Annotated in this window: 51 protein-coding genes and 1 tRNA gene (2 of these 52 running past the window's edge); 21 read left to right on the forward strand and 31 right to left on the reverse strand. The window is 61.5% G+C overall.

Annotated features, from left to right (window positions below):
• Positions 1 to 225, forward strand: the end of a protein-coding gene (locus tag V7D69_RS00935) for a hypothetical protein (protein WP_324060893.1). The gene continues 540 nt to the left of window position 1, outside the view; 225 of the gene's 765 nt are visible here — the last part of the coding sequence; the start codon falls outside the window, past its left edge; the stop codon is at positions 223 to 225.
• A 29-nt stretch (positions 226 to 254) separates the two neighbouring features.
• A complete protein-coding gene (locus tag V7D69_RS00940; protein ID WP_333604845.1) occupies positions 255 to 743 on the forward strand; it encodes an AHH domain-containing protein in 489 nt (162 codons plus the stop codon).
• A 23-nt stretch (positions 744 to 766) separates the two neighbouring features.
• Here V7D69_RS00940 and V7D69_RS00945 read toward each other — a convergent pair whose 3' ends face one another.
• Entirely contained in the window at positions 767 to 1,714 is a 948-nt protein-coding gene (locus V7D69_RS00945) for an NAD(P)H-dependent flavin oxidoreductase (RefSeq protein WP_333604846.1), read from the reverse strand.
• 214 nt (positions 1,715 to 1,928) lie between these two features.
• Between V7D69_RS00945 and V7D69_RS00950 the strand changes: the two genes are divergently transcribed.
• The 7 genes from V7D69_RS00950 to V7D69_RS00980 all read left to right on the forward strand — a co-directional run bounded on the left by V7D69_RS00950 (position 1,929) and on the right by V7D69_RS00980 (position 8,439).
• Positions 1,929 to 3,326: a porin gene (locus V7D69_RS00950; protein ID WP_324064024.1), complete on the forward strand. Its 1,398-nt coding sequence runs from the start codon at positions 1,929 to 1,931 to the stop codon at positions 3,324 to 3,326.
• A gap of 18 nt (positions 3,327 to 3,344) precedes the next feature.
• Complete coding sequence (locus V7D69_RS00955) at positions 3,345 to 4,289, forward strand: DUF6662 family protein (protein WP_333604847.1); 945 nt, start codon at positions 3,345 to 3,347, stop codon at positions 4,287 to 4,289.
• 10 nt (positions 4,290 to 4,299) lie between these two features.
• Positions 4,300 to 4,830, forward strand: a complete 531-nt coding sequence (locus tag V7D69_RS00960; protein WP_324064022.1) for an FMN-binding protein — start codon at positions 4,300 to 4,302, stop codon at positions 4,828 to 4,830.
• Positions 4,814 to 5,659 carry an FAD:protein FMN transferase gene (locus V7D69_RS00965; protein ID WP_333604848.1) on the forward strand — a complete coding sequence of 282 codons (846 nt, stop codon included), beginning with the start codon at positions 4,814 to 4,816 and terminating at the stop codon, positions 5,657 to 5,659. The genes V7D69_RS00960 and V7D69_RS00965 overlap by 17 nt, the downstream gene beginning before the upstream one ends.
• On the forward strand, positions 5,659 to 6,111 hold the full coding sequence (locus V7D69_RS00970) for a hypothetical protein (RefSeq protein ID WP_324064020.1): 453 nt from the start codon (positions 5,659 to 5,661) through the stop codon (positions 6,109 to 6,111). Before V7D69_RS00965 ends, V7D69_RS00970 begins: the two co-directional genes overlap by 1 nt.
• 121 nt (positions 6,112 to 6,232) lie before the next feature.
• A complete protein-coding gene (locus V7D69_RS00975) occupies positions 6,233 to 7,651 on the forward strand; it encodes a RimK family alpha-L-glutamate ligase (protein ID WP_324064019.1) in 1,419 nt (472 codons plus the stop codon).
• The gene (locus V7D69_RS00980; RefSeq protein WP_333604849.1) at positions 7,648 to 8,439 is read left to right on the forward strand and encodes a sulfite exporter TauE/SafE family protein; all 792 of its coding nucleotides are present in this window, start codon (positions 7,648 to 7,650) and stop codon (positions 8,437 to 8,439) included. The genes V7D69_RS00975 and V7D69_RS00980 overlap by 4 nt, the downstream gene beginning before the upstream one ends.
• Positions 8,440 to 8,461: 22 nt before the next feature.
• On the opposite strand, the gene V7D69_RS00985 is transcribed toward V7D69_RS00980, so the two are convergent.
• Positions 8,462 to 10,024, reverse strand: a complete 1,563-nt coding sequence (locus V7D69_RS00985; RefSeq protein WP_324064017.1) for an amino acid permease — start codon at positions 10,022 to 10,024, stop codon at positions 8,462 to 8,464.
• Between the two features lie 119 nt (positions 10,025 to 10,143).
• Between V7D69_RS00985 and panB the strand changes: the two genes are divergently transcribed.
• Positions 10,144 to 11,013 (forward strand): 3-methyl-2-oxobutanoate hydroxymethyltransferase, encoded by an 870-nt coding sequence (gene panB, locus V7D69_RS00990; RefSeq protein WP_324064016.1) that lies wholly within the window; start codon positions 10,144 to 10,146, stop codon positions 11,011 to 11,013.
• A 9-nt stretch (positions 11,014 to 11,022) separates the two neighbouring features.
• Here panB and V7D69_RS00995 read toward each other — a convergent pair whose 3' ends face one another.
• From V7D69_RS00995 to efp, 8 genes are all read right to left on the reverse strand, one after another.
• Positions 11,023 to 12,786, reverse strand: coding sequence for a tetratricopeptide repeat protein (locus V7D69_RS00995; RefSeq protein WP_333604850.1), 1,764 nt, complete (start codon positions 12,784 to 12,786; stop codon positions 11,023 to 11,025).
• 16 nt (positions 12,787 to 12,802) lie between these two features.
• Positions 12,803 to 14,167 carry a PEP-CTERM-box response regulator transcription factor gene (gene prsR / locus V7D69_RS01000; protein WP_333604876.1) on the reverse strand — a complete coding sequence of 455 codons (1,365 nt, stop codon included), beginning with the start codon at positions 14,165 to 14,167 and terminating at the stop codon, positions 12,803 to 12,805.
• On the reverse strand, positions 14,167 to 16,296 hold the full coding sequence (prsK, locus tag V7D69_RS01005) for an XrtA/PEP-CTERM system histidine kinase PrsK (RefSeq protein ID WP_333604851.1): 2,130 nt from the start codon (positions 16,294 to 16,296) through the stop codon (positions 14,167 to 14,169). The genes prsR and prsK overlap by 1 nt, the downstream gene beginning before the upstream one ends.
• Positions 16,293 to 17,678 carry a TIGR03013 family XrtA/PEP-CTERM system glycosyltransferase gene (locus tag V7D69_RS01010; protein WP_333604852.1) on the reverse strand — a complete coding sequence of 462 codons (1,386 nt, stop codon included), beginning with the start codon at positions 17,676 to 17,678 and terminating at the stop codon, positions 16,293 to 16,295. Before V7D69_RS01010 ends, prsK begins: the two co-directional genes overlap by 4 nt.
• Before the next feature lie 622 nt (positions 17,679 to 18,300).
• Positions 18,301 to 18,384: transfer RNA gene (locus tag V7D69_RS01015), tRNA-Leu, on the reverse strand.
• Positions 18,385 to 18,430: 46 nt separating this feature from the next.
• Positions 18,431 to 19,252, reverse strand: coding sequence for an inositol monophosphatase family protein (locus tag V7D69_RS01020; protein ID WP_324062029.1), 822 nt, complete (start codon positions 19,250 to 19,252; stop codon positions 18,431 to 18,433).
• A gap of 36 nt (positions 19,253 to 19,288) precedes the next feature.
• Entirely contained in the window at positions 19,289 to 19,708 is a 420-nt protein-coding gene (locus tag V7D69_RS01025) for a hypothetical protein (RefSeq protein ID WP_324062031.1), read from the reverse strand.
• A complete protein-coding gene (efp, locus tag V7D69_RS01030) occupies positions 19,708 to 20,271 on the reverse strand; it encodes an elongation factor P (RefSeq protein WP_333604853.1) in 564 nt (187 codons plus the stop codon). The genes V7D69_RS01025 and efp overlap by 1 nt, the downstream gene beginning before the upstream one ends.
• Positions 20,272 to 20,412: 141 nt before the next feature.
• Between efp and V7D69_RS01035 the strand changes: the two genes are divergently transcribed.
• Positions 20,413 to 20,814, forward strand: coding sequence for a hypothetical protein (locus V7D69_RS01035; protein WP_333604854.1), 402 nt, complete (start codon positions 20,413 to 20,415; stop codon positions 20,812 to 20,814).
• Between the two features lie 55 nt (positions 20,815 to 20,869).
• Here V7D69_RS01035 and V7D69_RS01040 read toward each other — a convergent pair whose 3' ends face one another.
• From V7D69_RS01040 to V7D69_RS01075, 8 genes are all read right to left on the reverse strand, one after another.
• Positions 20,870 to 21,205: a hypothetical protein gene (locus V7D69_RS01040; protein WP_324062037.1), complete on the reverse strand. Its 336-nt coding sequence runs from the start codon at positions 21,203 to 21,205 to the stop codon at positions 20,870 to 20,872.
• A gap of 9 nt (positions 21,206 to 21,214) precedes the next feature.
• Positions 21,215 to 21,454, reverse strand: coding sequence for a hypothetical protein (locus V7D69_RS01045; RefSeq protein WP_333604855.1), 240 nt, complete (start codon positions 21,452 to 21,454; stop codon positions 21,215 to 21,217).
• On the reverse strand, positions 21,454 to 23,724 hold the full coding sequence (locus tag V7D69_RS01050; RefSeq protein WP_333604856.1) for a xanthine dehydrogenase family protein molybdopterin-binding subunit: 2,271 nt from the start codon (positions 23,722 to 23,724) through the stop codon (positions 21,454 to 21,456). The genes V7D69_RS01045 and V7D69_RS01050 overlap by 1 nt, the downstream gene beginning before the upstream one ends.
• Positions 23,721 to 24,209, reverse strand: a complete 489-nt coding sequence (locus tag V7D69_RS01055) for a (2Fe-2S)-binding protein (RefSeq protein ID WP_324062042.1) — start codon at positions 24,207 to 24,209, stop codon at positions 23,721 to 23,723. The genes V7D69_RS01050 and V7D69_RS01055 overlap by 4 nt, the downstream gene beginning before the upstream one ends.
• Positions 24,206 to 25,075, reverse strand: coding sequence for an FAD binding domain-containing protein (locus tag V7D69_RS01060; protein WP_324062044.1), 870 nt, complete (start codon positions 25,073 to 25,075; stop codon positions 24,206 to 24,208). The genes V7D69_RS01055 and V7D69_RS01060 overlap by 4 nt, the downstream gene beginning before the upstream one ends.
• Positions 25,076 to 25,342: 267 nt before the next feature.
• Positions 25,343 to 26,356: a GGDEF domain-containing protein gene (locus tag V7D69_RS01065; protein WP_324062046.1), complete on the reverse strand. Its 1,014-nt coding sequence runs from the start codon at positions 26,354 to 26,356 to the stop codon at positions 25,343 to 25,345.
• Positions 26,357 to 26,422: 66 nt separating this feature from the next.
• On the reverse strand, positions 26,423 to 28,969 hold the full coding sequence (locus V7D69_RS01070; RefSeq protein WP_324062048.1) for a penicillin-binding protein 1A: 2,547 nt from the start codon (positions 28,967 to 28,969) through the stop codon (positions 26,423 to 26,425).
• A gap of 70 nt (positions 28,970 to 29,039) precedes the next feature.
• Entirely contained in the window at positions 29,040 to 29,906 is an 867-nt protein-coding gene (locus V7D69_RS01075; RefSeq protein ID WP_324062050.1) for an N-acetylmuramoyl-L-alanine amidase family protein, read from the reverse strand.
• A gap of 573 nt (positions 29,907 to 30,479) precedes the next feature.
• Between V7D69_RS01075 and V7D69_RS01080 the strand changes: the two genes are divergently transcribed.
• A complete protein-coding gene (locus V7D69_RS01080; protein WP_333604857.1) occupies positions 30,480 to 33,215 on the forward strand; it encodes a ribonuclease E/G in 2,736 nt (911 codons plus the stop codon).
• A 373-nt stretch (positions 33,216 to 33,588) separates the two neighbouring features.
• Here the strand turns inward: V7D69_RS01080 and V7D69_RS01085 are convergent, their stop codons facing one another.
• Both V7D69_RS01085 and V7D69_RS01090 read right to left on the reverse strand, forming a co-directional pair.
• Positions 33,589 to 34,296 (reverse strand): sugar transferase, encoded by a 708-nt coding sequence (locus V7D69_RS01085; protein WP_333604858.1) that lies wholly within the window; start codon positions 34,294 to 34,296, stop codon positions 33,589 to 33,591.
• A 173-nt stretch (positions 34,297 to 34,469) separates the two neighbouring features.
• Positions 34,470 to 34,730 (reverse strand): hypothetical protein, encoded by a 261-nt coding sequence (locus tag V7D69_RS01090; RefSeq protein ID WP_333604859.1) that lies wholly within the window; start codon positions 34,728 to 34,730, stop codon positions 34,470 to 34,472.
• A 585-nt stretch (positions 34,731 to 35,315) separates the two neighbouring features.
• Between V7D69_RS01090 and V7D69_RS01095 the strand changes: the two genes are divergently transcribed.
• Positions 35,316 to 37,136, forward strand: coding sequence for a type I secretion system permease/ATPase (locus tag V7D69_RS01095; protein ID WP_333604860.1), 1,821 nt, complete (start codon positions 35,316 to 35,318; stop codon positions 37,134 to 37,136).
• Positions 37,133 to 38,491 carry an HlyD family type I secretion periplasmic adaptor subunit gene (locus V7D69_RS01100; RefSeq protein ID WP_324062059.1) on the forward strand — a complete coding sequence of 453 codons (1,359 nt, stop codon included), beginning with the start codon at positions 37,133 to 37,135 and terminating at the stop codon, positions 38,489 to 38,491. The genes V7D69_RS01095 and V7D69_RS01100 overlap by 4 nt, the downstream gene beginning before the upstream one ends.
• Positions 38,492 to 38,506: 15 nt before the next feature.
• Here the strand turns inward: V7D69_RS01100 and V7D69_RS01105 are convergent, their stop codons facing one another.
• From V7D69_RS01105 to V7D69_RS01115, 3 genes are all read right to left on the reverse strand, one after another.
• Positions 38,507 to 38,641 carry a hypothetical protein gene (locus tag V7D69_RS01105; RefSeq protein ID WP_324062061.1) on the reverse strand — a complete coding sequence of 45 codons (135 nt, stop codon included), beginning with the start codon at positions 38,639 to 38,641 and terminating at the stop codon, positions 38,507 to 38,509.
• A gap of 198 nt (positions 38,642 to 38,839) precedes the next feature.
• On the reverse strand, positions 38,840 to 39,631 hold the full coding sequence (locus V7D69_RS01110) for a metallophosphoesterase family protein (protein ID WP_333604861.1): 792 nt from the start codon (positions 39,629 to 39,631) through the stop codon (positions 38,840 to 38,842).
• Positions 39,631 to 40,830 carry a hypothetical protein gene (locus tag V7D69_RS01115; RefSeq protein ID WP_333604862.1) on the reverse strand — a complete coding sequence of 400 codons (1,200 nt, stop codon included), beginning with the start codon at positions 40,828 to 40,830 and terminating at the stop codon, positions 39,631 to 39,633. Before V7D69_RS01115 ends, V7D69_RS01110 begins: the two co-directional genes overlap by 1 nt.
• 272 nt (positions 40,831 to 41,102) lie before the next feature.
• On the opposite strand from V7D69_RS01115, the gene V7D69_RS01120 reads away from it, so the two are divergent.
• The 3 genes from V7D69_RS01120 to V7D69_RS01130 all read left to right on the forward strand — a co-directional run bounded on the left by V7D69_RS01120 (position 41,103) and on the right by V7D69_RS01130 (position 44,009).
• A complete protein-coding gene (locus V7D69_RS01120; protein ID WP_324062067.1) occupies positions 41,103 to 41,375 on the forward strand; it encodes a spike base protein, RCAP_Rcc01079 family in 273 nt (90 codons plus the stop codon).
• A gap of 3 nt (positions 41,376 to 41,378) precedes the next feature.
• Positions 41,379 to 42,635 (forward strand): GDSL-type esterase/lipase family protein, encoded by a 1,257-nt coding sequence (locus V7D69_RS01125; RefSeq protein WP_324062069.1) that lies wholly within the window; start codon positions 41,379 to 41,381, stop codon positions 42,633 to 42,635.
• Positions 42,636 to 42,971: 336 nt separating this feature from the next.
• The gene (locus V7D69_RS01130) at positions 42,972 to 44,009 is read left to right on the forward strand and encodes an acyltransferase family protein (RefSeq protein ID WP_333604863.1); all 1,038 of its coding nucleotides are present in this window, start codon (positions 42,972 to 42,974) and stop codon (positions 44,007 to 44,009) included.
• 34 nt (positions 44,010 to 44,043) lie between these two features.
• Here V7D69_RS01130 and V7D69_RS01135 read toward each other — a convergent pair whose 3' ends face one another.
• Genes V7D69_RS01135 through V7D69_RS01165 form a run of 7 tightly spaced genes read right to left on the reverse strand, consistent with a single transcriptional unit; the run spans position 44,044 to position 52,504 of the window.
• Positions 44,044 to 45,357 (reverse strand): Gfo/Idh/MocA family protein, encoded by a 1,314-nt coding sequence (locus V7D69_RS01135; protein ID WP_333604864.1) that lies wholly within the window; start codon positions 45,355 to 45,357, stop codon positions 44,044 to 44,046.
• A gap of 8 nt (positions 45,358 to 45,365) precedes the next feature.
• Entirely contained in the window at positions 45,366 to 46,193 is an 828-nt protein-coding gene (locus V7D69_RS01140; RefSeq protein WP_324062976.1) for an aldo/keto reductase, read from the reverse strand.
• Positions 46,190 to 47,089: a glycosyltransferase family 2 protein gene (locus V7D69_RS01145; protein ID WP_333604865.1), complete on the reverse strand. Its 900-nt coding sequence runs from the start codon at positions 47,087 to 47,089 to the stop codon at positions 46,190 to 46,192. The genes V7D69_RS01140 and V7D69_RS01145 overlap by 4 nt, the downstream gene beginning before the upstream one ends.
• The gene (locus tag V7D69_RS01150; RefSeq protein WP_324062979.1) at positions 47,086 to 48,432 is read right to left on the reverse strand and encodes a lipopolysaccharide biosynthesis protein; all 1,347 of its coding nucleotides are present in this window, start codon (positions 48,430 to 48,432) and stop codon (positions 47,086 to 47,088) included. The genes V7D69_RS01145 and V7D69_RS01150 overlap by 4 nt, the downstream gene beginning before the upstream one ends.
• Before the next feature lie 20 nt (positions 48,433 to 48,452).
• Positions 48,453 to 50,558: a GumC family protein gene (locus V7D69_RS01155; RefSeq protein WP_333604866.1), complete on the reverse strand. Its 2,106-nt coding sequence runs from the start codon at positions 50,556 to 50,558 to the stop codon at positions 48,453 to 48,455.
• A gap of 52 nt (positions 50,559 to 50,610) precedes the next feature.
• On the reverse strand, positions 50,611 to 51,927 hold the full coding sequence (locus V7D69_RS01160; protein ID WP_333604867.1) for an outer membrane beta-barrel protein: 1,317 nt from the start codon (positions 51,925 to 51,927) through the stop codon (positions 50,611 to 50,613).
• A gap of 1 nt (position 51,928) precedes the next feature.
• Positions 51,929 to 52,504, reverse strand: coding sequence for a polysaccharide biosynthesis/export family protein (locus tag V7D69_RS01165; protein ID WP_333604868.1), 576 nt, complete (start codon positions 52,502 to 52,504; stop codon positions 51,929 to 51,931).
• A 256-nt stretch (positions 52,505 to 52,760) separates the two neighbouring features.
• On the opposite strand from V7D69_RS01165, the gene V7D69_RS01170 reads away from it, so the two are divergent.
• On the forward strand, positions 52,761 to 53,939 hold the full coding sequence (locus V7D69_RS01170) for a glycosyltransferase (protein ID WP_324061710.1): 1,179 nt from the start codon (positions 52,761 to 52,763) through the stop codon (positions 53,937 to 53,939).
• 25 nt (positions 53,940 to 53,964) lie between these two features.
• On the opposite strand, the gene V7D69_RS01175 is transcribed toward V7D69_RS01170, so the two are convergent.
• Complete coding sequence (locus V7D69_RS01175; RefSeq protein WP_324061708.1) at positions 53,965 to 54,975, reverse strand: acyltransferase family protein; 1,011 nt, start codon at positions 54,973 to 54,975, stop codon at positions 53,965 to 53,967.
• 123 nt (positions 54,976 to 55,098) lie between these two features.
• Between V7D69_RS01175 and V7D69_RS01180 the strand changes: the two genes are divergently transcribed.
• The 3 genes from V7D69_RS01180 to V7D69_RS01190 form a co-directional block, all read left to right on the forward strand.
• Positions 55,099 to 56,136 (forward strand): hypothetical protein, encoded by a 1,038-nt coding sequence (locus V7D69_RS01180; protein ID WP_324061706.1) that lies wholly within the window; start codon positions 55,099 to 55,101, stop codon positions 56,134 to 56,136.
• Positions 56,137 to 56,203: 67 nt separating this feature from the next.
• The gene (locus V7D69_RS01185; RefSeq protein WP_324061704.1) at positions 56,204 to 56,596 is read left to right on the forward strand and encodes a hypothetical protein; all 393 of its coding nucleotides are present in this window, start codon (positions 56,204 to 56,206) and stop codon (positions 56,594 to 56,596) included.
• A 198-nt stretch (positions 56,597 to 56,794) separates the two neighbouring features.
• Positions 56,795 to 57,671: the 5' portion of a glycosyltransferase gene (locus tag V7D69_RS01190; RefSeq protein WP_324061712.1), read on the forward strand. The gene runs 251 nt beyond the window's last position; the window shows 877 of its 1,128 coding nt (coding positions 1-877); it begins with the start codon at positions 56,795 to 56,797; the stop codon falls past the right edge of the window.

Here is a 57,671-nt window from a genome sequence, read left to right on the forward strand (position 1 = left end):
TACAGTGACGGGCTGTCCCATTTTATCGGCCAGGAAATGCAGCTTGAAGGGGGCGAGAACGAAACCCCGGCGGAAGCGGTGAAGCTGGCGATCCGCCTTGTCGATCATCTGGTATCGCAAGGGCCGATCGCGGCACCGCAAGTGATAGAGCAGGAAAATGCCACTGTGCTGGCTGAGCCTTCCGCTGCTGGCCGGCGAGTCTGGATATCGCGCCTGCGCCGTTAACCGCAGAAGTCGGACATTTGCGACAGCACTTGCCATTTCGCGCAGTTAATCGCCGCGGCAAGCCGGGTTACGATCCGGGCCTGCAGAGGCATCATCTGCTGCCTCTGCAATTGCTGGCCCGTTCTTCGCTGCATCGCATGTTCGCGGCGATCGGCGGAGAACATCATCGGTTCGACGATTTTCGCACGAATGGATTGCTGCTGCCCTGCGCCGAACCGGCAGCGCTGCGCTTGATGCTGCCACTCCATCGCGGCCCGCATCGTCATTACAGCGGACTTGTGATGGAACGGGTCGGCCAGATCGAGGCGACGTGGGCACGAACACGATGCCGCAATGCAGAAACAGCGGCGCTACATGCCCGTATGCGCCTGAACCTGTTGCAAAGGGCATTGCGCCGCTTTCTGCTCGATTGTCGGTCGCGGCGATTGCTTCTCAACCGGCGGGACCCCCTGCGGACCTCTTCGGACTTTTCGGACCTTGATGCCGTGGCTGACGCCTTGTGGGGCGCAACCGGCTAGGAAACGACCGGAGAACCTGCGCTTCATCTCTCATCGATGCGACCGGGCAATTCCCTCTTTGCAGCCTGATACTGGGCCAGCAGCGTTTCGACACGGGTTGCGACCGGTTCGATGGCCTTGATCGCCCCGACACCCTGGCCCGCGCCCCAGATATCCCTCCACGCCTTGGCATCAGAGTTGCCGCCCGAACCGAAGTCCATCTGGTTCTTATCGCCCTGCGGCAAATTGTCCGGGTCGAGGCCCGCGGCCGCAATCGAAGGACGCAAGTAATTGCCGTGCACGCCTGTGAACAAGCTGGAATAGACAATGTCGGCAGCGCTGCTCTCAACGATCGCCTGCTTATAGGCTGCAGCAGCATTCGCTTCCGACGTGGCGATCCAGGGCGTACCGATATAAGCAAAGTCCGCGCCCATGGCTTGCGCCGCCAGAATGGAGCGGCCGCATGCGATTGCGCCGGAAAGTGCCACCGGGCCGTCGAACCAGGCGCGAATTTCCTGCATCAGAGCGAAGGGCGATTGCCGTCCTGCGTGACCGCCGGCGCCTGCCGCCACGGCAATAAGCCCATCCGCGCCCTTCTCAATCGCCTTGCGTGCAAAGCTGTCATCAATCACGTCATGTAAGACGATCCCGCCCCAATTGTGAATCGCGGCGTTCACTTCCGTGTTGGCGCCGAGGGAAGTAATGACCAGCGGAACTTTCCACTTCGCCAGCGTCTTGAGGTCTTCGTCCAGCCGCGCGTTGGTCTTGTGAACGATCAGGTTGACCGCGAACGGAACGCCGCAGCGCGTCTCTTCGGTAATGCGATGCAGCCATTCGTCCAACTGGCTTGCGGGACGCGCATTCAGCGCCGGAAAGCTGCCGACAATCCCAGCGCGCATTTGCGCGATCACCAGGTCCGGGTTGGACACGATAAACATCGGCGCGGCGATAACGGGCAAGCGCAAACGTTCGAGAATTGCGGGAAGAGGCATGTCGCGTCCGGTCTTGATGGGCAGATCAAGCGAGGCATAGGACCCGCCCTCCTCACTGTCGAGAGAACTCCGCCGGGGGAAGATGGGAGTCGGGCCCTCAGCGCATTTAGACACATCGGAAAAAAATCAGCAACAGATCAGCAATCTTCTATTGCGACGTATTATCATTATCTGTTAGGCGGCACTCGCTACCGATTGGGATCAAGGGGGGTTCGTGAAAAAGTTCGCCATCCTGCTGGCGACGGCATCGTTTTTGCCGTTGATGCCAGCTCGCGCCGATGAGGCATCGCTGCAAGCCGAGATCGCGCTGCTCAAGCAACAAGTGGCTGCGCAAAACCAGACGATCGCTGCGCAGACCGCGCGTCTCGATCAGCTGGAAGCGCAGATGCGGGGCGGCTCCGCTCTCGCCGTGCAGCAGAACGGCGCCCCTGCCAGTATAGCCTCCACCGCCCCGGAACTCGCGGCTTCCCCGGTTTCAACCGGAGCGGAAACGCCGAATACCGCGCCAACGCTTGCCCTCGCCAGCCCTTCCGCATCGGATACGACGATCGGCGGCTACGGTGAGATTACCTACAATGGGTACGTTCACAATGCGAGTCGCAACCAGGCCGATCTGAACCGTTTCGTCCTGTTCTTTGGTCATCGCTTCAACGACAAGCTGAGCTTCAACAGCGAAGTCGAAGTCGAACACGCCGTGTCGAGTTCTGAAGACCAGGGCGAAGTCGAGATCGAACAAGCCTATCTGAACTACACTATCAAGCCGGCTCTCAACGTGAAGGCGGGGCTGTTCCTGATGCCGTTCGGCTTCATCAACCGCAATCACGAGCCGCCCGTGTTTTTCGGTGTCGAGCGCAACGAGGTTGAAACGCGGATCATCCCTTCGACGTGGCGCGAAGGCGGTGTCGGCCTGTGGGGGAGCACTTCCTTCGGTCTTTCCTACGATGTGGGCGTAACCACCGGCTTTGACGTCGCCAAGCTGGACGATGCCGGCGCCCCACTTCGCGGCTCGCATCAAGAGCTGCAGCTTGCCAAAGCAGCCAGCTTGTCCGTCTACGGCTCGCTCGAATACATGCCAACGCCCGGGCTGTTGATCGGTGGCGCGATCTTTCACGGAGGCGCCACGCACAGCAATGCGGATTTCCGACGGGACGATACTCTCCCCGACTTTGCCGGGGTCAATGCCAAGGTCACGTTATGGGATGTTCATGGCCGCTGGCAGCACAACGGCCTTGACCTTCAAGCTCTTTATGCACGCGGCACGATCAGCCGCGCGGCCGCACTCGATGGTGTAATCGCTGCGTACAATACCGCCCATGGCACGGAGTTGCCGGTCGCGCCCTCAGCATTCTACGGCTGGCTGATTCAGGGCGCTTACAGCTTTCCCCTTGGCAGCACGATCACGCTCGACCCGTTTGTCCGCTACGAATTGTACAATACGCAGGCTTCGCTGCCAGTCGGCTTCACCGCCGATCCGACCAATCGCGACCGAATCCTGACCGCGGGCCTCTCGTTCCATCCTTTGCACGAAGTGGTGGTGAAGGTCGATTATCAGAAATTCTTCGAGAACTCGACCAATGACCGGGTCAATCTCGGTCTAGGTTACATGTTCTGATATCACGGATAACTATCGATGCGCGTCACCATATTATGCCCTTTCTACCCGGTCACCGTGGCCATGTTCCTGGCTGCGACTCCAGTTCATGCCGACGAACCGCTCTTCGGATTCATCAATACGACCGACACTCTACCCAAGGGGCAGAAAGAGCTGGAACAGTGGGTGACACTGCGCGAGGGGCGCTCTCAAGGAGACTTCAACCTGGTGCAGACCCGTACGGAAGCGTCTTACGGCGTCAGCGATGACCTGCAGCTTTCGGGCTATTTGAATTTTGCCTTCGCCAATACCTTCCGCAATACCCCATCCGGCGAGACTGCGCCGCCGGAGGTATTTGCCGACTTCGCCTCCGATCCTGATCGCCGCTTCAGAAAGGCCCGGCTGGAAACTGTGTCGCTCGAGGCCGTCTACCGCATCGCAAGCCCCTATACCTCGCCACTCGGCGTCGCCCTTTATGTCGAACCATCGATCGGACCGCGCACTCGTGAACTGGAGACAAGGCTCATCCTTCAGAAGAATTTCCTGCAGGATCGGCTGGTGTTCGCCGCCAACGCGACGTTGGGTTATGAATGGCGCAAACTGCTTGCCGATCCAGCCGCCGATCCCGGCTCGATAGAGGCGACTAATCATTGGGACAAGGAAACCGACGTCAACTTCGGTTTTGCCGGCAGTTACCGCTTCGCACCCAACTGGTCCGCTGGCGCTGAAATCCAGAACGAGCACGAATGGGCTGGCCTTGATCCCTTCAACGGGTCGAAACGCACGAACGAAGCATGGTTTCTGGGTCCCACTCTTCATTACGGCGGTCGACACTTCTTCGCGACCTTCACCACGTTGTTCCAGATGCCATGGGCGCACGATTACGCTAATCGGGGTGCGGACAGCTTCGTCGTCAACGGGATCACCAATGCCGATGACTTCGAAAAGCGCCGCTTCCGCCTGAAAGTCGGCTACTATTTCTAAGGGTCGCATCATGAATCGTTCGCATTTCTATCTCGTGTCGGCAGCCGTCCTGGCCGCCCCCAGCGCCGTTCACGCCACTGTCTATATGACGCCCGAACAGGCAGGCGCGGCAATGTTCCCAGGCGAGGCGCTCCATCCGTTCTTTCGCGAACTCACCGCAGGACAAGTGACTGAGATCAAGCGGGCGGCGGGAGAGGCGCCTCTGTCAAAAGACCTGCACGCCTGGCGCGCTTCCAGCGGCGGATGGCTGATCGTCGATCGTGTGGTGGGCAAGCATGAGTTCATCACTTTCGCGCTCGCGCTGGACGCGTCAGGCGCGGTCAAGGGCATCGAGATCCTTGATTATCGAGAGAGCTACGGCAGCCAGGTGCGGGATGCTCGCTGGCGCGCGCAGTTCACCGGCAAGCGCGCGGGCCAATCGCTGCAGCTGGGACGCGAGGTGAAGAACATCTCAGGCGCGACGCTTTCGTCCAAGCATGTGACTGACGGCGTGCGCCGGCTATTGGCGACTTATGCCATCGTCCTTGCACACGCTTCCTGATCCGGTTACCCGCTGCCGGCCCCTGCTCGGCACCTTCGTCGAGATTACTGCGCCGGACGGTCATGGTGAAGCGGTCAATGCCGCCTTCGCCGCGATTGCGCATGTTCACGGGCGCATGTCATTTCATGAGCCCGCGAGCGACCTCGCCGTGATGCGCAAGGCCCAGGTCGGCGAATGCGTCGCCATCGACCGCGAAACTGTTCGCGTGCTGCGAACGGCGCAGGCCCTTCATGAGGCATCGGACGGTCTTTTCGATGTCACGGTGGGCCGCAGCATCGTCAGTGGTGGATTCCTGCCCCGAAACGGCCTCGGACCGCTCAAGCAATATGACGGGACCGCCACCGACGTCATCATCGAGGATGATACGCATATTCGGCTCGCCCGCCGCGTTTTGATGGATCTTGGCGGGATCGCCAAAGGCCACGCGGTGGATCGAGCGGTCGAGACACTTATCGAACATGGTGTTCCCGGCGGCCTCGTCAACGCCGGCGGTGATTTGCGCGCATTTGGTAGCGCTGACTGGACAATCGGCCTGCGCGATGCTGACGAGCTTGTGCGCTTGGACATGGTCATCCGCGATTGCGCCGTCGCCAGTTCGGCCAACCTCAACAACCGCCGCCTGCTGCGGGGCTCGCTCCGCTCTCCGCACATCGGGCGGCGGGGACAACCGGTTCTGACCGGCGAGCGCACTACCGTTGTCGCCGAATTGTGCGTGATCGCCGACGCTATGACCAAGATCGCCATGGTGGACGCCGATCTCGCGGACACCCTTCTTGCTGACTACAAGGGACACGTCGTGCGCGCTCTCGCTTCGCAGGTAATGAACTGATGCCGAACCGCCGCACCGCCAAGCTCGCCCGGTGGCAGATATGGCTGCTGACCTTGCCCGGTTCGGGCCTATGGCTGTCAGGCGCGGCGTGGCTCCTGCTCCATTATTTCGGCCAGAAGCAAGGTGATTTCGGCCCTGAGACTAATCCTATCGAGCCTTGGATGATGAAGGCCCACGGGCTTGCTCTGATACCGGCACTGCTTGGCATCGGCGGCATGTTCGTTGTCCATATCCCAAAAGGTTGGACTCATCTGCACCAGCGCGTTGCCGGTATTGCCCTGTGCGTGGTGCTCAGCTTGCTGATCGCCAGCGGATACCTTCTCTATTATGTCGGAGACGATACCACGCGGACCTGGGCCAGCAAGGTCCATTGGTTGATCGGGCTTGGATTGCCGGTCATTTTCGTATGGCACTATCTCAATGGGCTGAGCGCCAGAAAGCGGCGAAACTAGCCATATCGTCACACGCGACGGCGCAACTCCACGCAGCCATTTCGCATCTCCGGCGTTGAGGGGACGTTCGCGATCTCCGGCGGACGGAGCCGAGAGGGCCGGAAATGATGGAAATGCCAGCGTGCGGGACGGCTTCGTCAACAGGGTCCGGGAGGCGCCCGGCTTGATGCGGGGATGGTTGCTTTTCCATCGCGATCTTGACCCTGGCACGCCCGAAGTACCTGAAGTGCTTCGTTTCCAACAGGCAGCCAGGGAAGCGGACATCGACCTTTCCGTGCTTCATCCGCATCACTTCGAATTGGTGGTCGGCCGGGAAGAAGGCTGGGACGTGGGATATGAGGGGCAACCGGTGGCGCGCCCCGATTTCATCATCTGCCGCACCGGCGCGGAAACGGATTACTACACACTCGCGCTGTTGCGCCATTTCGAGCGTTGCGGCGTTCGTCTTATCAATGGGCCCGCCGCGATCGAGCGCGTGGCCGACAAGCTCCACACTCTGCAATGCTTGAGTCGCGCCGGCCTGCCGATCCCGCGCACGATCCTCGATACCTTCCCGGTCGATGTCGATCTGGTTGAGCGCGAGTTGGGCTTTCCGGTGATCGTCAAAACGCTCAAGGGCACACGAGGCGCTGGTGTCCTCAAATGCGAGAACCGCAGCCAGTTCGAGGATCTGGCCGGCCTTCTGGAAAGCGCGGAGGCCAAGGCAGACTTTATCCTTCAACATTATGTTCGTGCAAGCCATGGCCGCGACGTGCGCGTGCTTGTCGTTGGCGGCCGGGTGATCGCAGCCATGGAGCGGCGCTCGCTTACGGGTGGATTCAAGTCCAACGTCTCGCTCGGCGGGATCGGCTCTGCCTATAATCCCCCCCCGGAAATGGCAGAGCTTGCAGTCAGGGCGGCTGATGTCCTTGGCCTTGATGTCACCGGCATCGACATTCTGTTCGATGAGGACGGATACAGAATCTGTGAAGCCAACTCCGCACCGGGATTCCAGGGCCTTGAACGGGCCAGCGGTCTGGATGTGCCGACCGCCATTCTTCGATGGATAATTTCGACGCAGGACCTTGCATTGCCAGCCAGTGCGGCAAACGAGAGCGACACGCTCGTCAATATGGCGTTCGGCGGGCGCAGCGGGCTGCGCGCGATTAGCGATCGCAACAGCGAGTATCGGGCTTTCTCCAGCGCGGTCGGCCTGCGGCTGATCGCTGCGGGCATGGCTTGCCTGGGTCACGCGCTCGGCCCGCCGCTGCTCGTCGACCCGAGGAGCCGCACCGGCTCGGGCCTTCGCGCCCTTTACGAAGGGCGAACCAGCGCCGATCTGCCAACGCTTGGTGACAGTGAGCAGGAACGGACACTTGTCGTCGTTCTGGCCGTGGGCATCTGGGCAGCGATTCTGCCCTGGCTGGCAGGCGCTCAGGCCGAGGTGAGCGGAGCGCTTTCACTGATGGCGTTGAGCTTTCCTTTCCTGTTCATGGCGACAGCACCGAGCGGACGCCTGCGCAGTTCGCTTTCCGCCCGAATGCGGCGTGAGGGTCGATGATGGAATTGGCGGGAATTTCGTGGGAAGATATGGCGCCCTTCATTGCCGTAGGCTTCCTGGCGCAAATGGTCGACAGCGCGATCGGCGTGGCGTTTGGCCTGGCCTCCACTTCGCTTCTCGCGCTTGTCGGCATGCCTCCGCCCGCGGCCGCCGCCACCGTCCGCACCGTCGAAAGCTTCGCGAGCGGGGCGTCCGGCATCGCCCACGTCTTTCAGCGAAACGTCGACTGGCATGTCTTCGCGAGACTGGTCGTTCCGGGCATCATTGGCAGCCTGTGCACCGCCTGGCTGTTCCTGATGCTCAATCCGGCAGTGCTTCGGCCAGTGCTATTCGTCTATGTCGCCGCGATAGGAGCCTATCTGATGTGGTGGGCGCCGAGACGGGCACACACGTTCCGGCGCATTCGGCTGGTGGGGCCGTTAGGCTTGGTTGGCGGGGTGTTCGATGCATCCGGCGGAGGCGGCTGGGGCCCGCTCGTCACCGGCAACCTGCTGGCTCAGGGCATGACGCCCAAGATGGCCGTGGGCACCGCAAATGCCGCCGAGTTCTTTGTCACCGTAACGATACTTGCGGTCTTCACCGGGGCGCTCGGCACCAAAACCTTCACTACCCCGGCCGCCGGCCTGCTGATAGGCAGCGTGGTCGCCGCACCACTAGGCGCATGGCTGACGAAACGCATCGCCCCGGCCGCGCTCTTGCGCATGGTCGGCGCCCTCCTGATCGTAACGAGTGTCTGGGCCCTGGCGTCCCTGGTCTTTGCACCCACTCCGATCTTCAGGCGCTTCTGAGCAGAAGCGGTGCGGGCGGTGTTCAAACCGGCGGCACAGGCTGCGGCGGCGCGTCAATATCTTCCTCGTGGATTTCGATCAGGCCGCGTCCCACGTGGCTGCGGCTGTGACTGTAGAGGAAATAGACCGCAAGCCCGATCGCGCCCCATATCGGCAGCACCAGTTTCGCCTCCAGTGGGAGATTGAAATACAGTGCAACGCAGCCGATCGCTGAGAGCGGGGCCATGACCCACACCAGAGGTGTCCGGAACGGGCGGACACGTTTCGGATCGCGAACGCGCAGCACCAGCACCGCAATGGAAACCATGAAGAACGCGAAGAGCGTCCCGGAGTTCGAGATATCCGCAAGCTGGCCGACCGGGAGCAGGGCCGCCGCAATGGCCACGAAAATGCCGGTCAACAGGGTGACGACATGCGGCGTTTTCCACTTAGGGTGCACGCTGGCCAGCTTCTCCGGCAGCAGACCATCGCGCGCCATGACGAAGAAAATCCGAGTCTGTCCGTAAAGCATCATCAGGATAACGGAAGGCAATGCGAGATTGGCGGCAAGTCCGACCAGATCGCCTGCCCAAGTGTAATTTATCGAGCGCAGAACGTGCGCAAGCGCTTCGTTGGAACAGACCAGCGGATGCTGCGCGTTGGCTGCCAGCACGGTGCATTCCCTTGCAAATTCGGGCGAGCCGGGCTGAACGCCGAGCCCGGCGGGCTGCGCCCCGATCGCTCCTATCGCACTGGCAGCGACGAGCAGGTAGAACACTGTGCAGATCGCGAGGCTGCCGATCAGGCCGATCGGTACGTTTCGCTGCGGATTCTTGGTTTCCTCCGCTGCGGTGGAAACGGCATCGAAGCCGACATAAGCAAAGAAAATCGACGATGCCGCACCGACAATGCCCAAGCCGCTCGTTCCAGCGGGGCCGAACCAACCGTTCGGTGCGAAAGGCGCGAAATGCGCGCCGCTCATCTTTGGCAGTGCAAGAGCGATGAACAATGTAAGTGCGGTCACCTTGATGGCCACCAGGATCGCGTTGAAAGTCGCACTTTCCTTGGTCCCGATCATCAACAGCCAGGTTACGCCGAGCGCCACGAAGATCGCCGGCACATTGATAATGCCCGAGCTGAAATCAACGCCGGTGAGCGACCATGTCGGGCCGGCTGCCAGTGCAGCGGGCAACTGAAATCCAGTCCAACTCTTCAGCAAGCCCATGAAATAGCCTGACCAGCCCACCGAAACAGCCGAAGCCGCGACCGCATATTCAAGAATCAGCGCCCAGCCCACCATCCAGGCCAGCAGCTCACCGACCACGGCGTAACTATAAGTGTAAGCCGATCCCGACACCGGCACCATCGAAGCCAGTTCAGAGTAGCACAACGCCGCCACGGCGCAGACCGAGCCTGCGATGACAAAGCTCCACATCATGCCCGGCCCGGCTTTCTGGGCGGCTGCCGCGGTGAGAACGAAAATACCTGTTCCTATCACCGCGCCGATCCCCAGCATGGTAAGTTGGAAAGCGCCAAGCGAGCGGTGAAGAGATTTCTTTTCAGCCGTTGCCAGAATGGCATCGAGCGGCTTTACGCGTCCGAACATGCGGGACCCCCGGGATTTGCGAATTGGCCGACGCTAACGACATGCGAAAGCTTGGCAAGGGCCTAGCGCAGGCGGTCCCCAGCTTTGCAGAAAGTATCCGCGTCCGCTAAAGCACGGTCATGTCTACCACTTTCCAACTCGACACCGCGACCAGCCGCGCTAATCCTACCCCTGCGCCGATGAAGCGCCTGACCGTTCCCGCGATCCAGCGCCGCAAGACGAAGGGCCAAACCCAGGAGCCGCTGGTCATGCTCACCGCATATACGGCCCGGCAGGCGCAATTGCTGGACCCGCACTGCGATATCCTGCTGGTGGGGGATTCGCTGGGTCAGGTGATTTACGGCCTGCCATCCACCCTGCCCGTCACGCTGGACATGATGATCGCGCATGGCGCCGCTGTGGTGCGGGGTAGTTATCATTCGGTCGTCATCGTCGACATGCCCTTCGGCGCTTACGAAGCAAGCCCGCAGCAAGCTTTCGCGGCCGCGAGTCGGGTTATGGCGGAAACCGGTTGCGCCGGGGTCAAGCTGGAAGGCGGGCAGGCCATGGCCGAAACTATCGCCTTCCTGACCCAGCGCGGTATTCCCGTCATGGCGCATGTCGGCCTTACACCGCAGGCCGTGAATGCGCTTGGCGGCTATGGCGCGCGCGGCCGGAGCCAGGAGGAACACGCAAAGATCATAGCGGATGGCCAGGCCGTTGCCGAAGCCGGCGCTTTTGCCATGGTGGTGGAAGGCGTGATCGAATCCATCGCCGTCACCCTTACGCAAAGCGTGGAGATTCCGGTCATCGGGATCGGAGCCTCGGCGCAGTGCGACGGACAGGTGCTCGTCACCGAAGACATGCTAGGCATGTTTGAGCGGGTGCCGCGCTTCGTGAAGCGCTATGCCGACATCGCCGGGATGATTTCCGAAACCGCGGCCAAATATGCCGAGGAAGTGCGCGCGCGCACCTTTCCCGGTTCGGAACAGGTATACCAGCCCAAATAAAGCTCCGCGTTATTGGCGTTCCAAGGCGCTTCGCGCGTCTACGATCGCGGGGGTGAGGCCGACGAGAGCCTGCGCCTTGTCGAGCAGCGCGCGCGCAGCCGTCACGGAACCACCTGGCAGGGCATAGCTGTAACCAAGAGCCTGAGCCGCAAGCGGACTGGACCGCTGCAGGCGATACGCGGCCAGGGCGCTGCCGCGCGCTTCATCTGGGTTGCCCGCGTGCGCCTCCACCATCGCAAGATCGCACAGCAGGCGCACGTCCGATGCGTCACCAGTGTCGCGCAGCCATGAAAGGATCGCATGAGCGCGACCGAGATCACCTGCGCCGATCGCCAGGCGGGCCGCGGCACGCAGGGCTGAACGGTTGTATGGATTCTCCCACAAATAATGATCGACCAGACGCCTGGCGCCCCCCGGATCGTCCGCCGCAACGTACGCCTCGAAGCGACGTTGGAACAGGCTTTCCGACATGCGGATCATGGCGGCCGCCGCATAATGCTTTTGGGCGGCCTGTGCCCGTCCCGCGACAAGCTCGACATCTCCGGCCAGGGCTTGATTGTCGTAGAAGCCCGGCTTGGCGCCTAATGCGGACTCGACCGCCGCCAGCGCCGCCTCCGTCTTGCCCTGAGCAAAGAGCCCGCCGATCTCGCCTTGGCCGGGCACGACGCGCAGCGGTGCTTCTTGGGGACGGGCAGCCCGATCCAACAGTTCGCCGGCGCGCAGGCGATCCCCCGACGCTTCGTACGCCCGCGCCACCGTGGTCAGCAAATAGGGTGACGCGTCGCCACGGGCGATGTCGTCGGCGAAGCGCAAGGTGACATAGCGATATTCTCCGCCGCGATAGATGGCGCGCGCGAGCAGATTTTTCGCCTGCTGACAATCGGGCCTTACCCGAAGCACCGCTTCAAGCGCCTCTTCGGCGGCAGCGGTATTGCCGGCGGCAAGCTCTACCAAGCCGCGCAGCAGCAACGGGCCAGGCAATGTTGCGTCCAGCTTGTCTCCGGCCCGCATGAGCAGCGAACGGGCAAGTCTGTAATTGCCGGCACGCGCCGCGATCACGGCCTGAAGATAATAAGCGCGCGGGTTCTTGGGGCTGAGTTCGAGCGTCTGGCGCGTCACCGCAACAGCCTCCGTCGCCCGGCCCAGCTCGCCCAGCGTCGCCGCATATTCGAGCAGCACCGACACGTCTTTCGGATCACGCTTGATCGCTCGTTCGAACCAGGGGATCGCCGCGCGCAAGCCATAACGATCGCGCGCCAATTGGCCCTGAAATTCCAGGGCCCGCACGTTGTCCGGCCCTAGCGCAAAGGCGTGTTCCGCCGCTTCGATCGCCAACATCTGTTCGCCGTCGGCATAACGCAAGCGGCCGATCTCAACCCACAGAGAAGCATCGTTCGGCAGCAACGCCAGCGCCTTGTCATAGGCCCGCCCGGACGCTTGCAGGTTTCCGTCTAGCTGCTCCAGCAGGCCGAGAGCACGCCATCCGTCGGCAGCGGTTCGCGCAGAGAAATCGCCCGATTCCAGCCACTGCCGAGCCTGGTCCCGATCATTTTGCGCGAGATAAGCTTTGCCCATCCAGGCTGCGACTTCATCGCGCACGGCGCCTTTTTCCAAAGCGGCGCGCAGCTTCATCTCACCGTCAATGCCATCCCCGCGATCCAATGCCACGCGAGCCGCCTCGATCAGCGCGGCGCTGTCCGGACGGGCGCCGAAGCCGGGGGCGGCGTCAAACGCCAGCGATAGGGCAAAAGCCGCCAGCGCCAATCGCCGCATGCCCCTCCCCCGCCGATCAGGGCTGCAGATCGTACTGCTTGAGCAGATCATAAAGCGTGGGCCGGCTGATCCCGAGCATCTTGGCGGTGCTAGAGATATTGCCCTCACTGCGAGCCAGCGCATGGCGGATGACTTTGCGATCCGCCTGCTCGCGTGCGGTCTTGAGGTTGAGTGCGTTCATCACTTGCGCATTGGGTTCGGCCAGATCGAGATCCGTTGCGTTCACGAGCTTCTCATCAGCCATGATGACCGCCCGCTTCACACGGTTTTCCAATTCGCGCACATTGCCGGGCCAGCCCCAGGCATCAATGGCTGCCAAGGCATCGGCGGCGAACCCGCGTACGCGAGGGTTCATCTCCTGCGCGAAGCGATGGAGAAAAGCCTTCGCAAGCAGCGCGGCATCACCGGGGCGTTCCGCCAGGCTGGGTATCTTCACCACGATTTCCGCGAGCCGATAGAACAGGTCCTCGCGAAAGCGGCCATCAGCGATCATCGCTTCCAAGTCCTGATGCGTGGCGCAGACGATCCGCGTATCGACAGCAATGGCTTCGCGCGAGCCCACCCGCTCGATCACGCGTTCCTGCAGAAAGCGCAGCAGCTTCACCTGAAGCTGAAGCGGTATGTCGCCCACTTCATCAAGGAACAGCGTCCCCCCGGCGGCCTGTTCGATCTTGCCTTGCGTTGTCTTTACCGCGCCCGTGAATGCTCCTTTCTCATGGCCGAAAAGCTCGCTTTCGAGAAGATTCTCGGGGATCGCTGCGCAGTTGATGGCGACGAATGCCCCTTTCGCGCGGTCGCTGGCTTCATGCAGCCCACGGGCCAGCAGTTCCTTGCCGGTGCCGCTGGCGCCCAGCAACATGACGGAGACATTGGTGTTCGCAACCCGTTCGATCGTGCGCGCAACCCGGATCATCTCCGGCGCTGCGGTTATCATTCGGCCAAGAACGGTTTCGCCCTTCTCCGCTTTCCCAGCAAGGCGGCGATTCTCATCCTCCAGCTTGTGGAGCTGAAGCGCCCGGCGGACGATCAGACCCAGGGCATCGATGTCCACCGGCTTCTGATAAAAGTCGTACGCCCCACGCGCGATGGCCTGCAGCGCGCTTTCCCTCGCGCCGTGGCCGCTGGCCACAATCACCTTGGTGTCCGGCTTGAGCGACATGATCTCATCAAGCAAGGCAAAGCCTTCACTGGTGCCATCAGGATCAGGCGGCAGCCCGAGATCAAGCGTCACCACATCGGGCGTCTCAGCGCGCAGCAGCGCCAACGCGCCGGTGCGGTCCCCCGCCACGAGCACGTCAAAATCCTCATAGGCCCACTTAAGCTGCGCCTGCAGGCCGGCGTCATCCTCGATGATAAGCAGCTTGGGTCGGATTTCTGTCATCATGCCACTTTCTGGTCCTGGCTGCTCAGGGTTTGGAAAATGTCTGCCGCCGCCGCGAGGGGGATGCGGACGATGAAACGTGAACCCAAGCCTTCACGCGATTCCACATCGAGCCGCCCGCGCATCGCCCGCACCAACTCGCGCGCTTCGAAAGCGCCAATGCCGAAGCCGCCGCTCTTGGTCGAGACGAAGGGCTTGAACAGGCGATTACGCACGAACTCTGCGCTCATCCCGCAGCCTGAATCGAGCACGTCGAAGCGCGCATGAAGGCCGTCCACCGCCATTGAGACGAATACCGGGCTTTCCGGAGGGCTGGCGTCGATCGCATTCTGTACGAGATGCACCAGCACTTGTTCGAGCGAATGGCGGTTGGCGGTGACAACGGCGTCGTGACCTTGAGCGAGCACGACTTGCGGCTTATCGCGAAAACGCTCCATCACGGCCGCGATGACTTCACCGGAGAGGACGTGCTCCAGCTTGTCCACCGCGCCGTTGCCGTAGCGCGACAGACGTGAAATCAGGGCATTGAGCTTTTCCGAGGAATTGCGAAGCGTAACCAGCATATCCGCGCGGAACTCCGGCTTGTCGGCATGAAGTTCGGCATTGCGCGCCAGCAGGCTGAATTGGCTGGCAAGGTTTTTGATATCGTGCATCACGAAGGCGATGCGACGATGAAAGTCCTCAAAACGGCTGGATTCCGCCAGCGCTTCCTGGCTTGCATGTTCGGCGAGATAGCTGGCAGCGTGCTGACCGATGGCGCGCAGCAGATCGAAATCCTCCCAGTCGAACTTGCGGACTAGGTGCGGACGCGCCAGCACGACCATCCCCACCAACCGCTCGAAATGGACCAATGGAATCAATGCCCAGGCGCGAACATCATTGCGGAGCCACGACGGCATCTCCATTTCAGGCGCGACTGAAAGGCCGGCGCGCGCCTCGTCAAGGTCAGTGATGTAACCGGTTCGTTCGAACCAGTTCAGCGAAGCGGCCGGAAGCGCGACCGCCGGAACATCTATTTCCGGCCAGTTCCAACGTGCGCCAAGAGTAAACTCAGCCTGTTCCCCACGCGTCAACAACAGCCCGGAAGGGCAATCGAATACATCGGCGACAGATTTAACCACGCGCTCGGCAAGCGGCTGCGCTTCGTCGCCTCCGCCGCCGACCGTGTGAGTGAAGCGCAGCCATTCCTCGCGATAATCGTAACGGTGCTGGAAGAAATGCTTGACCAGCATCACTTTCAGCCAGCCGCGAACGCGGCGCGAAGGCAACACGACCAGAGCAGCCGCGCTGGCCAGGGTTACGAAGACCAGTTCGATCAGCCTCGCGAAATCGCCGCGGGAATAGGACAGCCACTGCGCCACCATCACCATGGCGACGAGGTAGAAACCTATGACCAGCAGCGAAAAGGTCTGGAAGGTAACGGCACGCGAAGGACGCAGTCGCAGCGCATCGCGATTCCAGGCGGCGGTGAGCGCGAAACAGCCGGCCAGCGCGATAACCGCCAGTCCGCGAAAGGCGGCGATCTCGACCGGCCATCGCGCGGCAAGATAAGCTATTGTGTAAAGATTGAGATCGAAAGCCCATAGCACGGCCAGACCGGTCGCTGGCCAGCGCAGCGCGGCGCGTGCTTCGCGCGGGGCACCCGCATAGAGATTATGCGCCAGCACCAGCCCCCCCACCGCCACCAGGAGCCGCAGCATCACGTTCAGTTCAAACACACTGCGTGGCGCCAAGCCGTCCGGCCCACTGTGCGGCAATCCGTAGTCCGCGCCGAGATGCAGTAGGACGACGAAGAAAAGCGCGAAAATTACTGGCCGGATCGGCGCCACGCTCGCGTGGCGGCCATCACTTGAGAAGAGGCGGTAGATGGCGAACAGCCAGGCAAGATTGCGCGCGCTTTCAGTGACGGACGGAAGCAACGCCTCCGACGCTGACGATGGCGCGGAAGCGACGGCGAGGCACCAGCCGGCCGTTACGAACAGCGCCGCCAGAATGCTGGCGCCGGCATTGCCGAAACGGGCGCGGCGCGGCCATGTCCAGAACGCAAGGCTTGCCAGCGCGATCGCTGCGGTCACGTCGAGAATGTCGCCCAGCATGATCCACGGGACGCTCGGGGTTTGCGTCATCATCGCGCGCCCTCGCTCCAGAGGACCACCCGCAGGGTTTGCAGGATAATCAGGAAATCCAGGAACGGCGTGTAATTCTTCGCATAATAGAGATCGTATTCGAGCTTGTGGCGCGAATCCTCGATCGAGGCGCCGTAGGGATAATTGATCTGCGCCCAGCCGGTGATGCCCGGCTTCACCATATGGCGCTCCGCGTAATAAGGCAGTTGCTCTTCCAGATCCGCGACGAACTCTGGCCGCTCTGGCCGAGGGCCGACGAAGCTCATTTCCCCTTTCAGCACGGTCCATGTCTGGGGAAGCTCATCAATGCGCACCTTACGAATGAAGCGGCCCACGCGCGTAATGCGCGGGTCATCCTTTTGCGCCCACTTCGCACCGGCGGCCTCGGCATCCGTGCGCATCGAGCGCAGTTTGATGACATCGAAGCTTTCCCCGAAAAGGCCAACGCGCGATTGACGGTAAAAAGCGGGTCCTTTGCTGTCGAGCTTCACCAGCAGCGCGAAAAGCAGGATCACCGGCGTCGTGATGAGCAACAGCAAAGCACTTGCGGTGACATCAAAAATCCGCTTCGCCACGCTGGAAATGGCGCGTCCTGAAGAAAAGCCGTCCGAAAAGATAAGCCAACTGGGGTTGACGGTATCAAGATCGACCCGCCCGGTCTCGCGCTCCAGGAAGCTGGAGAACTCGTTTACATGAACGCCCGCCGTCTTGATCCGCAACAAGTCCTTCAGCGGCAGGGCATTGCGCCTTTCCTCCAGCGCCAGCACAACTTCGCTTACCCCCAGATTTTCCACAAAACGGGTAAGATTGGGAATCGCTCCGCGGGGTATGGCTTCCTCAACCAATGGCCGGGCCTCGCTCATGCTCAGGTAGCCGACGATCACGAAGCCGCTCTCGGGCCGTTCCGCAAGCTCGCGCAGGCGTTGCGCGCGATTGCCGGCTCCCAGCACGAGCACGCGGCGCCGAAAGGCGGAGGTTCCCAGAAAACCGCCGAGAAGTAAGCGATTGAACACAAGAAAAGCGATCGCAAACGCCATCGAATAGGCTAGCGTCGATCGCCAGAAATTCTGTTCGCCGATCACAAAATCCGCAAAGGACAAGGCAATCACGCCCAGCGAAATCGCCACCAGCAGGCGCGCCGCCGCAAACCGCATGGAGCGTAGCGCGTCCGCGCCATAGACCCCGACTGCGATCATCGATAGCACGATGACCGCTGCGAAGATCGCATGTGGACCCATACGCGTCGCCAACTCACCGGGGTCCATCCCGATCTGCCCTGCCCGCAGCCGCCAGGACATTTCATTGGCGCTGACCAGCAGCAGCACGTCCACGAACCAAAGCAGTACGACCGCATGCGGAATATAATGTTTGAACAGACGAATCATCGTCGTTTTACGCCATCCTCGGAAGGCCATTGCGGCTTGCGGAACGGAGTAGGCCAAAGGCGTAAAATGTCGGTAAAGCTGACATCGCTTTCGCGCTGAAGCGAATATTCGTCCAGAATTGCCAGGCATTTCCTTCAAAATTGTCGGCAATCTTTACACGCGCTCCTTATTCGAGGAGCCCGACCGCGCATCGCCGCACCTGACAGGCCGGCAAAGTTTTTCTGATAGCGCCGATAGAAACCTCGAATCGACATTATCAACCATATAAGTAGAGTTATTGGCGAGCGAAGGGTCCTGCCCTGGCTCCGCGGCATTTGATGATTGTCAGCTTGCTCCGCGTCACCAACCGCTAAAGCGCACGAAACCAAAGGCGACAACGCCGGCTTCGTGCCTCCCGCAAAGGAGATACGAAATGCTCAATCCGTTTCCCAGGGCCACCTCCAGAGTGTTGCGCGCAAGACCCGCACCAAGCACGCGGCTGCCCCATCCCTCTTGGCGCCGCACGCTCGAGCCGATGCCGGCCGATGGCGCGGCCGCGATCCGCTGCGCTGGGGACTTTTGGTCACGCCTTGGGCTTTGACGGCCGCAAGGGCCGTCATCCAACGTCAGCAAAAGCAGGAAATGGTGCCCCTGGCCCGACTCGAACGGGCACGTCTTGCGACAAACGATTTTGAGTCGTTCGCGTCTACCATTCCGCCACAGGGGCACGGCATGGGACGGCACGCTTAGCCGCGCCGTCCCTTTCGCTCAAGTCAATCCTTAAGGGCGCTCACCACGATCTTGTGGAGACGCGAATGCAGTGCGTCATTGCCGGCCAGGATTTCTGCGTCACAATAAGGCAGCGAGCGCCCTTTCCAGTCCGACACGAAGCCGCCCGCTTCACGAACCAGGAGACAGCCCGCCGCGGTATCCCAGGGTTTAAGGCCAGCTTCCCAATAGCCTTCGTAACGCCCTGCCGCGACCCAGGCCAGATCAAGCGCCGCCGAACCGAAGCGCCTTATGCCCGCAACCTGGGGGGCAAGAGCACGGTAGATCTTCGACCATTGACCTGCATCGCCGTACCCGGCGAACGGAATGCCGGTGGCGATCAGGCTTTCATCGAGGTGGCGGCGCGAGGATACCCGCAGGCGCCGATCCTGAAGCCAAGCGCCCCGCGATTTCTCAGCCCAGAAGCTTTCGTCAGTGATCGGCTGATAGATCAGAGCGGCGGTAACCTCCCCCCAGCCCCTGCCGTCAAGCCGAGGCTCCTGCACCGCGATCGAGATCGCAAAATGCGGAAGGCCGTGCAGGAAGTTGGTGGTGCCGTCCAAGGGATCAACGATGAAGCGGGGCTTGGTCGGATCGCCTTCGATTTCGCCGCCTTCCTCGAACAGGAAACCCCAATCGGGCCGGGCCGCGCGCAATTCATCCCAGATCGTGCGTTCAGACGCCTCGTCAGCCTTCGAAACGAAATCCGACGGCCCCTTGCGGCTGACCTGCAAGTGCTCGATTTCGCCGAAGTCGCGGCGCAAGCGCCCGCCCGCCTTGCGGGCGGCCTTTTCCATAACGCGGATGAGACCGGAAATTGCGGCCATAGACCTGTACTACTCCTGGAACCGGCGAACCGGTGCTTATCGACCGCTGGGGGCGTTGCCCGAAGGAGCGGGAGCCGAGCCGGCTGGCGCCGCCTCTGGCTGATACCCGCAGATCCGCGCCAAGACGCCGAGAAGCTGGCTCGGATTGTTCTTATCGATCTTGCCGGGATTCTCAGCGATCACCTTGTCCATCGATTCCGTGATCTTCCCAAGCGAGTTGTTGTAAAGGCAGCCGACCAGCGCACCTTTTACAGGCTGATCCACCTTTTCCGACTGCAGCCCGCTGATAAGCACCTTGAGATAGAGCATCGCATCCTGTTCTTGCGATTGGCTTGCCGAAGCGGAAGCCGGCGCGGCGGGGGCCGCCTTCGCCGGAGCCTTGGCAGGAGCCGCCAGGACGCTCCCCGCGCTCATGGTCAGCACGGTCGCAGTAAGAATCTTCGCGATGTTGCGCATCAGTCTGCCTTTCTGACGTAAGTTTTCTCGTAAACGTCGACGACGATGCGGGTGCCGCTCTCGATATGCGGCGGAACCATCACGCGCACGCCATTGTCGAGAACGGCAGGCTTATAGCTGGAAGAGGCTGTCTGGCCCTTCACCACCGCATCGGCTTCGACGATGGTTGCTTCGACTTGTTCGGGCAACTGGACCGAGATGGGACGTTCTTCCCACAGCTCGAGCAGAACCTGCATGCCGTCCTGCAGAAAGGCCGCGGCGTCGCCCAGCAAGTCCGCCGGCAGGATAATCTGTTCGTAGGTCTCGATATCCATGAACACCAGATCATCGCCCTCAGCATAAAGGAACTGAAAATCCTTGGTGTCGAGCCGCACTTTCTCGACCGTGTCTGCGCTGCGGAAACGTACGTTGGTCTTGCGTCCATCGATCAGGTTCTTCATCTCAACCTGCATGAAGGCGCCGCCCTTGCCAGGCTGGGTATGCTGCGTCTTGGCGACCTTCCAGATGCCGCCTTCGTATTCTAGGATATTGCCGGGACGGATATCGACGCCGCTGATCTTCATGGATTCTTGCCTTCGATGGGAAAGAGCTTGTCTGTTTCGCATGATCCCGCGGGCGCGCCGCAGACCATCCTTGAAAGCCTGCGCCCTTAGACGAGGCTTGCGGGCATGGCAATTCCTTCGCGCCGATGCTAGCCCGTGGCCATGACATTCCCTTTTGGTCCATGCGCCACCTCACTTGCAGCAATATTCCTCGCCATCGGTGTGTCCGCCTGCGCTTCGCCGGGTGTTCAGCCGCCGCCGGTGGAGGGAGGCAAGATCGGAACGCTGGCAATGGGACGCTACATTTGCGAGTTGCCAGGAGACGCCAGCGGCGCCGCCGGCAATCCGATTCCGGAGTTCGAATTTCGCGTGGTCAATGCCTCCAGCTACAAGGCGGGCGATATCAGGGGAAGCTATCTCTACACCGGAGACCGCGTATTGATGACCGGCGGCAAGCTCAAGGGCTTGGCGCTGCACCGAATTTCCGACGGCTTCCTGCGCCGGATCGAGAAGGACGGCAGCGACGGCGAGATGCGCTGCGTGCTGACGGTTCGTCGCCGATAACCGAAGCGAACGGCCCCCCTTCGTCGATATACAAAGGAAAAGAACGTCTTTCGTGTTAACACCCGGCTCTCTCATCGCGGGTAACGGCATTGCTGTCCCAGAACAGCATATCCCCTTCGTTCAATGCCAGTTCTACGCGCTTACCCTCACCGTCTGCGAAACTTAGCACGGACCCTGAAGGCATGCCTCGCTCCACCCGTACGGCGGGGCCGACCCGGCGAAGCAATTCATCGCGCCGCGCATCCGAAAGCGCCTGGCCTCGCGCAAGGACCAACCCATGGCGCTGAAACAGATCGGCGAAATGATACGCCTCAGACGGCGCGAGAGGCTCGGCAAGGTCGCGTTCGATTTCCACGCCGAACGGTTCCAACCTGCGGAAGGGCAAAGTCACCGCCATTGCTTACCCACCCCCAACGCGCGGCAGGATAATGACTTCTGCTACCTCGGCTAGATCGCGGGACCAGTCAGTCTCCAGCACGCCGTCCACCGCGAAGTGAACGCGAGGCTGTGCGATTGCGGCAAAGCCCGGTGCGAGCGCGTCCAGCCCACCGACCAGATCGAACAGGTTTCGCCCCTCCAGCGCCAGCTGGGCGGCACCGAAGAACTCCTTGTCGAAGGGCGGCATCACTACGATACGCATCAGTTATCAAGATGGAGAGCGGCATAGACCCGATCCGGCGCCATCGGCAATTCACGTAGACGCGTACCCGCCGCAGCATGGATCGCATTGGCGACGGCGGCAAGCGGCGGCACGATGGGCACTTCACCCACCCCCTTCACCCCGTAAGGATGATCGGGGTTTGGCACCTCGACCATAACAGCCTCTATCATTGGGAGGTCCGATGCCACGGGCATTCGATAGTCGAGGAAACCAGGATTATCGAGGCGGCCCCGGTCGTTGTAGATATAAGTCTCGTTAAGCGCCCAGCCGATGCCCTGTGCAGCGCCGCCCTGAATCTGACCCTCAACGTAATCCGAATGGATCGCCGTACCGACATCCTGGATCGCGGTATAGCGCACGATCTTGACGTGTCCGGTCTCCAGATCAACCTCAACATCGCAGATATGCAAGCCGAAGCCCGGCAGCCATCCGGCGGCATTGATAGCAGCAACGCAGGAAACCGGCCCCCCCGTATGTGCGGCCCGCCCCGCGATCTTGGCGACCGAGATGCATGCCCCACTCTTTTCGCCCGACAGGCACCGCATCTCACCCTCCTGCCACGCCACCTCTTCAAGCGGCACGCCCCACATCCGGGCGGCACGATCGCGCAGAACCTCCTTCACCTGCCCAGCCGCCTCGACCACCGCCTTACCGGTGGCGAACGTGGTGCGGCTGCCGCCTGTCACCATCGAAAAACCGATCGAGGAGGTATCGGCGACGACGCAGCGCACCTGTTCGTAAGGCACCTCAAGCGCTTCGGCCGCCATGATCGCCATGGATGCGCGCGAACCGCCGATATCGGGGCTGCCGGTGGCGACGATGAAAGTGCCGTCCTCAGCCAGGCTCACAACCGCTGTGGAGGGCCCACCATAATTACCCCAGTATCCACCGGCGATGCCCCTGCCCTGATTCGGTCCGAGCGGCGCCGACCAATGTGGATGAGCCTTGGCTGCTTCCAGGCATTCGACCCAGCCGATCCGCCCCCAGGGTACGCCCGAAATCTGAGGATCTCCTTCGACGGCAGCATTCTTCAAACGCAGTTCGAGCGGGTCCATTCCAAGTTTGTCCGCCAGTTCGTCAATCGCGCTTTCCACCGCGAAGTTGACTTGCGGCGCGCCCGGCGCTCGGTAAGCCTTGGCTGCTGGACGATTGCAGAGCACCTCAGTGCCGACCACGCGGGCATTGGCGATGCGGTAATGTCCGATCGCGCTGGCAACACCTGCGCCCGCGTCGATCGCCGGGAAAGCCCCGGAGTGATACTTGAACTCGACATCGGCGGCCACCAGCGTACCATCCGCATCCGCGCCAATGCGCACGTCGATCACCGCACCCGGCGCCGGCCCGGTCGCCCGGAACACGTCTTCACGCGTCATGGCCAAGCGAACAGGACGGCCGGACTTCCTTGAGAGGATCATCGCAACCGGTTCGAGATAGACCGTTGTTTTGCCGCCGAAGCCCCCGCCGATCTCCAGCGGCATCACCCGGATATCAGCCTGGGGGATCGCCAGCACCGATGCCACCAACGAGCGCACCGCGAAGTGGCCCTGGCTCGAACACCAGATCAGTGCCTGCCCATCACCGTTCCACGAAGCAACGCACGCATGGGGCTCGATATAACCCTGATGCACAGGCTCCATCGCATAGCGGCCGCCGACTGAAACCGCGGCCCCCGCCAGCGCCGCATCCACATCGCCCCGCCCCATCTCGACGCGCATGGAGGCATTGGACGGCTTCTGGCTGTCTGGGTCCACGCCTTTGGTACGCACATCCTCATGCAGCAATGGCGCATCGTCGGCCAGCGCCTCATCCAGCCCCAGAACGAAGGGCAGTTCCTCGTATTCGACCGTGATGAGGTTCAGTGCCTCGCGAGCGATCTCAGGCGCGGTCGCCGCAACGGCGGCCACCGCGTGCCCTTCGTAAAGCACCTTGTCGAGCGCGAGGCAGTTGCGCGCGATGTGAACGATATCCGACGCCCCTTCGCCCACGTGCATGACCAGCGACTGCAACGTCGGAAAATCCCGGCCCGTTGCCACCGTCTTCACGCCGGGAAGCGCTTCCGCCTTGCGCGTATCGATCGAGGTGATGCGCGCATGCGGATGCGGGCTGCGCAAGATGGCGCCCCAAAGCATTCCCGGCGCCTTGAAATCAGGCCCGTAGAGCGCCTTGCCCGTCACTTTGTCGACGCCGTCCGGCCGCACCGGCCGGGTGCCCACGTGGCGAAATTGCTTCATGGTCTCAGGCGCGTTCATGCCGGCGTCCTTTCCTGGCGAAGTTCCGCGGCCGCATCGATCACCGCGCGCACGATCTTATCGTAGCCGGTGCAGCGACACAGGTTGCCGGCGAGCCAATAACGAACCTCGGTCTCGGTCGGATTGGGATTACGGTCCAGCAGTGCCTTCGCCGCGATGATGAAGCCCGGTGTGCAAAACCCGCATTGCAGCGCGGCATGTTCCAGGAATTTGCGCTGCACCGGGTGAAGGACGGAACCTTCCGCCACCCCTTCGATAGTTTGCACGGACCGCCCTTGCGCCTCGGCGGCGAGCACAAGACAGGAGCAGACCATCTCCCCGTCCAGAACGACGGTGCAAGCCCCGCAATCGCCGGAGCCGCAACCCTCCTTTGATCCGGTCAGGTCCAAGGTATCTCTCAGAACGTCCAGCAAGGAAGCGCCCCGATCGCAAAGGAACTCGGTCGCATCGCCGTTGACGGTGGCGGAAACGTGAACCTTGCTCATGCTTTCGCTCCCGTACGGGCCGCAGCGATCAGTGCGGCCCGGCGGGCTAGAACGCCCACCATGGCCTTGCGATAAGCGACGGTGCCGCGCCTGTCATCGATGGGGTGAGCGGCAGCTTGGACCGCCCGCGACAGCGCTGCCAGCGCATCATCCTGGAGCTTTGATCCGATCAGCGCCTTGCCGGCTTCCTTGACAAGCATCACCGTAGGTCCAACCGCACCCAGCGCCACGCGCGCGGCGATGCAGACACCCTCCCCATCCAGGACAAGGCTTATCCCCACACCCACCACCGCGATATCCATTTCCGTGCGAGGGGTGGAACGCAGATAGGCATCGCCACCCCCTTTCGGACGGGCGGGCAGGCGAAGCTCTACAAGAAATTCGCCGGGCGCCAGCGAAGTCTTGCCCGGCGCGACCGGGATCGCTTCCACCGGCGCTTCGCGCAGGCCGGACGGACCGGCAATCGCACATGTGGCTCCTGCCGCCACAAGGGCCGGGACGCTGTCCGCCGCCGGAGAGGCGTTGCACAAATTGCCCGCGATAGTCGCACGGTTGCGCACCTGGACCGAACCGATCAGGTTCGCAGCCTCGACCACCCCCGGCCAGGCGCGATCAAGTGCATCGTCGCGTTTCAGCGCGGTGCAAGGCGTGGCGGCGCCAATGACGAAAGCATCCCCGTCGCGCCGGATACCGATCATCCCCTCTATCCGTTTAAGATCGATCACAGCGCCCGGCGTGTAACGGCCGGATCGCATCTGAACGATAAGGTCTGTTCCTCCACCAAGCGGCCGCGCGGAAGGATCGGCGGCCAGCAGCGCTACGGCGCTTTCGACGGTTTGGGGGGCATGAAAAGCTGGGGACGGCATTGGATTCTCCTGCCGGTCTGTCTGGCCTGTCAAAGTCGGAGCCCGCAACGGATTCGTCAACCGTCTTTACAGGGCCGCCCGATACCTGATCCAGCTGGGACGATGCAGCAGCATCCGCCGGTCATATTGGCGATGATCGAAACGAGTCGTGGCGGCCGGTGTTAATATCTGCATGATGCCCCGCGCATATACGGCAGAACATCGTTCTCTACGGCGCGCTGGCGGCTAATTTATATCAGACCTGAGAAACGCGAAGACGCGGCATAGCTAAGCAGCCGCACGCGTTGATGGCCCTTGAGTGGGTTGCTCCTGCGCCGGAGATTCCTCGTCCGCGCGGCCGGCCTGTCTCACGCGCGACGCCGGCTCAGCGGGAGCTGCCGCGACCGAAGGCAGCATATCGCTGATCTTGTCCGCCCTTGAAATCACGACGCCTAGCTGGGATTGCTTGGCCTGGTACATAAGTTGGTCCGCAGCGCGCAGTTCGGCGTCGATGTCAATCGAACCGTCGGGCAAAAGCAAAATCCCGAGGCTGCATTTGAGGCAGGTCATGCCCTCCGCCGTGTCACCGTTAAGGGCTTCGTGCAATCGCCTGCCCACAGCGGACCCCGCCTCCTCATTCTTCAATTTCATGAAGATCACGAACTCGTCACCGCCCACGCGCGCGAAGATATCGCCTTTGCGAATGGTCCGGCGCACGGTTTGCGCGAAGACCTTCAAGCACTGGTCTCCCTGCGCATGGCCGCATTCGTCATTCAAAGCCTTCAGCCCGTCGAGATCGGCGTAGACCAATGCCGACCACCCGCCAGGACTCTGGTCGTTCTCCACCACCTCGAAAAACGCGTGCCGATTGAACGCCCCGGTCAGCGGGTCCGTTCGAGCAGAGCGCCATTCCCGCTCGCAGGTCCGGCGCGCCATCCCGATAAAGCCGACGACGATCGCGAGGCCGATGAACCGGACCGCCAGATTAGGCCATTCCGACCCTCCGGTGTCGGAATAGAAAGGCAAAGTGCCGGTGGCGATTTTCATCCCCATGACAAGCAGGCCCATGGCGATAGCTGCGCGGGCGCTTAATACCCAGGCAGCCAACGCAATCACGGCAAGATAGGCAGGCCCGAACCAGATGCGCCCGCCCAAAACCGCATCAGCGACGCCCGCTCCGCAGAGCAGTAAAACGGTCGTCGACCAGGCGAGGCGGGGCGCCATCCGAAACAGAAATGACGGCTCCAGCACCAATGCGGGATGAGGTGCCTGTCTCCGCTCGCGATGCTGTCCCTCCGTCATGCTGCACAGCGTAATGCGCAAGCCGCTAAAGTTGCATTAATGAATGTAGCGATTGGCGGGGTGCTATCAGTAAAGACCGCCCTGCTCTTCGGCGAAGTCCTCCATCTGAGTTCCGGAAGCTCGAGCGGCAGCCGCCTGATGCTCATCACGCGCCTGCCGGATCTGCGCCACCAGGGCATCGCGGCGACGCGTAAATTCGTCTTGCGCGGTATATTGCTGCGGTTCGGTGTCCGGCTTGAACGCCTCCCAGATCACGGACGCCTTGGGATCATCGCTCGGTTCGCCGCCCATGATGGGCTTGCCGGTGACGCGGTCGATCCGAACCATGCGGATGCCCGCGGGCGCAAGCAGCGGGCGCAATGTCCAACGCGGCCGCGTGGCCAGCACCACGTCCTTGAAGATCGGCGCCGAGATGCGCCCGCCCTGGGCCCATCCGCCGAGCGAACGCGGCGTGTCGTAACCGACGTAAACGCCACCCACGTAGTCCTGATTGCCGCCCATGAACCAGACGTCTGTGGGGCCGTTGGTGGTGCCCGTCTTGCCGAAGAGCGGCAGGTTCAGATCGCGAAGGCGGACAGCAGTGCCCCGTATAATCACCCCCTCAAGCATGTGGACGACCTGGTAAGCGGTATCGGCGTCAAGCACGCGCTTGCCTCTGCGCTCGATGCGGGGCATCGGCTTTCCATCCCACTCGCGCATATTGCAGCTGTCGCAATGGCGCGGATCGGAGCGCCAGATAACCTTGCCATTGCGGTCCTGCACGTAATCGATCAGTGACGAGGGATATTGCACGCCGTTGTTCGCCAGTGACGAATAAGCGTTGACCAGACGCTCCACCGTGGTCTCTCCCGCGCCCAGGGCGAAGGAGAGATAGGGCTGGTAATCGCCGATGCCGAAATTGTGGAAGGTCTTGATAACGCGCGGCATGCCGGTGTCGTTGGCGATCCGCACCGTCATCAGGTTGCGCGACTGTTCCAGCCCCCAGCGCATAGTGTGGCTGCCATAGCCGCCTTCATTGCCGAAGTTCCTGAAGCACTTGTTGCCCAGCCCCGCCCCTTGGAATACGCAGAAAGTGCCATCCAGCACCTCCGTCGCCGGGGTCATGCCATATTGCAGCGCGGTGGCGTAGACGAACGGCTTTATGGTCGAACCCGGCTGACGCTCCGCCTGCACCGCCCGGTTGAACGATCCCAGGCCGGCGTCAAAACCGCCTTGCATGGCCAGGATACGGCCCGACCATGGCTGCTCCATTATCATGCCGCCTGACACGGCGGGAACGGTACGCAGCGCCCAAGTGCCAGCCGAAACCGGTTCAGCGACGACGAGATCGCCCGGTCTGGCATTATCAGCAATGCCAACCAACGCGGCGATATTACCGTCGGCGAAACCGATCCGTCCGTTGCCGCCCGACGCATCCAGTATCACGCCGACCCGCCAGTTCTTGTAATCGATCGTCTTGTTGGCAACGATCAACTGCGACTGCCAATTATTCAGATCGTCGATATGCGCGATCGGGCCAGCCCAGCCGCTATTGCCGTGAAAGTTGAGCAGCCCCTTGCGCAGCGCGTCCCGAACCACCTTCTGCATCTGCACGTCAAGCGAAGTACGGACCCACAAACCGCCAGCGTAAACACTGTTCGGTCCATCCTCCGCCTTTTCACCGTACTTGTCGATCAGGCGGCGCCGCACTTCCTCGACAAAGTAGCCGTTGGCCGCGTCATACACTTCTGCGCGGCGTGGAATGAGGCCGAGCGGCTTGGCCTTGGCGATGTCCGCCTGCTCCCGCGTGGCCCAGCCATTATGCACCATCTGGTCCAGCACCCAGTTGCGCCGGGCGATCGCCATGTCTTCGAACTGCTTGCGGCCATAACGCTCCGGCGCCTTCGGCAGGATGGCCAGGAACGCCGCTTCGTTCAGATCCAGATCGGCTACGTCCTTGCCAAAATAAGCGCGGGCCGCGGCCTGGACACCGAAGCTCTGGCGGCCCAGGGGAATCTCGTTGAGGTAGAGTTCCAGGATCTGCTGCTTGGTCAGGACGCTTTCGATACGCCGGGCGAGAACCATTTCCTTCAGCTTACGCGTGACGGAATACTCGTCTCCGATCAGAATGTTCTTGGCCACCTGTTGCGTGATCGTCGAACCGCCGCGCGCGCGGCCGCCTGTGCCGAGCTTAGAAGCATAATCAATCACCGCTCCGGCGAGGCCAGTAAAATCGACGCCGCCATGCGTCCAGAACGTCTTGTCCTCAGCGGAGAGAAAAGCATTGATAAGCGGACGCGGGAAGTCGACGAAGCGCAATTGCACGCGCCGCTCCCGCGCATAGCTGTAGACTATCTGGCCATCGAGCCCGCGCACCATCGTCGGCAAAGGTGGCTGATAGCGCAGCAGAGTGTTCGCGTCAGGCAAGTTGCGGGTCAGCACGACCCAGAAACCGGCCAAGACTATCAGGCCCGCCGCACACAGATAAGAGAAACGGCGCAGCCACTTGCTGCCGCGCCAGGCTGTCGCGAAAGCCGCCATCCGCCCCGCGGCCTCCCGGCGGATACGGAAGCTCACGTCTTGGGGCGGCTGTTCGCCGGGATCTATGCCGGAATTATCGGTCGCGTCGCTCATTACGCGTGCCCTTTAGCATGGTCGTTTCACGCAAGACTAGACGGGAGGAACGAAAATGCGGCCGGCAGCTTCACACGCCGTTCTTTCGCGCGAAATAGACGCGGATTGCCCGCGCCGCCGCATCGGCGATAATCGCCCTGCCCTCCGGCGATTGCAGAAAGGCATAATCCTGCGGGTTGTTGATATAACCCGTCTCAAGCAAGACCGAGGGGATGTCCGGCGCCTTCAGCACGGCCAGGGCGGCAGTCTCCACGCTGTCTCGATGCAGCCCCACATTCTCCTCGCGCAGTTCGCGCAGCATCAAGTTGGCCAATTGCGCGGAACCCGCCTGAGTGCCACGCTGCGACAGATCCAGCAGGATCGCGCCAACATTGGCGCTCGTTTGCGAAAGCGATACGCCGTTAATCCGGTCCGCTCCATTTTCGCGCGCAGCAAAGCGCTCCGCCGCCTCGCTCGAGCCCTTTTCCGACAGGACATAGACGCTGGCGCCGCGCGCCTGATCGTTCTCAGCGCTGTCGGCATGAATGGAGACGAACAAATCCGCGTTCAAACGGCGCGCGATATCGGGACGATCGGGAAGCGCGATGAAACGATCGGCATCGCGGGTCAGCGCCACCCGCACGCCGCCGGCGGCCAGCAAACGGTCGCGAATGGCCAGCGCGACCGCCAGCGCCACGTCCTTTTCCCGGATGCTTTCAGCGCCGGCGCCGGGATCGAAGCCGCCATGGCCCGCGTCAATAACCACGAGCGGCCGGCTGGCGTCGGCCGGCCCCTCCACGTTAGGAAGATCGACCGGGGCTTCGGCGCTCGGCAGATCGAAGCGCACAAGGTAATCGTAATCGCCTTTCGCGCGCATTGCGCTGGACACCACGATACCTGCGATCAGCAATGCCAGAGGCGCAGACAGGATCAAGGCCAGTTGTATCGGGCGCGGCATGGCCGCCCTGACTAGGTTCAGTTCGCATTCCCGGCAATGCCGGCCCGCCCGGTTCCCACGGATTTTGTAAAGTATCCGGTAACCAGGCCGAGCCTAAAAGCATGTCAGGCAAGCAACTTGCCGTTGCCAGCCTTGAATGCTAGGCAAGCTTTCTCCGGGGCCAAGCTGCCTTCGGTCTCGCAATCCGAAACAAGCATCACCAGATGATGCAGGACGAGATCGATTGGGCCGGAACCGGAGCGTCGATGCCGGAAAATCCGTTTCCGGGTCCGAACAGGTTGATGCAAGCCATGAGAAGCCAATTGCCGCCCTGCCAGCCGACGCCTGAAAGGGCGTGGGCGGTTTGGCCGCAGTTTTCCGCGCGTCCGATTTCGCCGCGCGATCTCCCGCTTGCAGACACATTAGCCACAGGCGGAGCGATGGATTGCTCCGCTTTCATGCATACCTTCGCCCTCGATACGAGAAACCCTGTCGCACTGGATCAGGCATTTCTCGCTATCAGGGCCACTTTCGAACAGAACCGCGCCTCCACGGCTGATCCGGCCAGGACCAGGCGCGCATGGAGATTACATAATGGCAACGCGCATGCTGATAGATGCGCGCCACCCGGAAGAAACGCGGGTGGCGGTACTCAAAGGAAACCGCATTGAAGAGTTCGATTTCGAATCGACCGAACGAAAACAGATAAAGGGCAATATCTACCTGGCGAAGGTGACGCGCGTCGAACCTTCGCTTCAGGCGGCGTTTGTTGATTTTGGCGGGAACCGCCACGGGTTCCTCGCCTTCAGCGAAATTCATCCCGATTACTATCAGATCCCTAAGGAAGACCGCGAGGCATTGCTGGCTGAAGAAGCCGCTCTGCGCGAAAGCGAAGTCGAAGACGCCGAAGACGACGGCGACCTTGAGGGAGAGGAATTCGAGGATGGCGGCCTGACCGAGGTCGACACTTCGGAAAAGGACGAAGTCGCCACGATTGAGGACGGCAACGTCGAAAACGGCTTTTCCGACGGCAGCGACGGCGAAGAGGAAAGCCTCGAAGCCGACGACACCGATAACCGCGGCCACCGCGGTCGCCGGCGTCAAGGCAAGGCGCGCTCCAAGGAAGCTGATGAACTGCGCGCCAAGCGCTTGGCGTTGCGCCGCCGCTACAAGATCCAGGACGTGATTCACCGCCGCCAGGTGCTGCTGGTGCAGGTCGTGAAGGAAGAGCGCGGCAACAAGGGCGCGGCCCTGACCACTTACCTCAGCCTGGCCGGCCGCTACTGCGTGCTCATGCCCAATTCGAGCCATGGCGGCGGCATCAGCCGCAAGATCAACTCCGCCAGCGACCGCAAGCGACTGAAATCGATCATCGCCGAACTGCAGCTTCCGCGCAGCATGGGCTGCATCGTACGCACCGCCGGCCTTCAGCGCACCAAGACCGAGATCAAGCGCGACTTCGATTATCTCGCCCGCCTGTGGGATGAATTGCGCGAAAGGACGCTGCGCTCGGCAGCCCCGATGCTGATCCATTCGGACAGCGATCTCATCAAGCGCGCGATCCGCGATATCTACAACCGCGACATCGAAGAGGTGGTGGTCGAAGGCGAGGAAGGCTATCGCGCCGCCAAGGACTTCATGAAGCTGCTCATGCCCAGCCATGCGCGCAAGGTGAAGCCTTACTCCGATCCGGTGCCGCTGTTCCAGCGCTATGGCGCGGAAGATCAGCTGACCGCGATGTATGACCCTGTAGTACAGCTGCGAAGCGGCGGCTACATCGTCATCAACCCGACCGAAGCACTGGTTTCGATCGACATCAACTCGGGCCGCGCCACCAAGGAGCACGGCATCGAGCAAACGGCGGTCGCCACCAATCTGGAAGCCGCGCACGAAATCGCCCGCCAGCTTCGCCTGCGCGACATGGCCGGCCTTGTCGTGATTGACTTCATCGACATGGAATACGGATCGAACGTCCGCAAGGTCGAGAAGGCGATGAAGGAAGCGCTCAAGAACGATCGGGCGCGCATTCAGGTCGGCCGCATTTCCAGCTTCGGACTGATGGAAATGAGCCGGCAGCGCCTGCGCACCGGCGTGCTTGAGGCCACCACCCGCGCCTGCCCGCACTGTGACGGCACGGGGCTGGTTCGCACCGCCAGCTCCGCCGGTCTTGCCGCATTGCGCCTGATCGAGGATGAGGCGGCCAAGGGCAAGGGCGTTGTCATCACCTTGTTCGCTTCCACAGAGGCGGCCGTCTATCTGCTTAACGCCAAGCGAGCGGACCTCGCCGATATCGAGGCGCGATACGGGGTGTCCGCGGAAGTCATTCCCGAAGGCGAGAACGAAGGCGCGAAAATGCGCGTCATCTCGTCCGGGCCGCGCAATGAGTTCGTTCCCCGCTTCGAACCGATCGCAGCCGAAGTCGAAGATGAAGAGGTCTTCGAAGAAGATGAGGATGAGATCGAGCGCGAAGAAGTTCGCGAACAAGCGGACGATGACGGGAATGGCGGTACGCGTCGCAGGCGACGCAAACGCCGTCGCGGTCGCCATCGCAACCGAGCGGAAGAGTTGGACGCCGACGTCTCGCCAACCGACGAGCACGACGAGGACGAAGACGCCGAGGAGCCGGAAATCCAGGAGCATGCCGACGCGGACCGCGAAGCCGCCGAAGCCGAAGGCTCCGATGCGCCGCGTAAGCGCCGTCGCAGGGGAGGCCGTCGCCGTCGGGGTCGTCGGGGCGAAAATGGCGCGGAAGATCTCGAAGGGGTAATCGACGACGAGGCAATGGCCGAAATCGCGGAGCCGATCGCGGAAGAACAAGCGCCAGTCGCGGGTGCCGCACCCGTGATCGACGTGGAGGCGCCAAAGCCCAAGCGCACCCGCCGCAAGAAGGCCGTCGCAGAAGACGAAAGCGGCGGACCTGCGGCGGTTGCGCCTGCCGAAGCGGAGGAAGCCACGGAAGCAAAGCCCAGGCGTGGCCGTCGCAAGAAGATTGACGAGGCCGAACCGGCAGCGACGGTTGTTGTTGAGGCTAAGGAAACCGAACCCAAGCCCAAGCGCACGCGCCGCAAGAAGGCTGAGACGGCAGAGCCGGAGGCTATCGCTCAGCCTGCTCCGGTTGTCGAAGAAGCTCCTGCCAAACCCAAGCGCGGCCGCCGCAAAAAGGTCGAGGATACGGAAGCCTCCGCTGCTCCGGTTTCTGACGCGTCCATGGATCTGCCCGCCGCCGGATCGCCAGGCGCGGCGAACGATGCGAACGGCTCAAGCGAAGCTGAAACCGATGACGGCGAACCGACGCGTCGCGGTTGGTGGCAACGTACCTTCGGCGCCTGACAAGAGCAAAGCTGAAAGGTTTCAGGGCTTCCGTCGCTGACGGGAGCCCTTTCCTTTTACCATCGCCGCAGAGCATCACATATACCCATTCGGCATGATGAAACTTGCGCCGCTCGGTCCTTGAGCGCCGCGCACGCGTGTTTCGATTTCGGCCTTGAGAACCGAAGTTTGTCCGGAGCTTGGCGAAGGTGCTCCACAAGAACGCAGAACTCATGAGCCCTTTTCGGGGGGCCGAGGCGCGCTCGCAGCCATTGTGAAAAGGAGCGGCGCGTCCTCACCTGTAGTTTCGGCAAGCGCGGCGTCGCGCCTCGTTCGATAAGATGGAGGCGCGGACTAACTTCTTCGCAGCCGGCCGAGCGCGAAGCCAGTCAGTTCAGTACGTACCACGTTGAAGGAGAACGCTGGGCACCGTCGCCACGAGAATCCGCAGATAGAGACCCGTTGTCAGCGCCCTGGTAAAGGTGACGTCAAAGGCCACCCGGCGACGGTAGGAAACGTCGTTACGACCACTGATCTGCCACAGCCCTGTAATTCCTGGGCGCACCGCGCAGTAATGTTCAAAATATCGGCCGTAGCGTGGAACTTCACTGCGCACGATCGGGCGAGGTCCGACCAAGCTCATTTCACCACGCAGCACGTTGAAAAGCTGGGGAAGCTCATCCAGACTGGACTTGCGGAGAAATTGCCCAAGCTGCGTAATCCGCGGATCATTGCGAAGCTTCTGGTCTTTCGCCCATTCCGCGCGCGCGCGCTCGTCCGAAGCGAGGAGCGCTTGCAGCCGTTGCTCCGCATCGACGGCCATGGAGCGGAATTTGAGGCAGTAGAAATCCTTACCCCCCAAACCGATCCGCTTATGAGCAAAGAAAATCGGACCCGGATCCAAAATCGCCACGGCCAGCGCCAGAAGCAGCATCAGCGGCGCAAAGATCAACAGCGCCGTCAATGCAAAGACGATGTCCAGTCCGCGAATTACTTCTATTTTCAGGGAATTAAACAGGCGCGCCGATTCTTGAGAGCCCCGCCCTCTGGCGCCTGCATATACGAAAGTACCCGATCGCAATTCCGTACCTTGCTGCGGCATACGAGTATCCCTGACGATTCGTTGCAGTGCAGCATATATCGTTGGTTAGAGATTGAAACACCGCTGTGAGCAAAACGAGACAAAGCCCTCTCGGCATAGGGTGAACCGTGCCGGCGCTTCTACATGCCTCAATAATCCGCAATTATATCCTTATTATTCAAGCGGTTATAATTTCATATTCGGTAAATCAGGGCGTAAACCAACGCCCAGGAAAACGCCGTGCCGATCGAGAGCATGAGCGCCCTGACCCACAAGGGAAATTTCTTCGGGTCCGGCAAAGCCTCTTCAGGCAGGCCGCTGACCAGAACGATAGGGACAACATTGTGCGTCCTACCGTCATGCCCCGCGAACGCGCCATCGGATGCATAAGCGGATCCCGCATTGCCCTGACCGTTCAGAGCAGCCCCCTGGGGGATACCGTTGCTGTCGCTCACTAAGACCTCTCGTCCTTCGTACTAGCCTGACGGTTGCATCTCCTCTCCGATCGCAACCATAACCGCCTGAAAGGCAACGGCGTTCGGGCTCCCCTCTGAACCAAGTGATACTGGCTACCACATTAGGTGCCTAATTGACAGTGAGGACGATAAAAATTGCGCATAATTTCGCGGGTTCGGTGGCCCTACGCCGACCTTCCATCGGGAATTATGCGTTGTGCGGATCGTCCCAGGTTAGACGCCCCTTTGCCCTTTGCTAAGCAATTTTAGATAAATCAACGCGATGTCCGGGAATAAACGGGGCGGTATCCCAGCCGCGAGCGCACGCGGCCCCGAGGTTCCAATTAATGCAAAGCCGGCAGGGCCGATATCCGATCCGACAGGCGCGATAATGTCCGTTGCATAAAAGACTAACCTCTCTGCAATGCTGACCGCCCAACCGCATCATTCCGTCTCATGATACTGGAAACGCTCATCAAAGTGCGTCATAGTTCGGCCGTCAGCTGCTGTGCTCCGCCGGCCCTGGCCTGCGCTCTCTCATTTCCGGGTCGCTCTGGAAATCCGCCGAAGGGATATAGCGATGGGATGCGCGCGATGCTTCAGGCGGAAGCTGTTCCGCTCGATCTTATTGGAGGCCCTCATGCGCCGCGCGATCGGTTCCACCGTCTTGTCATGAGCCCATCGGTTTCCGTTCTTTCCCAGGCCATCGCCGAGTGCCGGCGGCACATCCGTTTCGCGGCGGGCTTCAGTGCGCTCGTCAATCTGCTTTATATCGTTCCCACGCTGTACATGCTCCAGGTCTATGAACGGGTCGTGCCCACCGGCGGCCTGCAGACGCTCGCGTTTCTCACTCTGGTCCTGCTCTTCGGCCTTTCGACGCTGTCTCTGCTGGATCGCATTCGCAGCCGCTTGCTGGTGCGCGGCGGCGTGCGACTGGACTGCTTGCTCAGCCCGGCCGTGCTCGAAGCCGCCATCGCGCGGCCCCGATCCGCGGAGGCGCGCCAGGCGCTGCGCGATTTCGACACCGTCCGTAATGCCCTGTCCGGTCCGGCCGCACTGGCCGTTCTCGATATTCCCTGGCTGCCGATCTACCTGATCGTGTGCTTCATCATGCATCCGGCCATCGGAGCCATGGCCCTTTTCGGCGGGATCGCGCTGCCTTTTATTGCTTGGCTGAATGAGCGAACGGTGCGTTCCGGATTATCGGAGGTCCGCAACGCCGCCTTCCGATCGCAACAGGAGCAGAATGCAGCCATCGACGGCGCCGAAGTGCTTCGCGCCTTGGGCATGCAGCGCAATTTCGTAGCGCGGGCGTTGAAGCGCCGGGATGCGATGCTGACGATGCAGGCGAGCACCGGGTTCCTGAACGGAGACTTCGTCACCGCCACCAAGTTCCTGCGGCTGGCGCTCCAGTCCCTGGCGCTGGGCGCGGGGGCATGGTTGGCGGTTGAACGGCAGATTTCGCCAGGAGCCATCTTTGCGTCGTCATTCCTGATCGCGCGAGCACTCTCCCCGGTTGAACAAGTCATCGGGAATTGGAAGACTGTGGCGGACGCCCGCAAGGCATGGCGCGATCTCGGTCGGCTTTTCGATGATCTTACCTCAGATGCATCACGTACGACCCTTCCCGCCCCGCAAGGTCGCGTGGAACTGGAAGCCGTGTTCGTCCTTGACCCCGCGCATTCCCGCGTCATCGTCCAGAATGTCAGCTTGTCGGTAGAGCCCGGCCAAATCCTTGCGATCATGGGTCCCAGCGGAGCGGGAAAATCAACTCTGGCGCGTTGCGTGGCCAACGCCCTTTTGCCCGACCGAGGTTCGATCCGCTTCGATGGTTCGAACATTCGCGATTGGGACGCGGAAACGCTGGGCCGGCATATCGGATACCTGCCGCAGACTCCCACGCTCTTCGAAGGCACTATCGCTGAAAACATCGCGCGCTTCGCAGGAGAGACTGACTCCGACCAGGCCAAGCTGGATGAAATGGTGATCGCGGCAGCGCGCCGGGTCTTCGCGCATGAACTTATTCTTCAGCTTCCCGGTGGCTATCAGTACGGTATCGCGCAAGGCGGGCTGGGCCTGTCGGCCGGGCAGTCGCAGCGGATCGCGCTGGCCCGCGCGGTGTTCGGGGCTCCAACGGTCCTGGTGCTGGACGAGCCCAACGCTCATCTCGACACGGAAGGCGACCAGCGGCTCATGGAGCTTCTCGCCGGTCTGAAGCGACAGCGGCGAACCGTCATCATCGTGACGCACAAGCTCACCGTCATGCCGGTTGTCGACCGGATCGCTGTGATGAAGGAAGGCCAGTTGGCCATGCTCGGATCGCGCGACGAAGTGCTGGCCAAGATCGCCCGCCCTCTTCCGGCGACTTTGCCGCCCGTTCCCGAACGTCAGGAGGCCGGGTCGTGAGCGCATCCATCGCAGCCGGCGAGGCTCCTCTTATCCGGGGCGCCCCGGATATCGCCCAACCGACGCGGGACATCCGCCACGGCCTTATTGTGGCGGCCGCCTTTTTCGTCCTGTTTCTGGGTTGGGCAGCCCTCGCGCGGCTGGACGCGGCCGTCCAGGCGCCGGGGGTCTTGGTGGTTTCCGGCGAGAAGCAGTCCGTTCAGCATCGCGACGGAGGCATCATCGATCGGATCGCGGCTCATGAAGGTTCGCGAGTGAACCAGGGAGACGTGCTCATTACCCTTTCGGCCCCCGAAGTGGAGGCGCAGGAACGTTCGCTGCAATCGCAATGGATTCAGCTTCTAGCCCAGCGGGCACGGCTGATGGCCGAGCAGACCGGTTCTGCGAACATCTTAGCGCCGCGCGAGTTCGCCGGTCTTGCGCAAGGCGATGCGCAGGAAGCCGCCGCGGCCCTACAACGCCAGACGGCGGAGCTTGGTCAGCGCCGGGGCGTGCTTGCCGCTCAACGAGAGGCGCTGCGTCAGCGTGTTGCTCAGTCAGGCGCGCAAGGTGGTGGCTATTCCCGGCAAGCCACGGCGACAGCGGAACAAGTGCGCCTGATTGACGAGCAATTGCGCGCAATGGCTCCGCTCGCCGAGAAAGGCTTCGTTTCGAAAAGCCGGATGCGCGAGCTGGAACGGGCCAAAGCGGCACTGATCGGGCAACAAGGGGAATATGCCGCCGACGTGGCGCGGGCGCAGGGCGCCGCCGGCGAATCGCTCTCGCAATCGATCGAGGCGCAGCGCACTTTCGAGGAGCGCACATTGTCCGAACTGCGCTCCGTCGAGACTGACATCGGCGACCTGACGCCTCGCCTTGCCGCGGCGCGGGAGCAATTGGCCCGCACGCAGATCCGCGCGCCAGCGACGGGTACGGTCGTTGCATTGAAAGTCTTCACGCCCGGCGGGGTGATCCAGGCCGGCCAGACGTTGATGGAGATCGTGCCAGACCATGAGCCCTTGCGCATGGAAATCCGGATCAACCCGGACGACGTGGACGATCTGGCGACCGGCATGGCAGCGCAAGTGCGCTTTCCGGGCCTTCACGATCGCCGGTTGCCGCCGCTGAACGGAAAGGTAACGCGAATCTCGGCTGACAGCTTGCAGGATGAACGCACCGGCGTGCGCTATTTCACCGGTGAAGTTACGGTGCCGACCAGCGAACTCGCCATTCTGCGGCGATTTCGCGGGCCGGGCTTCACCCTAAGGGCGGGAATGCCTATCGAGGCGCTGATTCCGCTGCGTAAGCGCACTGCCCTCGACTATGCGCTGGAGCCGCTGAGCAATTCGTTATGGGGTTCGTTTCGCGAGCATTGACGCCAGCCCATCCGTTCAAAAGATCAGCGCCAGTATCACACCCCAGATCAGGGCGGAGGCCGCAAGCGCGATCACAATCCCGCGGGCCGGGCTGCTCTGCGGCTCTTCGACATAGCTCTCGGGCGCTTCAGCGACGAGAAAGGTGCTCACAAGGGAAACATCGCGGCCAAGGTCAGCGGCGCTCGAGGAGGTTTGAACAAGACGCAAGGTACACCTACCGCAAAGGGGAGTAGAAAAGGCTCACCCCCTATATCGCTCAAGGGAGATTGACGGACGTTTCCCGAGCATGGTTGACGGACGTTTCCCGAGCATGGTTAATAGAAATTAGGCTGCGTAAAAGGTGTAAAATCAAACGGATGATCCGGATACGGGAACGGCCGGGCTTATGGCAAAGGGCACCGGCGTAAGCGAGATCGAATCCATGATCTCCACCCGATCGCCCACGAAGATGCCGGCGCTGAGGCGCCCGGACATGTAAGCGGCCGAATCCAGGCATAAGCGGCCCGGCGCGCCATAAACGTTGTCGCGCGGAGTGTGGCCGTGAACGATGAAGCGATCTGGGGTGACCGGCGCTTTCAGGAAATCGCTTCTGATCCATAGCAGATCGCGGGTCGTCTGCTGATCCAGCGGCACGCCGGGACGGATGCCAGCGTGAACGAACAGGAGGTCATCCGCCTCAATCATGAGTTCGAGGTTTTCCAGAAAGCGCAAGTGAGCAGACGGAACAGCCTGGCGCAGCCGCTCCCTGGCATCCGCCCAATCCGCCTCGCCCGCAAGATGCACGCCATAGGAGCGCAAGGTGGCATCCCCCCCATGCTCCGCCCAGGTGCGGCCGCGAATCCGCCCGGCCAGGAAATCGAGCAGCGTCTCTTCATGATTGCCCAGCAGGAACCGCGGCTCGAAATCGGTGTCGCCGGTAAATTCCAACAGCATGTCGATAACCACACGCGATTGCGGTCCCTTGTCGACATAGTCGCCGAGGAAGACGACCAGCGGGCGTTCCCGCTCTTCGTCCCTGCGCCTGCGGACGTCATCTTTCAGAGCGGGGAGCAAGCGCGCGAGCAGATCGGCGCGTCCGTGAATATCACCGATGGCGTAGATCAATCGTTCGCCGCCTTGCGCGGCCCCGGTCGAGAACATCACATCGACGCCAGACCGCTCCCCAGCGTGCGATCCGCATCCGACCTGCGCCCCCGATCGGCCGAACGTGACGCCGACTTCCGGGAGGTGACATGGAACATGGTGACCAACAGCACGCAAGTCAGCGGATTGTACGCGGTGAGCAAGGTCCCCTCAAACGAATACCATATGATAAGAACGAAGGCGAAACGGCGACTCATGCCGCCCTCCAACAGGCAGAAGATCACGAACGCATAGAAGATCACCGCTTCGATCAAGCCATATTCGACGGATAGTTTGGTAATTGGCCACCAGAAGGTGTTGCCCCCGCTTTCAATCTGGCCCGCGCCGATGCCGGAATAGAGACCCGCATCGCTGACGAGCGGTTTGGCCAGTCGATAAATCGGATCAATGAAGCGGGAGTTCGCGCTGGTCCCCGTCCTCCCGAACTCGTCGACCCGGTTCATCGTCAGCTCGAACCAATGGAGCTGAACGGCAATGAACAGCGTGGCGAGTATCGCCGCCAGAGCGCCGATGAAAGTGCGCGTGCTCATCCTCACGAAAAGGAGGGGCATGGCGACAACTACGAGCAGCGTGCCCGTACCGGCGAAGGTGGCGAAAAGAGTGGCGCCGAGAAAAGCGACGCGCGCCCACCGCTGAAAGAAGACGATCTCGATGATGACGGCCAGCGCAATGAACTGCGAAAGCGTGGACACTTCCAGGAAGAAGATGCCGGACGGCTTCATGTAATCCAGGCCGTAGCGGATCGGCTGAATATAATTGAATTGCGGAATCAGCAGGCTTTTGGGCAGAAGCAGGTCAAGATTGGGCCACCAACGCCAACCCACCGTGAACTGGATCGCATGCTGCGCCCATACCACCCCCGCAAAAAACAGCATCAGCGTGCTGAAAAAGCGCAGGCACTTCAGGTAAGTCTTCTGCTCGGTTCGAAAGGCAAAGACGAAAGGCAGATAAAGCGCCACCAGCAGCAGCACGCTTCCCTGGGAATAAGTTCGCGCGAATAGCCCAGTGCTCAACAGAATGGCCGTCATCGCAACGGCGCATGCCACTATCCGGCCGACGCGGATGAGTGGCCGTGCATAGACCAGGCCGACGCCGATCACGATGAAGCTCAACGGCACGATCAGCGGAAAAATCGCGCCATCGCCGGTCACCAGACCGATCTTCTGGAAGAAGGTGATGCCTATGAGCAGCGCCACGAACATCCAGTACAAAACGTCCTGGCTGCGATCGTCGGCAACTTCGCCTCGGGGACTTCGCGATCTGGTCTGACTTGCCACGCCGAATTGTTTCAACGCCCCGGATTCATTCAATTTTTTTTCGACGTCTGACAAGGGAGTTCCTTCGTCGCTTTGGGGGGATTGGGTGGACGCTACCGCAAAGAAACTTTCTGGCCAAGGGCGGTCAAAAAAACTTTCCTACACACCTTATTTTAGAACAAATAAGGAACGTAATGATTCGGAGCCCAGCTATGACCTCAACAGATCGCTTCTCCAATGTCAGTGACAGCATCCTCGCCGGTTCGCGCGCGCCTTATGCCGTGGCGCCCGATGACGTCGCCCCCCTGCCCGCTGTTCCGAAGGGCATATTCGTCGGCACCGGCGGCGACGTCACCTTGCGAGGGGCGGGTGCGGGCGCGGACGTGACGTACCGCAACTTGCCCGATGCCAGCTACATCGCGGTGCGCGCATCGCATGTCCGCGCCACCGGCACTACGGCCACCAACCTGATCGCGGAGGCGTGAAAGATGACCCGATCATCCGGAGCCTTGGGCTTTTCGCATGGCGCGGCCGACCGGTGGGGCCGTGAGCGAGGCTTGCCCGTGTTGCCGTCGTACCTGGGCCAGGTCGCGACCCGATCCTACGCGCCAAACAACATCGCCACCGGTTTCAAGAGCGGGAACGGCCAGACCTTCCACGTTGCGCGGGACGAGATTTCCAGTCTGCAGGTCGCTTACGCCAACTGGTATCAGAGCAGCACGGTCCACGAAGCAGGACCGGGCGGTGGGCTGACGATCACCGCCTCGATCCAGTACCCGATCGCCGCCAACCCGGACACGGGCGTCTGGCAGCGCTTCACCTGGGCCGGCCAGCCGGGCACCGGCATCATCCCGGACGGCGCCACCAGTGCGCTTTCGGACCTGCTTAAATTGCTCAGCCCGATCCCGCGCGGCGCCGCTTTTCTGCTGCGCTGGCATGCCGAGGCCAGCGCCCAGATTCCCTTCTGGCAATTCACCGGATCGAACAGCGCCGGGTACAATCAGATTGCGGAAGGCAACAGCACCGCCGGTTTCTACAGCGACAAGACCACGGGCGGCAGCATCGCTTCTGGCACCAGCGCGAACAATCTCTATCCGGTCCTGATCGTTTCGCAAACCGCGCGGCCAAGCCTTTACCTTCTGGGTGACAGCCGGGTCCACGGCATCGGCGACACTTTCGATGCAACTGGCCACACCGGCGAACTGGCGCGGTCGCTCGGCGATCACTTCGGCTATCTGAACATGGGGTGCCCCAGCGAGACGCTTCAGGGCTGGCTGGCCAATAACAGTCGGCGGCGCGCGCTGATCCCTTACTTCAGCCATATGGTGGGCAATATGTCGATCAATGACATCGCCGCCGGCCGAAGCACCGCGCAACTTGCCGCCGACATTGCCGCGGCGGCGGCGCTCGGCAAGGCAGCGGGCAAGAAAGTGTTGTGGGCGACGATCAGCCCCTCCGCCACGGGAACGTGGAGCACGGTCGGCGGCCAGACGGTATCCGCCGCCAATGCCCAACGTTACGGCGTCAACAATCTTCTACGGGCGCGCCAGGTCGCCGGCGTTGACGATATTTTCGATGTGGCCGGCGCGGTGGAGACGGGCCTGAACTCCGGCCTCTGGGCGGTGGAGCATGACGGCACGGCCGGCGTCGCCCTGACCTCAGACGGAATCCACGCGAACTATGCCGGCTATCAACGGATCAGGCGCAGCCGCGCGGTAGATCCGGCAGTGATCGGCATGACCTGACGCGGGCACGGGCCGGTCGGTCAGAAAGGCCGGTCGGCCTGGCATTCATCGCACGAACCGCGACAGCCCGGTGTTTGATGCGGACATGCGAAATCCCGCGAAAGGGCGGCCTTCAGACCGCGAAAAGCAAAAAATGCCGCGCTCGCGGCAATCGCTGCAACAATAACACGTAGCATTCACTTTGACTCGCGACCCGCTATATTCGACTGGTCGCATAAATAGAGCAGACCGTCCTGTCCACTTCCTCTCGTCTACGTATTAACCCGCGAATCAATTGCCAATACGGCTCAATTTCAATACGGATTCGATTACTTTCGCCTCATCCGGGATATTGCCATGGAGGAAATCCGTAAGCGCGTCGAATGGCTCGATGTCGCGCGTGGTATCGGAATAATCCTGGTGGTCATGGGCCATGCCGAAAGAGGTCTGGTTAACGCGCATATTGCAACCGGTCAGGCGTGGTCGACGTTCGACTTGGCGATTTATACATTCCACATGCCGCTGTTCATGCTTCTTGCAGGCGTGAACGTCAGATCGTCCCTCGCGCGGGGGCGGGGCGACTTTGTGCGAACGCGGCTGCGCACGATCGCATATCCTTATGTCTTGTGGTCCTTGATCCAGGGCACACTGCTGGTCCTGCTCTCCGGCGTGATTAACGGCAAGGGCGAATGGTCCAAATTGCTGATGATCGGCTGGAAACCCATCTCACCGTTCTGGTTTCTCTACGCGCTGATGGTCTACGTGCTGCTGGTCGCCGTCGTGGGGCTGCGTCCGCGAGTGCTGATCCCGCTTGCCGCCGTCGGGTTGATCGCCAGCGGCTTCATCCAGGATGAAAACATCATCCACGAAATCGCCTATATGCTCAGTTTCTTCGTCATCGGCGCTCTCGCTTCAGACGCGATCAAGCAATGGGCTCCGGCCTCTTATTGGATGGCGATCTTTGCCCTGCTCTGGCTTGCCACATATCAGATCGTGCCTGACGACGGGATGACGCCGTACCTGACCCCTTGGTCCTTTCCCGCGGCATTGGCGGGCATCGCTTTCATGCTGTGCCTGGCGCAGGTGTTTGGCGGGCTGGCCAAGGACGTGCTGGCGATGTTGGGCCGAATATCGATGACGATCTACGTCATGCACATCCTGGCGACCGCGGGCACCCGCATCGTCCTTGCCAAGCTGCATCTGGATGCGCCCGCCGGGCTCTATTTCGCCGCATGCACGATCGTGGGTGTAGCCGGGCCGGTCTGCGCGCACATGATCCTGGAACGGCTGGGGCTTCTGCCGTTGCTGGGCCTCTCCGGCAGGTTGGGGGCGGGCAAGCCGCAGCCCTCCGCAGCGGATATACCACCGGCCACGGAAGCGCACGCCCGCGCCTGAAGCAGCAGCCGTTCTCAGATCAAGCCGGACGAACTCAGCTACGGTGCAAGGCTGCAACCGCGCCGCTCGCCAGCTTTTCCAGGAATCCGGGCCGGGCAAGGCTCCGATAATTGCCGGGAGATCCGGTCACATCGCGGCTGAGATCGAACCGTTCGAAACGCGTGGAGGGCTTGACCGCCACGCCCGCAGGGCCCGCACCGGCAATCAACAAGGTCAGTTCGTTCAGGTGTATCAGGAAATCCGGCCTCATCGGCTGCGGTCTACCCTCGGCAATCGCTCGCGCCATTTCGGCGGGGCCCAGCAGCTTGTCCTGAGCATAGATTTCGCGGCGTCGCAGCCAGCTGACCAGCTTGTGCTTCAAAGAGCGGCCAACGCCCTTCTCTGCCTCCACCGCCTCCGATTTCCAGCGGCGCACCAGCTTGATCCTGCGCCCGCCGATGCCAAAAGGCGCACCTAAGCTAGGCTGCCGACGCAGGCTGTAAGACTTGCGCGCGGTCAGGCTCACGCGGGAAAAGCGTTCGAGGCGGACTGGCGACTGATCGTGAAACACATTGTCCACCCGGATCTCGCCTTCATTCCCGATCACGCGCAGACTGTGATCGCGGGGTGCCACCCAGCTGCAAGTGACCCGCGCAGCAACCCCGTCCGCAAAATCGATGCAGGCCACGGAAAAGTCCGGCGTATCAGCCGGATCGAGCGGCTCCGCCGTCTTTCCGGGAATCAGACACTTCGAAAAAGCCGTTACTGAGAGGACCGGCCCGAAAAGGGCGCAGAGCCAGGCAAGGTGATAGCCCACATGCTCGATCGTGCAGCCTTCCTGGAGCTCCTCTGCATAAGGGAATGGCGCGCCGGTCGGGCTCTGCACAGCGTCAAGGTGCATCAGGTGAGCAGGATTATCGTCAAGCTCGGCATAGATCAGCGCGGGTTTGCCGATCGCGCCGTCATTGACGGCCTGCCAGAGCGAGGTGATCGCATCGCTATGCAGATTGCACGGCGCGGCCGCCAGCACCCGCCCGTGACGCTCGGCCAGGGCGAAAAGCTCCGCAGTGCGCGCAAATTCAGTGGTGATCGGCTTTTCGGTGAAGACGTGCTTGCCTGCCTCCAGCGCGCGCCGGGTCACGTCATAGTGGGAGGCGATATTCGTCAGATTGACCACGATCTCCACGCGCGCGTCGTGAAGCAATGCGTCGAGGCTGGGGTAAAGCGAGAGGCCGTAATGCCCACGCACCACCTCGGCCCGGCGCGTATCTATATCGAACACGCCCAGGATCTCCATTTCCGGATAGGCCCAGCGCGTACGCATGTAGATGTCGAAAACATAGCCGCAGCCGACGAACGCGATCTTCATGACGGTCCTTACCTTATGACCGGAGCAAAGCGCTCGGCGATTGCCTGAAGGCGGGCGGACTGTTGCGTGCCGATCAGGGTCGTGGTGATGAGCGGATCGGCAAGCGCGGATTGGAAAACGTCAAGCGGATCACGGTGCGGCTGGTGCGTCAGCACGCCGCGTGCGATCACCGCGATGCCTCGCGCCAGCAGCGCCTCGCCCTGAGGCCCGTTTCTCACCGTCTCGATTACCGGCCAGTCCAGTTCCATCACCGTATAAATCGGCACCTGCAGCGCCGCGTCGAGGCTTTCCACATCGTCACACGAAACACCGACATGGCGCGCCATGCCGCTTTCGAGGAAAGACGCCATAACCGCTACGACGGCGGGATCGACGATGACATCGACCGGCGGGGAATGGAGCACGAAAGCTTCCACGCAAGGCTGGCCTAGACGGCGGAGCGACGCGGGCAAGGCGGCGGCGAGATACCCGGCGCTCCAATCGCAGCGCTCATTCGCTTCGCGCCGAGCGGTGACGGCATTCGCCGCGCCCCGCCGCGACATGAGCGGACGCAGCAGTGGCTTGAACGGCAGCAACATCCGCGCCTTGGACGAAAAGCGCCTGCCGCCTTTCGTCACGATCAGTGGCGAAGGATCCAGCCGGCGCGCCGCTTGTCCGATCGCCCGCTCGCTGTCCCCCTGCCCATAAATGTCGGCCGTGTCGAACAAAGTGATGCCGGCCCGCGCCGCCGTTTCCAGAAAGGCGCTGGACTGGCGCAGGCTGGCTGGATTGCTGAACGAGCCGATCTTGGCGCAGCCCAACCCCAGCTTCGGCCAATGAGCGAAGGAACCGCTCATCTCCACAACGAGCCTCCGCAAGCGCGGATATAGTCTTGCGTTTGGGCGCGGATCGGCTTGCGGCGGGCTCTGCCGGGCTTGCGCAGCCACGTAGCGAACTGCCGCAGCGCGCGGAATACGTCCATCTCCCCCTTGGCGAAGAAGAAGGCATAAGGAGGAAACGCCAGGAAATTGATCCAGACGTGCGGGGCCGGCATGTGCAGAAAGCTGATAATCAGCTTGTTGGTCAGCCGATCGGCCTGCACCAGCCGCTTGGGCCGACGCCCGGCGGGGTGTTCCAGTTCCTCGCACACGACTGCCGGCTCGTAGAGGATCTTCCAGCCGGCATCGATCAACCGGTATGACAGTTCGATTTCCTCCAGTCCGTAAAAGAAGTCCGGCAGGAACCCCCCGGTCTGCTGCAGCGCCTGCGCCCGAAAGCCCACGCATCCGCCGACGAAACGGAACGTCTCGAACGGACGCGTGAGGTCCACGGACTTGTCGGTATGCGGAACCAGATCGACCCGCCGCCGTGTATCGCCGCGCACATATTTGGAGACGGTGACAGCGGCGAGCCGGGGATCGGCATCGAAACGCGCGCCGAGGATGTCCAGGAAATCGGGAGTCTCGATAAAGACATCATCGTCCAGCAGCACGATATGGCGTCCGCGCGCCGCTGCCAATCCCAGGTTGCGCGCAACTACGCCCTTGTTCGCGCCGTCCCATAGCACATGCGCCTGATGGAAGCGGTTGAGAAGCGTCTGTCGGTCATGCCGATCGGGATTGTTGTCCACCACAATCAGCTCATAATCGTCCCGCCCCACCAGGTGATCGGCGAGGCGCGCCAAAGTCTGCGCAAGGATATCCTCCCGCGCGTATGTCAGCACGACGATCGAGTGGCGAAGCTCATTCGTCATAGCTGCACCTGAATCTTGCGCAGCACGCCGCGCTCAGCCATCTGGAACAAGATCAGGATCACCGCCTGCGAAACCGCAAAGGCGATAGTCATGCCGCGAATGCCGTGGCTGGAACCGACCCACAGGGCACACAAGCTCAGCGCCGCAGCGATGAAACGCACGACCAGCATCGTCCTGCCGGCGCGCAGAACGATCATCATGGTTTCAGAGGGCAGGTTCAACCCGAAGAAGAAAAAGCCCGCCGCCAGAATACGGATTTCCGTTCCCAATCCGTCGTAAGCCCCGGCGAAGACCACCGCTGTCAGGCGATCGGCGAACAGGCTGACAAGCGAAAGATAAAGTCCGGTAACCGCGGCGATGGTCAGTCGGGTCTTGCGCACGACGCGCAATAGCCCGGGGGCGCCCTCGACGGCCATGGCCCGGGCGGCCCGAGGCTTGTCGATGGAATCAATCGCCGAAACAAGGCTGATCGCCGGGTTGGTCAGGGTGCGGGCGGCGGTGAACACGGCGGTCGCCAGAGCGTTCATGAACAGTCCGATCCAGACGACGATCGAAGCCGAGCTATAGACCGAATAAGGCACGTTGGTTGCCGCGAACCAGCCGGCGGTGGCGCGATTCTCGCGAACCAGCGCAATCGCCGTTACCCAGGAAGGCCGTGTCGGCATCAGCCAGGGCAGCGCCAAAAGCACGGCGAGGGAATTGGCCAAGACCCAGCTCAGGGAGGCCGTCAGCGCCGTAGGCGCATGACGGGCGACGAACCAGGCCGCGAAAACCTGAATTACGAGATTGGCACCGGAACAAACCGCGACGACATCTGCCCGCTCCACCTTGTAAAGCCATCGGCGCGCGAACTCCCACGCCAGCATGGGCGGAGAAACGATCATCGCCAGCGCCAGGGGCTGCGCCGTCCAGGAGATACGCGACAAGGCGATGGGCGCCGCCGCGACCAGCAGCGCGGCAAGGCCCAACGCCGCCGCGAGCATCACCGCCGCACCCAGCGAAAGCCACCACCACGTGCTGTTCTCCCGATGATCGTCGATGGACGTCCCGCCGGTGCGATAACTGGTGGTAAAAATCAGGACGAAGGCCGAACGATGAAATCCGGCCAGGATATAATAGAGCCCGATCATCGTGCCCACCGCGCCAAAATCCACGGCCGGCAGGGCTCGGCCCAAGAGCGCCAGAGCGATAACGTTCCCGAGGCCGTTCGCCCCTTGGTCCACAACGGCCGCCAGCCGCGCGACCTTTTCGGGACCGATGCGGCGAGTCACCGGCCCAGTGAACATCAGGAGAGCCCTGTCCAAAAGGCGGCCGCCTGCCAGTTCGGATTCGAAACCGGCCATGCGGCCCCCCGTTTCTTCAATCAGCTCTGTGCGTAGTAGTCCTTGATCTCGTTGTAGTAGTAAGAGGCATCGCCGTATCCCGACTGTGCCTGGGTCTTGAGGTTGACCAGGGTCATCGCGACGCCCGCCACGCTTCCGCCCACGGTTTCGATCTGGTGCAGCGCCGCCCGGATCGCCTTGATCGGGGTAGACCGCCAACGCGCCATCAACGCCAGCGTATCGAGACTGCTCAGCATATTGCGAACATCGACGACCGCCAGCACCGGCGCAGTATCAATCACGATCACTTCATACTCCGACCGCAGCCGGTTCATAAAGTTGTTGAAGCCCTCGCCTTCATAGACGCGCTGAACCTCGTGCGCGCCGCGCACCGCCGGAAAAATGGTCACGCCGCTGCGGTCCGGAACAGCGGCTTCCTCCATCGTGGCCTCGCCCTGCACCACCTCGGTCCATCCCACGGTTGCCGAAGGCGCCATCTCCTGCGTAAGCGAGCGGCGGCGAAGATCGAAATCAAGCAGCGCCACCTTGGTGCCTCCCATGCCCAGCACGCGGGCCATTGAAACCGCCGATGTCGTCTTACCTTCGCCCGGCAAGGCGGAGCTGAGGCCGATGACGACGCCCTTGGTGCGGGGATTATTGCTCCGTGCATCGTAGATAAGCGTCGTTGCCAGGCTGCGGAACGCTTCGGCGAACGACGACATCGGATGCTCAAGCACCGCGTCAGTCGGGATCTCGGTCTTCGGCTTGTCGATCGAGGACTTCAGCGTTGGCAGCGAGTTCAGGAAGTTCTGGCCAAGCAGTTCGCTGATATCGTCGATCGTGTTGATGCGGCGGTTCCAGCGTTCACGAAGATAGGCCAGTGCGACGGCGATGGCGATGCCCAGCGCCAGGCCCACCAGGATGTTGATGGCAAGGCGCGGTGAACTGGGTTGCAGCGGAGGTGTGGCCGCCGCGGTCAGCCGCGCATCAGGCTGGATCAGCGCCTGATTGGCCGATTGTTCGCCGCTGACGGAAAGCAGGTTCTGGTAAAGCTGATGCGCGGTGTCCGCCTTGCGCTGGAGATCGGCCAGATCGACACTGGCGCGCACGTTGCCGGCCAGTGTCGCCCTTGCCTGCGACAGACTGGAGCCGAGCGAAGCGGCACGGGCCGCCGCCGCGTTGGCTTCCGTGCTGGAACCGTTGGCGACGCGGGACGTCTCCTGAACCAACGCTTGGTCGATCGTTGCGAGACGCTGTCGGGCGGCGACGAGGTCGGGATGCCGATCTCCATAAAGGGCCGCGAGACCGGTCACTTCCTGTTGCGCTTCCGCATGACGTTGCCGCAGCGTGGCAAGGGCTGAGGTGTCCACACCGTTGGTAAGTTCGGTTGCGCCTCGTCTGGCTCCGTTCTGAGCGGCTTCGGATCGGGCTTGGGCCAGATCCGTCGTCATAGTGCCGACTTGCTGTTCGAGCGCATCCGAATCGGTGCTGTTGAGAACATTGTGCTTCAGCCGGTAGGCCGCGACCGCCGCATCGGCCTGCTCGGCGTCCTTGCGGGCATCATCGACGCGCTTTGCCAGTTCGCCGGACGATGCGCTGGCCAGGTCCACCTTTTGCTTGCTCTGGATCTTCAGATAAGCGTCAGCCAAGGCATTTGCGATCTTCGCCGCCTTCAGCGGGTCCTTGTCAGTATAGGAAATATTGAACAGTTCGGTTTGACCGATGCGACTGGCGTTGACGTTCGTGAGCAATGCCGCCGCCAGTGCATCCTGGGAAGGACCTTCGGCAAATTGCGAAGCGATCTTGGTAAGTTCAGGGTCTTTGGCCAGGCCCAGGCTGTCAATCGTCGCTTGCGCGACGGCCAGTGATTGCACCAGTTGCATCTGCGCCTCGACAGCAGCGTCGCGCTGCGCATCCGACATGGTGGTGACGGGTTGAGTCTGGCCAACCACAGTCTGTTGTCGATCATAGGACATCCGCGCGGTGGCCGTGTATTTCACCGGCATCAATTGCGTGACGCCGACCGCGAGAGCACCCGTGGCGACGATGATCGCGATGCTGATAGGAAGATGTCGGCGGAAACGGGAATAGATGCCGGCCAGATCCTGCTCTTCAACGTCTCTTTGCGCCACAGTTACCTGGTTCATCTGCACTTCCTGTTTTGAGACACGTTCGGGGGTATGCGGCGAATGCCGTGACTTACAGCTTCGCGCGCAGTGTAATCATGGTTCGAAGTTCGTCGAAGCGCGGCCCCCGCAATGCCCCGCTGCTATCGCGCTTGATATATGCGACCTCTCCACTGAGCGAGAGGTAACGATTGGGATCGTAGAACACGCCTACGCCGCCATTGGTGCGCTTGTCTGTGCGATCGATGCCCTTGAAATCGCTCTGATCGAAACTGATGAACGCATAAGGTCGGAGATTGCGCAGCAGTTCGTGATCGACACGCAGCATGCCCCGCGTCGAAATGTAACCGGAAGAGCCGTTCACCGCCGCCTCCTCCAGCTCGCGCGTTACCGTGCCCGAGATGGTGGTGAGCGGTGTCAGATAGTAAGTCGCTTGAATGTCGAGATTGACGCTGGCGACATGGTCCAAAGTTGGATTGTCGTAAGAACGCCGGAAATATCCCACCGCCCCGGCGACCCGCAGCAGCGACGTGACATCCGCGATGGCGCCCACGCTGGCGCGCCATTCATTGCCGCTGCGATCAGTGGTCAGATCTTTCAGCGAATACGTCGTATGCTTGTACGTGAACTGAGTGAAAACGGCGTTGTCAGGGCTCAATTCGTATTCGACCCGCGCGCTGGCCCGATCCACCGAGTAGTCGCGATAATCCAGGTCCAGCGTAAGCCCGGTGGTAGTGACGGTCGGATTGTAATCGAAATGGCTGTGATCGGCGCTGGCTGTAAGAATAAAGCGATTCAGGCGCTGCGAGGCTCGCGCCAGCACCGACCTTACATCGACGCCCACGGCTCCGGCTCCGTTCGCTGGAAAATTGCCCGAGGACTGATCCTCGTACTCGCGCCGTGCGTCAGCCTTGAAATAGAGCTGGGCGTCCTTGCTTATATCCAGGCGCCCTTCCAGGTCGAACTGATAACCGTTGCGGTTTTTCTGCGGGGTTTCGAAATATCTGTACCCCTCATAGAGAGCGGTCGCGATCAAGGCGTGATTGGACCATTGGCTGACGAGCCGCAATTGCGGGCGCAAAACGACATAACCGTCACTTCGCGCATTGCCTTCGGCGCCAAGGACATTGCTGGTATAGCCCACTCCGGCCGTCACATCCGGATAGGCGCGGAACCCGCCAAGGGGCAGGCCCTGCGCATCCAATTCCGGGTGCGGTCTTTCGGAGACACCCAGATTTCGACCATTCTGCGTGGTGAGCGGAATTTCCGAATCCAGGAGTTGCTGGTAGACCTGCGCCCTCGCACTTGCCGCCGGTACGCAGGTGGCGGCCGCCAGCGCGGCCACGCCGGTCAGCGCGTGCCGCTGTCTTGTGCTACACGGAGCACTCACGTTAGAAATATCTTTCGACGATGCGGATCGTATCGCCCGGCTGGATCGGCAGATCCTTGTCCAGCCGGACCTTGACCTCCTGCTCCGAGCCCGCCCGCTTTAGCAGAACTTGCTTCTGCTGAGCGCGATACGTGTAGCCGCCGGCTCTCGCCACGGCATCGCGCACTGTCATGCCGACCGCATATTCGTATTGCCCGGGCTGATTGACTTCGCCCAAAATGTAGAACGGCCGGTAAGCGACCATGGAAACCGTGACCGAGGGATTCTGGAAAAAACCGTCAGCCAGTTTCGTCTGCATTTTTGCGGCAAGCTCTCGCGGCGTGACGCCCCTGGCGGGGATGTTGCCGATAAGCGGCATCGTCACGGTCCCATCGGCGCCGACCAGCTGCTCGCCGCTCAACGTCTCTTCACCATAAACGACGATATTGACGCGGTCCCCGGTGTCGAGTCGATATTCGCCCGATTTGTTATCCGCAGCCAATGCCGAAGCGTCCACTGCCTGGACATCACTCCGGGCCTGAGCGGCGCAACCGACAAGCGCGGTCGATAAAAGGATGATTGCTATGGACTTTCGCACGTGGTCACGTCCCTTAATTCGCGCCCCAATCTGCTGGGAAGCGCACCTCCCGTCAATATGTTGCGTTGCAACAAAATGACGGTGCCGGGAGGTGACATACCGCACACGCGCGTTTGCACATCGCCAACCTCGCTCTAGTGTGCCATATGTGCGACGGATAGATATATTTGTGCCGCGACGCGACATGACCTCGGGTTAAAGTACATTCTAGGCCATCAGGCGCGATGATTCCCAGAGCGAGCGTACTTCCAACGACATGAATGACTTTGCTGCGCTTGCTAGCCTTTTATGCGCCCTTCTGGCGCTGCATTCTATTGCCCTATATCCATTGACGTTGCTCCTCGTCGCCAAGCGGGACCGAACGTTTACGGCTGTGCCCCCGCTGCCGCCCGGTCGACCGACGCTCGCAATATGCATGTGCGCATACAATGAGGAAAAGCCGATCGAAGCCAAAATGGAGCGGCTTCTCGAAATCGCGGCGGCATATGGCCCGGCTACGATTCATATCTATGCCGATGCGCCTACGGATCGGACCGCGGCCCTCCTGGAGAAGTATGCGGATCGCGCGGACATCGTGTTCGGACAGGAACGCCGGGGCAAGACCTTCGGCATGAACCTCCTGGTGGAGCGCAGTGACAGCGAATTGCTGCTGTTCACCGATGCCAATGTCGAAAGCGAGGCCGATGTCGCGCAGCAGCTGGTCCAACCGCTGCTCGCCGATCCGGAAATAGGCTGCACGACGGCGCGGCTGGTCTATTCCAACCGCAAGGAAACCCCCACCGCGAAATTGGGCGCCGCATATTGGGCGGTGGAAGAGGCCATCAAACGGCTTGAAAGCCGCAGCGTCGGGCTGATCGGCTGTGATGGCGCAATGTTCATCATGCGCCGGTCATTACATGTCACTCCTCCTGCCCATCTCATTGACGATCTTTACCTAAGCCTGTCGATTCTGATCTCCGGCTCACGCATCGTCAGCGTCGATCACGTCGAGGTTTACGAACGCAGCGCCACGCAAGCGTCGGAAGAAGGTCGTCGAAAGCGGCGAATCGCCTGCCAGGCATGGAATGTCCATCGCGCCTTGTGGCCGCGCCTGCGACGACTGCCCGCCCTATCGCTATATGCCTATTTCTCGCACCGTCCCATGAAATGGTTGATGCCGTTCTTCGTGGCCGCCTCGGTCTGTTTCTTTACGCTGGCGATCGGGCTTTCGCGCGGCGCCTTTGCCGGGCTTGCCACGGCCGCGGGGATCGCGCTGGCCTATCTGATCGGCTCGCTTCTTCCGTTGCCACCGTTCTCGCTGTTCTATTCTGCGGTGTGCAGCCTGGCCGGCGTCGCGATCGGCACGTACGAATCGTTCATTCTGGACCGGACGTACACCATCTGGAATCCCGCCTTGTCCGTCCGCGACCAGACACCGCTCGCCGAAGACGGTTGACGCGACATAAGCAAACAGCGCCTCGTCAAGCGGGCGTCTTGGCCATGGGCGGGATACGGGCCTGTGTTCCTAGGGCGATGACCGCGATAGCCATGCAGATCACCGTTCCGATAGCATAACGCGCCGGCAGGCTCAGGTCGACGACGTATGGCGCGGCCAGCACCAGCAAGGGCACATGGATGGCATAGAGCGGGTAGGAAAGAGCCCCCATCCCCTCGCACCATGCTGTGGCCCGCTTTCCGGGTGTTACCGTCGCGAGCAGCATTAACAGCATGGGATTGAGCACCAGCACGGCCAAGAGAAAATAGGCGCTCGCCGGGACCCACTGGGTCGCGAACTTGGCGGCCAGCACGATCGCCGGAAAAGCGCAGACCAGCAGGGCGAACGGCGCGGGCGGGACCTTCTTCTGCCATACCGCTCTGGTCCTATGAAGCAGCACGCCACCAAAATAGGAGAGGAATGTCCTGGGAAAGCCGCCCCAGAACGTGTCGGGAGAATATCCGTTGGCCAGACCGTGCAACTTCCAACCGGCCACAAGCAAAGCAAGGAACGAAGCGACTATGATCCCGATCAGCACTTTCATCGTCAGGATGCGGGCGAGCCCGCAGTGGAGAAAGTTCGTGACCAGTTCGAAGAAAATCGACCATTCGGGAATATTGGCGGGGAACAGCACCGGTGCGTTCCACAAGAGCGGGATCATCAACAGCGCGCTTAATCCCGCAAGCCAGATCTGCGGATCGCCAGGCGTTGTCCAAAAACTGGCTACGATGCCAAGCACGCCGCCCAGAGCCATCATCGGATAAAGCCGCGCCAACCTGATTCGCACAAAGGCAGGCAGCGAAAGCCCCCCCCGCATGCGCTCGTCATAAGCGGCCGCGATAACGAACCCGCTCATCAGGAAGAAGAAGTCCACCGCAAGATAACCGTAAGCGAACAATTCGGGCAGATGCAGCTCGCGTTCGGCGTGGTGGAAGAGAACCGCGATGGCCGCCACCCCGCGCAACGCATCGAATGCCAGGTATCGGGCGTGCCTCAAAACGAAGATGATCCTTTGCCCCGGTCGCGCCGCATTTTGCGCATCCGGTAATCCGCCTAGACAACACGGTGTCTTGCGGTACTGTTTTGCCGCACCTTCACCCCCCATGCAAGGTTGTCACGCATGCGAACCGTTCCAGGATGTAAATCCGCTTTCGCGCCATTCAGCCGGCGCCAGGCGATATTGACGGGAGCGGGGCTGCTGGCCGCCGCGACTGCCGGCGGCTGCAAGGCACATGCCGCGCGCGCCGACGATGCAACCGGGAATATCCCGACTCGCCAGCTCGGGGCGATCACGGGCAATTCGCTGAATGACATGAAACGCTTCTCTCAGTGGTTAGGAAAAACGCAGAATCACGACTTGCTGTATTTCAACCAAGAAAACTGGCAAAGCCTTGAGCAATCCGTCCCCTATATCATCTCGCTGGGCGCGAGCGTGCTGGCGCAAGGGCGCAACGTCCAATGGTCCATTCCGGCAGGGGGCGCGCGCGCTTACGCCGAGATCGCAAATGGCGGGAGAGACGGCCTTTATCAGGATATCGCACGAAGGATCGAGGCGATTTACAGTCAATCGTCGCAACGTGTTTGCGTGCGCCTGTTCTGGGAATTTAACCTGCCCGAACAGACGCTCGCGGCGCGCGGCGCCGACGGAAGCTGGCATCCCGAACTTTACGTGGCCGCGTATCGACGCGTAGCCTCTATTTTGCGCAAGCAATCCAATCGATTCTACTTCGACTGGTGCCCCAATATCGGCGCAGGGGGCCTTCCTCCGGACCGATGCTACCCGGGAGACGAACTGGTCGATGTGGTCAGCGTCGATGTCTATTATCGCCGCATCTATGATCGCGGGGATCGCCATGACGCCGGATCGGGAATTTTCGAGTACCGCCGCACACAACCGTTCGGGCTCGATTGGCTGACCGGATTTGCCAGCGGTCACGGAAAGTTGGTCGGCATTTCCGAGTGGGGCGTTGACGACAATGAAGGCACGGTGTTCATGCAGCGCATGTGCGCCTGGATAAAGGGACTGGGCGATCTGCTTTCCCACCATAACTATTGGGACCGGGATGATGGCGGCGTCGTTTCCCGCCTGAGCACAGGCCAGTTGCCGGCGATCGCCCAAATCTATCGCGAGGCGTTCGGGAGCGCCTCCGCCACGTAGTCACTTCGTCGCCCCCTCTCCTCACCATTTGTACGAAATATTAGGAAAAACATGCCATCCCGCATACATGGATCTCGCCGCGTCGTATCATCATGTGACTGACCAGATACTGGTGCTTACCGGCTGGACCGACAAGATGGCGCATCTCAATGCCGGCATGGCAATTTACGTCCTGACGCAGTTGCTGCTGCGCACTCGGCGTGCGAGCCTGCCAGCCTTGGCGATGGTGGCGTTTCTGGAACTGGGCAACGAGGCTCTCGACGCGCTGTTCTATGGCGAACTGCGCGTGGGCGACAGTTTGTCTGACATCGCCTATACCCTGTGCTGGCCGGCCATCATTACTTTCATCGGGATGCACCGGCGCGAACGCTGGAACCGCCGCAGGGAAAAGCACCCATCCAGAAACGAGAGGCGTCCCTCCCTTGCCTTGCAAGACCCGATCCGCTTAGCACGCCGCTGACATCGGAACATCGCATTGACGATGGGCTAGTTGAGAAACGTATCATCGGCGCACCGTTCGCAGCGATTACCGCACCGTTGGTCGATGATGCCCACCATTCCCCCATGGCGCCGTTACCGAATTAGCTGCATTGCAGCATAGCTGGGCGCCGCACCCGGACGGCGGTTTGAAATCCAAGGGGAAATTCCCGTGAACATCATGATGGCACTGGAATCGAGTGGCGGCGGAGTTGGCCGTCATGTGATCGATCTATGCCAAGGTCTCTCTCGACGCGGACACCGAATCGTTCTGGCCTATTCGCCGCTTCGTGCGGAAGCCTTGTTCCTGAGCCAGCTTGCCGAACTGGATGCGCAAGTCCTGCCGATCTCCATGCGGCGAGCGGTAGGTCCCTGGGACGTCGTCGCCGCGAATGAACTGGCCCGCGTGGTCAAACAGCAAGGTCCGTTTCACATTGTTCATGGACATAGTTCCAAAGCGGGAGCGCTAGTCAGATGCATTCCCACCGGGTCCGCCAAGGTCGTCTACACACCGCACGCGTTCCGCAGTCTGGATCCGGAAACAAGCGCTGTCACCAGGCGTGGCTTTATCTTTGTCGAGAAGATGCTGGGCCTTCTCACCGACGCCTTGATCGCGGTATCCCAAGCCGAACTCGACTTTGCGGTGCATCATGGAATTGCGCCCGGCCGCCAACGCCTTGTCCATAACGGCATCTTTCACCCTCCTTCCACCGAGCGGGATAATGTCCGGCGAGCCATGGGGTTGAATGCAGGGAATATCGTTGTCGGTTTTGTCGGTCGCCTGACGCATCAGAAGGCGCCGGATCGCTTCGTTTCGGCAATGACGCATGCATTCAAAGGAGATTCGCGCATTCGCGCCGTCATGATCGGCGACGGCGAACTGAGAAGCCAGGTGCTCGATCAGATCGCTGCGAGCGGCTTTTCAGATCGTTTCATGGTCCTGCGCGGCGTGGATGCGAAGGATTATTTCAGCGCGATGGACCTATTGATGATTACCAGCCGCTACGAAGGCTTCTCATATGTCATGATAGAAGCGCTCGCGGCCGGCGTGCCGCTGA

This window comes from Novosphingobium sp. (assembly GCF_036733805.1).
In the GTDB taxonomy this organism is placed as follows: domain Bacteria; phylum Pseudomonadota; class Alphaproteobacteria; order Sphingomonadales; family Sphingomonadaceae; genus Novosphingobium.

Excerpts from the sequence above, each read along its gene's own strand:
- V7D69_RS01180 (WP_324061706.1), top strand. The coding sequence starts at position 55,099 with ATGCGAACCGTTCCAGGATGTAAATCCGCTTTCGCGCCATTCAGCCGG.
- prsK (WP_333604851.1), bottom strand. The coding sequence starts at position 16,296 with ATGATGACGCAAACCCCGAGCGTCCCGTGGATCATGCTGGGCGACATT.
- V7D69_RS01155 (WP_333604866.1), bottom strand. The coding sequence starts at position 50,558 with ATGAACCAGGTAACTGTGGCGCAAAGAGACGTTGAAGAGCAGGATCTG.
- V7D69_RS00980 (WP_333604849.1), top strand. The coding sequence starts at position 7,648 with ATGATGGAATTGGCGGGAATTTCGTGGGAAGATATGGCGCCCTTCATT.
- panB (WP_324064016.1), top strand. The coding sequence starts at position 10,144 with ATGTCTACCACTTTCCAACTCGACACCGCGACCAGCCGCGCTAATCCT.
- V7D69_RS00955 (WP_333604847.1), top strand. The coding sequence starts at position 3,345 with ATGCGCGTCACCATATTATGCCCTTTCTACCCGGTCACCGTGGCCATG.
- V7D69_RS01050 (WP_333604856.1), bottom strand. The coding sequence starts at position 23,724 with ATGAACGCGCCTGAGACCATGAAGCAATTTCGCCACGTGGGCACCCGG.
- V7D69_RS00970 (WP_324064020.1), top strand. The coding sequence starts at position 5,659 with ATGCCGAACCGCCGCACCGCCAAGCTCGCCCGGTGGCAGATATGGCTG.
- V7D69_RS00960 (WP_324064022.1), top strand. The coding sequence starts at position 4,300 with ATGAATCGTTCGCATTTCTATCTCGTGTCGGCAGCCGTCCTGGCCGCC.
- V7D69_RS01110 (WP_333604861.1), bottom strand. The coding sequence starts at position 39,631 with ATGTTCTCGACCGGGGCCGCGCAAGGCGGCGAACGATTGATCTACGCC.
- V7D69_RS01010 (WP_333604852.1), bottom strand. The coding sequence starts at position 17,678 with ATGATTCGTCTGTTCAAACATTATATTCCGCATGCGGTCGTACTGCTT.
- V7D69_RS00995 (WP_333604850.1), bottom strand. The coding sequence starts at position 12,786 with ATGCGGCGATTGGCGCTGGCGGCTTTTGCCCTATCGCTGGCGTTTGAC.
- V7D69_RS01085 (WP_333604858.1), bottom strand. The coding sequence starts at position 34,296 with ATGCCGCAGCAAGGTACGGAATTGCGATCGGGTACTTTCGTATATGCA.
- V7D69_RS01185 (WP_324061704.1), top strand. The coding sequence starts at position 56,204 with ATGGATCTCGCCGCGTCGTATCATCATGTGACTGACCAGATACTGGTG.
- V7D69_RS01080 (WP_333604857.1), top strand. The coding sequence starts at position 30,480 with ATGGCAACGCGCATGCTGATAGATGCGCGCCACCCGGAAGAAACGCGG.
- V7D69_RS00985 (WP_324064017.1), bottom strand. The coding sequence starts at position 10,024 with ATGTTCGGACGCGTAAAGCCGCTCGATGCCATTCTGGCAACGGCTGAA.
- V7D69_RS01075 (WP_324062050.1), bottom strand. The coding sequence starts at position 29,906 with ATGCCGCGCCCGATACAACTGGCCTTGATCCTGTCTGCGCCTCTGGCA.
- V7D69_RS01145 (WP_333604865.1), bottom strand. The coding sequence starts at position 47,089 with ATGACGAATGAGCTTCGCCACTCGATCGTCGTGCTGACATACGCGCGG.
- V7D69_RS01140 (WP_324062976.1), bottom strand. The coding sequence starts at position 46,193 with ATGAGCGGTTCCTTCGCTCATTGGCCGAAGCTGGGGTTGGGCTGCGCC.
- V7D69_RS01055 (WP_324062042.1), bottom strand. The coding sequence starts at position 24,209 with ATGAGCAAGGTTCACGTTTCCGCCACCGTCAACGGCGATGCGACCGAG.
- efp (WP_333604853.1), bottom strand. The coding sequence starts at position 20,271 with ATGAAGATCAGCGGCGTCGATATCCGTCCCGGCAATATCCTAGAATAC.
- V7D69_RS01125 (WP_324062069.1), top strand. The coding sequence starts at position 41,379 with ATGACCCGATCATCCGGAGCCTTGGGCTTTTCGCATGGCGCGGCCGAC.
- V7D69_RS01020 (WP_324062029.1), bottom strand. The coding sequence starts at position 19,252 with ATGGCCGCAATTTCCGGTCTCATCCGCGTTATGGAAAAGGCCGCCCGC.
- V7D69_RS01170 (WP_324061710.1), top strand. The coding sequence starts at position 52,761 with ATGAATGACTTTGCTGCGCTTGCTAGCCTTTTATGCGCCCTTCTGGCG.
- V7D69_RS01035 (WP_333604854.1), top strand. The coding sequence starts at position 20,413 with ATGACATTCCCTTTTGGTCCATGCGCCACCTCACTTGCAGCAATATTC.
- V7D69_RS01120 (WP_324062067.1), top strand. The coding sequence starts at position 41,103 with ATGACCTCAACAGATCGCTTCTCCAATGTCAGTGACAGCATCCTCGCC.
- V7D69_RS00945 (WP_333604846.1), bottom strand. The coding sequence starts at position 1,714 with ATGCCTCTTCCCGCAATTCTCGAACGTTTGCGCTTGCCCGTTATCGCC.
- V7D69_RS01065 (WP_324062046.1), bottom strand. The coding sequence starts at position 26,356 with ATGACGGAGGGACAGCATCGCGAGCGGAGACAGGCACCTCATCCCGCA.
- V7D69_RS01150 (WP_324062979.1), bottom strand. The coding sequence starts at position 48,432 with ATGGCCGGTTTCGAATCCGAACTGGCAGGCGGCCGCCTTTTGGACAGG.
- V7D69_RS01070 (WP_324062048.1), bottom strand. The coding sequence starts at position 28,969 with ATGAGCGACGCGACCGATAATTCCGGCATAGATCCCGGCGAACAGCCG.
- V7D69_RS01130 (WP_333604863.1), top strand. The coding sequence starts at position 42,972 with ATGGAGGAAATCCGTAAGCGCGTCGAATGGCTCGATGTCGCGCGTGGT.
- V7D69_RS01060 (WP_324062044.1), bottom strand. The coding sequence starts at position 25,075 with ATGCCGTCCCCAGCTTTTCATGCCCCCCAAACCGTCGAAAGCGCCGTA.
- V7D69_RS01095 (WP_333604860.1), top strand. The coding sequence starts at position 35,316 with ATGCGCGCGATGCTTCAGGCGGAAGCTGTTCCGCTCGATCTTATTGGA.
- V7D69_RS01135 (WP_333604864.1), bottom strand. The coding sequence starts at position 45,357 with ATGAAGATCGCGTTCGTCGGCTGCGGCTATGTTTTCGACATCTACATG.
- prsR (WP_333604876.1), bottom strand. The coding sequence starts at position 14,167 with ATGACAGAAATCCGACCCAAGCTGCTTATCATCGAGGATGACGCCGGC.
- V7D69_RS01045 (WP_333604855.1), bottom strand. The coding sequence starts at position 21,454 with ATGCGTATCGTAGTGATGCCGCCCTTCGACAAGGAGTTCTTCGGTGCC.
- V7D69_RS01025 (WP_324062031.1), bottom strand. The coding sequence starts at position 19,708 with ATGCGCAACATCGCGAAGATTCTTACTGCGACCGTGCTGACCATGAGC.